At 53.7% G+C, this 57364-nt stretch carries 54 protein-coding genes (2 of these 54 cut by a window edge); 25 read left to right on the top strand and 29 right to left on the bottom strand.

From position 1 onward, the window contains the following. Together rpmG and mutM are read left to right on the top strand one after the other, a co-directional pair. On the top strand, positions 1–139 hold the 3' portion of the coding sequence (gene rpmG, locus ACMWKA_RS16195; protein WP_013094893.1) for a 50S ribosomal protein L33. The gene continues 29 nt to the left of window position 1, outside the view; 139 of the gene's 168 nt are visible here — the last part of the coding sequence; its start codon lies off the left edge, out of view; the stop codon is at positions 137–139. A gap of 74 nt (positions 140–213) precedes the next feature. After that, positions 214–1023 (top strand): bifunctional DNA-formamidopyrimidine glycosylase/DNA-(apurinic or apyrimidinic site) lyase, encoded by an 810-nt coding sequence (gene mutM, locus ACMWKA_RS16190; RefSeq protein WP_013094894.1) that lies wholly within the window; start codon positions 214–216, stop codon positions 1021–1023. Between the two features lie 2 nt (positions 1024–1025). Here mutM and coaD read toward each other — a convergent pair whose 3' ends face one another. The 7 genes from coaD to rfaQ all read right to left on the bottom strand — a co-directional run bounded on the left by coaD (position 1026) and on the right by rfaQ (position 7918). Next, complete coding sequence (coaD, locus tag ACMWKA_RS16185) at positions 1026–1505, bottom strand: pantetheine-phosphate adenylyltransferase (RefSeq protein ID WP_013094895.1); 480 nt, start codon at positions 1503–1505, stop codon at positions 1026–1028. A 3-nt stretch (positions 1506–1508) separates the two neighbouring features. Next, entirely contained in the window at positions 1509–2279 is a 771-nt protein-coding gene (locus ACMWKA_RS16180; protein WP_414760422.1) for a glycosyltransferase family 2 protein, read from the bottom strand. Next, positions 2279–3553 carry a lipid IV(A) 3-deoxy-D-manno-octulosonic acid transferase gene (waaA, locus tag ACMWKA_RS16175; protein WP_013094897.1) on the bottom strand — a complete coding sequence of 425 codons (1275 nt, stop codon included), beginning with the start codon at positions 3551–3553 and terminating at the stop codon, positions 2279–2281. Before waaA ends, ACMWKA_RS16180 begins: the two co-directional genes overlap by 1 nt. A 66-nt stretch (positions 3554–3619) precedes the next feature. Further along, positions 3620–4609, bottom strand: a complete 990-nt coding sequence (locus ACMWKA_RS16170; protein WP_013094898.1) for a glycosyltransferase — start codon at positions 4607–4609, stop codon at positions 3620–3622. Between the two features lie 11 nt (positions 4610–4620). Next, positions 4621–5721, bottom strand: coding sequence for a glycosyltransferase (locus ACMWKA_RS16165; RefSeq protein WP_047024207.1), 1101 nt, complete (start codon positions 5719–5721; stop codon positions 4621–4623). 2 nt (positions 5722–5723) lie between these two features. Beyond that, a complete protein-coding gene (locus tag ACMWKA_RS16160) occupies positions 5724–6851 on the bottom strand; it encodes a glycosyltransferase family 4 protein (RefSeq protein WP_013094900.1) in 1128 nt (375 codons plus the stop codon). After that, positions 6848–7918 (bottom strand): putative lipopolysaccharide heptosyltransferase III, encoded by a 1071-nt coding sequence (gene rfaQ, locus ACMWKA_RS16155; protein ID WP_013094901.1) that lies wholly within the window; start codon positions 7916–7918, stop codon positions 6848–6850. The genes ACMWKA_RS16160 and rfaQ overlap by 4 nt, the downstream gene beginning before the upstream one ends. A gap of 150 nt (positions 7919–8068) precedes the next feature. Between rfaQ and ACMWKA_RS16150 the strand changes: the two genes are divergently transcribed. Continuing rightward, positions 8069–9031: a polysaccharide deacetylase family protein gene (locus tag ACMWKA_RS16150; RefSeq protein WP_023620215.1), complete on the top strand. Its 963-nt coding sequence runs from the start codon at positions 8069–8071 to the stop codon at positions 9029–9031. A gap of 15 nt (positions 9032–9046) precedes the next feature. Here the strand turns inward: ACMWKA_RS16150 and ACMWKA_RS16145 are convergent, their stop codons facing one another. Genes ACMWKA_RS16145 through rfaD form a run of 6 tightly spaced genes read right to left on the bottom strand, consistent with a single transcriptional unit; the run spans position 9047 to position 15170 of the window. Continuing rightward, positions 9047–10210, bottom strand: a complete 1164-nt coding sequence (locus ACMWKA_RS16145) for an O-antigen ligase family protein (protein ID WP_414760421.1) — start codon at positions 10208–10210, stop codon at positions 9047–9049. After that, positions 10197–11102, bottom strand: a complete 906-nt coding sequence (locus ACMWKA_RS16140; protein ID WP_029881899.1) for a sugar glycosyltransferase — start codon at positions 11100–11102, stop codon at positions 10197–10199. Before ACMWKA_RS16140 ends, ACMWKA_RS16145 begins: the two co-directional genes overlap by 14 nt. A gap of 1 nt (position 11103) precedes the next feature. Beyond that, positions 11104–12198, bottom strand: a complete 1095-nt coding sequence (locus ACMWKA_RS16135) for a glycosyltransferase family 9 protein (RefSeq protein ID WP_023620211.1) — start codon at positions 12196–12198, stop codon at positions 11104–11106. Between the two features lie 3 nt (positions 12199–12201). Further along, a complete protein-coding gene (rfaC, locus tag ACMWKA_RS16130; RefSeq protein ID WP_414760420.1) occupies positions 12202–13185 on the bottom strand; it encodes a lipopolysaccharide heptosyltransferase RfaC in 984 nt (327 codons plus the stop codon). 3 nt (positions 13186–13188) lie between these two features. Further along, a complete protein-coding gene (gene rfaF, locus ACMWKA_RS16125) occupies positions 13189–14235 on the bottom strand; it encodes an ADP-heptose--LPS heptosyltransferase RfaF (protein WP_013094907.1) in 1047 nt (348 codons plus the stop codon). 2 nt (positions 14236–14237) lie between these two features. Further along, the gene (gene rfaD, locus ACMWKA_RS16120; RefSeq protein WP_058678539.1) at positions 14238–15170 is read right to left on the bottom strand and encodes an ADP-glyceromanno-heptose 6-epimerase; all 933 of its coding nucleotides are present in this window, start codon (positions 15168–15170) and stop codon (positions 14238–14240) included. A gap of 215 nt (positions 15171–15385) precedes the next feature. On the opposite strand from rfaD, the gene kbl reads away from it, so the two are divergent. From kbl to ACMWKA_RS16105, 3 genes are all read left to right on the top strand, one after another. After that, complete coding sequence (kbl, locus tag ACMWKA_RS16115) at positions 15386–16582, top strand: glycine C-acetyltransferase (RefSeq protein ID WP_013094909.1); 1197 nt, start codon at positions 15386–15388, stop codon at positions 16580–16582. Between the two features lie 9 nt (positions 16583–16591). Then, on the top strand, positions 16592–17617 hold the full coding sequence (gene tdh / locus ACMWKA_RS16110; protein ID WP_029881902.1) for an L-threonine 3-dehydrogenase: 1026 nt from the start codon (positions 16592–16594) through the stop codon (positions 17615–17617). A gap of 164 nt (positions 17618–17781) precedes the next feature. Beyond that, entirely contained in the window at positions 17782–19362 is a 1581-nt protein-coding gene (locus ACMWKA_RS16105; RefSeq protein WP_414760419.1) for a phosphoethanolamine transferase, read from the top strand. 74 nt (positions 19363–19436) lie between these two features. Here ACMWKA_RS16105 and ACMWKA_RS16100 read toward each other — a convergent pair whose 3' ends face one another. Then, positions 19437–20534, bottom strand: coding sequence for a glycosyltransferase family 9 protein (locus ACMWKA_RS16100; protein ID WP_414760418.1), 1098 nt, complete (start codon positions 20532–20534; stop codon positions 19437–19439). Positions 20535–20844: 310 nt separating this feature from the next. On the opposite strand from ACMWKA_RS16100, the gene ACMWKA_RS16095 reads away from it, so the two are divergent. Beyond that, positions 20845–21645, top strand: coding sequence for a glycosyltransferase family 2 protein (locus tag ACMWKA_RS16095; protein WP_029881905.1), 801 nt, complete (start codon positions 20845–20847; stop codon positions 21643–21645). Here the strand turns inward: ACMWKA_RS16095 and ACMWKA_RS16090 are convergent, their stop codons facing one another. The 3 genes from ACMWKA_RS16090 to gpmM are packed head-to-tail and all read right to left on the bottom strand — an operon-like array spanning position 21646 to position 25419. Beyond that, positions 21646–22578 (bottom strand): divergent polysaccharide deacetylase family protein, encoded by a 933-nt coding sequence (locus ACMWKA_RS16090; RefSeq protein ID WP_414760417.1) that lies wholly within the window; start codon positions 22576–22578, stop codon positions 21646–21648. 3 nt (positions 22579–22581) lie between these two features. Then, complete coding sequence (envC, locus tag ACMWKA_RS16085; protein ID WP_414760429.1) at positions 22582–23841, bottom strand: murein hydrolase activator EnvC; 1260 nt, start codon at positions 23839–23841, stop codon at positions 22582–22584. A 33-nt stretch (positions 23842–23874) separates the two neighbouring features. Beyond that, entirely contained in the window at positions 23875–25419 is a 1545-nt protein-coding gene (gpmM, locus tag ACMWKA_RS16080; RefSeq protein WP_414760416.1) for a 2,3-bisphosphoglycerate-independent phosphoglycerate mutase, read from the bottom strand. 248 nt (positions 25420–25667) lie between these two features. On the opposite strand from gpmM, the gene ACMWKA_RS16075 reads away from it, so the two are divergent. From ACMWKA_RS16075 to cysE, 5 genes are all read left to right on the top strand, one after another. Further along, a complete protein-coding gene (locus ACMWKA_RS16075; RefSeq protein WP_013094920.1) occupies positions 25668–26099 on the top strand; it encodes a rhodanese-like domain-containing protein in 432 nt (143 codons plus the stop codon). A gap of 11 nt (positions 26100–26110) precedes the next feature. Then, the gene (grxC, locus tag ACMWKA_RS16070; protein ID WP_010426371.1) at positions 26111–26362 is read left to right on the top strand and encodes a glutaredoxin 3; all 252 of its coding nucleotides are present in this window, start codon (positions 26111–26113) and stop codon (positions 26360–26362) included. Between the two features lie 33 nt (positions 26363–26395). After that, positions 26396–26863, top strand: coding sequence for a protein-export chaperone SecB (gene secB / locus ACMWKA_RS16065; RefSeq protein ID WP_003860835.1), 468 nt, complete (start codon positions 26396–26398; stop codon positions 26861–26863). Continuing rightward, a complete protein-coding gene (gene gpsA, locus ACMWKA_RS16060; protein ID WP_248048682.1) occupies positions 26863–27882 on the top strand; it encodes an NAD(P)H-dependent glycerol-3-phosphate dehydrogenase in 1020 nt (339 codons plus the stop codon). Before secB ends, gpsA begins: the two co-directional genes overlap by 1 nt. 75 nt (positions 27883–27957) lie before the next feature. Beyond that, positions 27958–28779 (top strand): serine O-acetyltransferase, encoded by an 822-nt coding sequence (gene cysE / locus ACMWKA_RS16055; protein WP_013094922.1) that lies wholly within the window; start codon positions 27958–27960, stop codon positions 28777–28779. On the opposite strand, the gene trmL is transcribed toward cysE, so the two are convergent. The 5 genes from trmL to lldP form a co-directional block, all read right to left on the bottom strand. Continuing rightward, a complete protein-coding gene (gene trmL, locus ACMWKA_RS16050; RefSeq protein WP_013094923.1) occupies positions 28776–29249 on the bottom strand; it encodes a tRNA (uridine(34)/cytosine(34)/5-carboxymethylaminomethyluridine(34)-2'-O)-methyltransferase TrmL in 474 nt (157 codons plus the stop codon). The two genes, cysE and trmL, sit on opposite strands and share 4 nt — an antisense overlap. 45 nt (positions 29250–29294) lie before the next feature. Then, the gene (locus ACMWKA_RS16045; RefSeq protein WP_020686509.1) at positions 29295–30635 is read right to left on the bottom strand and encodes an MFS transporter; all 1341 of its coding nucleotides are present in this window, start codon (positions 30633–30635) and stop codon (positions 29295–29297) included. Positions 30636–30816: 181 nt separating this feature from the next. Then, the gene (gene lldD, locus ACMWKA_RS16040) at positions 30817–32004 is read right to left on the bottom strand and encodes an FMN-dependent L-lactate dehydrogenase LldD (RefSeq protein WP_013094925.1); all 1188 of its coding nucleotides are present in this window, start codon (positions 32002–32004) and stop codon (positions 30817–30819) included. Then, a complete protein-coding gene (gene lldR, locus ACMWKA_RS16035) occupies positions 32001–32774 on the bottom strand; it encodes a transcriptional regulator LldR (protein ID WP_020686511.1) in 774 nt (257 codons plus the stop codon). Before lldR ends, lldD begins: the two co-directional genes overlap by 4 nt. Further along, on the bottom strand, positions 32771–34426 hold the full coding sequence (gene lldP / locus ACMWKA_RS16030; RefSeq protein ID WP_023621174.1) for an L-lactate permease: 1656 nt from the start codon (positions 34424–34426) through the stop codon (positions 32771–32773). The genes lldR and lldP overlap by 4 nt, the downstream gene beginning before the upstream one ends. Before the next feature lie 1083 nt (positions 34427–35509). On the opposite strand from lldP, the gene ACMWKA_RS16025 reads away from it, so the two are divergent. From ACMWKA_RS16025 to ACMWKA_RS16010, 4 genes are read left to right on the top strand one after another with little or no spacing between them, the layout of a single operon-like run. After that, positions 35510–36091, top strand: a complete 582-nt coding sequence (locus ACMWKA_RS16025) for a fimbrial protein (RefSeq protein ID WP_414760415.1) — start codon at positions 35510–35512, stop codon at positions 36089–36091. 31 nt (positions 36092–36122) lie between these two features. After that, complete coding sequence (locus ACMWKA_RS16020; RefSeq protein ID WP_029881912.1) at positions 36123–36794, top strand: molecular chaperone; 672 nt, start codon at positions 36123–36125, stop codon at positions 36792–36794. Between the two features lie 3 nt (positions 36795–36797). Beyond that, positions 36798–39278 carry a fimbria/pilus outer membrane usher protein gene (locus ACMWKA_RS16015; protein WP_029881913.1) on the top strand — a complete coding sequence of 827 codons (2481 nt, stop codon included), beginning with the start codon at positions 36798–36800 and terminating at the stop codon, positions 39276–39278. 9 nt (positions 39279–39287) lie between these two features. After that, positions 39288–40382: a fimbrial protein gene (locus ACMWKA_RS16010; protein ID WP_058678530.1), complete on the top strand. Its 1095-nt coding sequence runs from the start codon at positions 39288–39290 to the stop codon at positions 40380–40382. Positions 40383–40415: 33 nt separating this feature from the next. Here ACMWKA_RS16010 and ACMWKA_RS16005 read toward each other — a convergent pair whose 3' ends face one another. The 4 genes from ACMWKA_RS16005 to ACMWKA_RS15990 form a co-directional block, all read right to left on the bottom strand. Continuing rightward, on the bottom strand, positions 40416–40778 hold the full coding sequence (locus ACMWKA_RS16005; RefSeq protein WP_023621173.1) for a YibL family ribosome-associated protein: 363 nt from the start codon (positions 40776–40778) through the stop codon (positions 40416–40418). Positions 40779–40836: 58 nt separating this feature from the next. Beyond that, complete coding sequence (mtlR, locus tag ACMWKA_RS16000; RefSeq protein WP_013094931.1) at positions 40837–41427, bottom strand: mannitol operon repressor MtlR; 591 nt, start codon at positions 41425–41427, stop codon at positions 40837–40839. After that, on the bottom strand, positions 41424–42572 hold the full coding sequence (gene mtlD / locus ACMWKA_RS15995; protein ID WP_013094932.1) for a mannitol-1-phosphate 5-dehydrogenase: 1149 nt from the start codon (positions 42570–42572) through the stop codon (positions 41424–41426). Before mtlD ends, mtlR begins: the two co-directional genes overlap by 4 nt. A gap of 102 nt (positions 42573–42674) precedes the next feature. Then, on the bottom strand, positions 42675–44582 hold the full coding sequence (locus tag ACMWKA_RS15990) for a PTS mannitol transporter subunit IICBA (RefSeq protein ID WP_414760414.1): 1908 nt from the start codon (positions 44580–44582) through the stop codon (positions 42675–42677). 659 nt (positions 44583–45241) lie between these two features. Here ACMWKA_RS15990 and ACMWKA_RS15985 point away from each other — a divergent pair. The 6 genes from ACMWKA_RS15985 (at position 45242) to ACMWKA_RS15960 (ending at position 52393) form a co-directional block, all read left to right on the top strand. Further along, positions 45242–45598, top strand: a complete 357-nt coding sequence (locus tag ACMWKA_RS15985; protein ID WP_013094935.1) for a DUF3302 domain-containing protein — start codon at positions 45242–45244, stop codon at positions 45596–45598. A 47-nt stretch (positions 45599–45645) separates the two neighbouring features. Next, positions 45646–46737, top strand: coding sequence for an HlyD family secretion protein (locus ACMWKA_RS15980; RefSeq protein WP_414760428.1), 1092 nt, complete (start codon positions 45646–45648; stop codon positions 46735–46737). Positions 46738–46826: 89 nt separating this feature from the next. Further along, entirely contained in the window at positions 46827–47435 is a 609-nt protein-coding gene (locus ACMWKA_RS15975) for a glutathione S-transferase (RefSeq protein ID WP_414760413.1), read from the top strand. Between the two features lie 103 nt (positions 47436–47538). After that, complete coding sequence (selA, locus tag ACMWKA_RS15970) at positions 47539–48924, top strand: L-seryl-tRNA(Sec) selenium transferase (protein WP_038982544.1); 1386 nt, start codon at positions 47539–47541, stop codon at positions 48922–48924. Beyond that, a complete protein-coding gene (gene selB / locus ACMWKA_RS15965) occupies positions 48921–50768 on the top strand; it encodes a selenocysteine-specific translation elongation factor (protein WP_095440009.1) in 1848 nt (615 codons plus the stop codon). Before selA ends, selB begins: the two co-directional genes overlap by 4 nt. Before the next feature lie 86 nt (positions 50769–50854). After that, positions 50855–52393 (top strand): aldehyde dehydrogenase family protein, encoded by a 1539-nt coding sequence (locus tag ACMWKA_RS15960; protein ID WP_020686520.1) that lies wholly within the window; start codon positions 50855–50857, stop codon positions 52391–52393. Here the strand turns inward: ACMWKA_RS15960 and ACMWKA_RS15955 are convergent. Beyond that, on the bottom strand, positions 52390–53355 hold the full coding sequence (locus tag ACMWKA_RS15955; RefSeq protein ID WP_061771396.1) for a LysR family transcriptional regulator: 966 nt from the start codon (positions 53353–53355) through the stop codon (positions 52390–52392). The genes ACMWKA_RS15960 and ACMWKA_RS15955 overlap by 4 nt on opposite strands. A gap of 117 nt (positions 53356–53472) precedes the next feature. Here ACMWKA_RS15955 and ACMWKA_RS15950 point away from each other — a divergent pair, with 117 nt between their 5' ends. The 3 genes from ACMWKA_RS15950 to ACMWKA_RS15940 all read left to right on the top strand — a co-directional run bounded on the left by ACMWKA_RS15950 (position 53473) and on the right by ACMWKA_RS15940 (position 55028). Further along, entirely contained in the window at positions 53473–54213 is a 741-nt protein-coding gene (locus ACMWKA_RS15950; protein WP_248076853.1) for a MipA/OmpV family protein, read from the top strand. A gap of 210 nt (positions 54214–54423) precedes the next feature. Then, positions 54424–54609: a type II toxin-antitoxin system HicA family toxin gene (locus tag ACMWKA_RS15945; RefSeq protein WP_071843252.1), complete on the top strand. Its 186-nt coding sequence runs from the start codon at positions 54424–54426 to the stop codon at positions 54607–54609. Positions 54610–54623: 14 nt separating this feature from the next. Continuing rightward, on the top strand, positions 54624–55028 hold the full coding sequence (locus ACMWKA_RS15940) for a type II toxin-antitoxin system HicB family antitoxin (protein WP_013094943.1): 405 nt from the start codon (positions 54624–54626) through the stop codon (positions 55026–55028). A 53-nt stretch (positions 55029–55081) separates the two neighbouring features. Here ACMWKA_RS15940 and ACMWKA_RS15935 read toward each other — a convergent pair whose 3' ends face one another. Both ACMWKA_RS15935 and ACMWKA_RS15930 read right to left on the bottom strand, forming a co-directional pair. After that, positions 55082–57037, bottom strand: coding sequence for a glycoside hydrolase family 127 protein (locus ACMWKA_RS15935; protein ID WP_414760412.1), 1956 nt, complete (start codon positions 57035–57037; stop codon positions 55082–55084). Positions 57038–57047: 10 nt separating this feature from the next. Beyond that, a protein-coding gene (locus ACMWKA_RS15930; RefSeq protein ID WP_038982539.1) for an MFS transporter crosses the window boundary here: on the bottom strand, positions 57048–57364 show its 3' portion. It continues 1084 nt past the right edge of the window; the window shows 317 of its 1401 coding nt (coding positions 1085–1401); its start codon lies off the right edge, out of view; it ends in the stop codon at positions 57048–57050.

Genomic DNA, 57364 nt, shown 5'->3' with positions numbered 1-57364 from the left:
GCTGGTTTCTTCTGCTGGTACAGGTCACTTCTACACCACCACGAAGAACAAACGTACTAAGCCGGAAAAACTGGAACTGAAAAAATTCGATCCAGTTGTACGCCAGCACGTAATGTACAAAGAAGCTAAAATCAAATAATTTTAGCCTCCTTGTATTGAAAAACCCCGCAACTGCGGGGTTTTTTGCATTCTGCATCTTACTACGGAGGAATCATGCCTGAATTACCTGAGGTGGAGACCAGCCGCCGCGGTATTGAGCCGCATCTGGTCGGCGCGACTATTCTTCATGCTACCGTGCGTAACGGCCGCCTCCGTTGGCCGGTTTCTGATGAGATCCATGCGTTAAGCGATAAACCGATCCTCAGCGTCCAGCGCCGCGCGAAATATCTGCTCCTGGAGCTGCCCGATGGCTGGATTATCATTCATCTTGGCATGTCCGGCAGCCTGCGGATCCTCACTGAAGAGCTGCCTGCGGAAAAGCATGACCATGTCGATCTGGTGATGAGTAACGGCAAAGTGTTGCGTTATACCGATCCCCGCCGCTTTGGCGCATGGCTGTGGACCAAAGAACTGGAAGGACATAGCGTACTGGCACATCTGGGGCCAGAGCCGCTTTCAGAAGCGTTTAACGCGGAATACCTGAAAGCGAAGTGTGCGAAAAAGAAAACCCCGATTAAACCCTGGCTGATGGATAACAAGCTGGTGGTCGGCGTGGGGAATATCTATGCCAGTGAATCGCTGTTTGCGGCCGGGATCCATCCCGATCGGCTGGCCTCTTCGCTGTCGGCGCAGGAGTGTGAGCTGCTGGTGCGGGTGATTAAAGCGGTGCTGCTTCGCTCAATTGAGCAGGGGGGAACGACGCTGAAGGACTTCCTGCAAAGCGATGGTAAGCCAGGCTATTTTGCTCAGGAGCTGCAGGTGTATGGCCGCAAAGGCGAGCCGTGCAGAGTGTGTGGAACGCCGATCATCGCAACAAAGCATGCCCAGCGCGCCACATTCTATTGCCGTCAGTGCCAGAAATAGCGCTACTTTAGCTTGTCCATCAACGCCTGGTGGACGTTAACCGGCAGGAAATGGGTAACGTCCCCGTGATGACGCGCCACCTCTTTCACCAGCGTGGAAGAGATGAACGACCACTCCTTGGATGGCATCAGAAATACGCTTTCCAGCTCCGGCATCAAATGACGGTTCATGTGCGCCAGCTGCATCTCATACTCGAAGTCTGCCACCGCGCGTAAGCCACGGATCAGAATCGTCGCCTGCTGAGCGCGGGCAAAGTTGGCCATCAGATCGCTGAAGCCCACCACCTCAACGTTCGGCAGGTGCGCAATGGCCTCGGTGGCAAGCGCAACACGCTCGTTCAGGTCAAACATCGGTTTTTTACTGGGGCTGGCAGCAATCGCCAGAATCACCTTGTCGAACATGCACGCCGCACGGGTGATGATATCAAGATGACCATTGGTGATCGGATCAAAGGTACCTGGATAAATCGCTTTTGTGCTCATGGCTCACGTTTTCTCTGAGTAGCCGCGGCTGAGCGCCCACAGCTCGGTGTATTTGTTGAAAGTATACTGGGCATTTACCACGGCCAGTAACCAGCCCTGTTTACCGTCCAGCACGCCGCCACGCAGCAGCAGCGTTTTCAGAAACGCCCCCAGCGTATGGGTGAAGATACCTGTCAGCGTGGCCTTCTTGCCGCGCTGATGGCGCTCCTGTGCCCAGGCGGTGGCATAGTTGAGCTGTTTACGCTGGAAGCTGGCGAAATCCCGGCAGGTCAGGTGCAAAAGATCGCCCGTCAGAGGGACGACTGGCGCACTGTCGCAGGCCAGGGATTCATGGACCAGATTATCATTGTACTGATACCGCACGCGCTCGAAGAGGCGCGTGACCCGGTCGGGGTACCAGCCGCTGTGACGCATAAAACGGCCAAGGAAATAGTTACGACGCGCAATGCTGTAGACCGTGCCCGGCGTTGGTGCGGCGAGCACCGCCTGAATGGCCTGACGCAGCTCCGGCGTGATGCGTTCGTCTGTGTCGAGCATCAGTACATAATCACCGGTGGCATATCCCTGCGCGCGCTGGCGCTGTATGCCATAACCTTGCCAGTCGGTGTTGGTATAGACTTTTGCACCCGCTGCGCGGGCAACGTCCGCCGTGTTGTCTTCACTGCCGGAGTCGAGCAGGATAATTTCGTCAGCCCAGGCAACGGAGGCCAGGCAATCCGGAAGCAGGTCGGCAGCGTTTTTGGCGATCAGAACGACCGACAGGCGCGTTGACATTAGTGGCTCCGCTGCGGCAGATAAGGTTGCAGAAGCTGCAGCAGACGAGTGAGGGCACCCTGGTTCTGATGCAGCACTTCGACGGCATGACGACCGTACCACAGGCGGTAATCTTCGTCGGTCAGCAGAGTCGAGACCTCTTTGACCACCGAATCCGCATCGGTCACGGTAATTAGCCCTTCCGCTTGCTGCAATTTCGCACAGATATCTTTGAAGTTGAAGGTATGTGGACCCATCAGTACGGGAATGGCATGGGCCGCTGGCTCCAGCGGGTTATGGCCACCACGCTCCACCAGGCTGCCGCCAACAAAGGCCAGATCAGCGATGCCATACAGCAGCATCAGCTCACCCATAGTATCGCCAATAACCACCTGCGTGCTGGTGGAGGGGATCTCACCGCTGCTGCGCAGGGTGAAGCTGAAGCCGCCTTTTTGCACCATTTCACGGGCGTCTTTAAAACGCTCGGGATGGCGAGGCACCAGAATCAGCAGCAAATCGGGGAATTTCTCCAGCAGCTTACGATGCGCCTGCAGGATAATCGCCTCTTCGCCATCATGGGTGCTGGTCGCAATCCAGACCTGGCGACGCGGTGCCCACTGGCGGCGCAGCGTGATAGCACGGGCCGCAAGTTCAGGCGTGACGGAGATATCGAATTTCAGGCTGCCTGTCACCGCCAGCTGGTTGCGTTTCAGGCCAAGCGAGATAAAGCGCGCTGCGTCTTCTTCGTTTTGCGCAGCAATCAGTGTGATCTTGCTGAGCAGGCGGCGCATAAATTTCCCCAGCTTGCCGTAGCCTTTCGCCGACCGCTCAGACAGACGCGCGTTCGCGATCACCAGTGGAATCTTACGGGCATGCAGAGCGGAAATCATATTCGGCCACAGCTCGGTTTCCATCACGATCACCAGTTTAGGGCGAACGGTTTCCAGAAAACGGTTCATGGCGCAGGGAAGGTCGTAAGGCAGATAGACGTGATGCACGTCTTTACCGAAGGCGGACATCACGCGCTCAGAGCCGGTCGGGGTCATGGTCGTGACGGTGATCGGCAGCGACGGATAACGGTGACGCAGGGCGCGAACCAGCGGGATCGCTGCCAGCGTTTCGCCAACAGAAACGGAATGCAGCAAAATACCGTCCGGGGCAACTTTATTGCGACAGAAGCCATAGCGTTCAGCCCAGCGTTTTCGGTACGCAGGCGCTTTACGGCTACGAAGCAGCAGTCTCAGCCACACCAGTGGCTGAATGATATAGAGCAGGGCGGTATACAACAATTCCAAGCGATTATCCGTCTTTTTAGTTTCGGCGGGCAAATTCTAAGCATTTGGGCCAGGTAAAGCTATCTCTTATGCCACATAGCGCTTCAAACGGAAGTAACGACGGCCCAGTCGCCAGCGCAGTCGGGGACTTTTTGCATTTTTCCAGATGAGTTTCCAGATCCCTTTATCGAAAAACTCTTTGATAATAAATGCTTTTTTCTGCTCATCTTTCATGTTGTCGAAAGTATGAATGATGCCCAGCCCTTCTTTGGCAATTTGCCAGTGGCAAGCAGGGATCCCTTTCACTTTATCGGGATAGCGCTGATTTATGGCATCGAGCATCTGCAGGATTTTCATGTAGTGACGCGCCGAGCGAATGAGCGTGTCGTCATTGTCCGGCATATGAGACACCGACGCAGAGTGAATGTAGTAGTCGTAGTAACGTTCACTGGTGTACTGCACCCGCTCCGCCGCCAGCAGTACTTCTGTGGTCCACGGAATATCCTGATGGCGCAGCCCCGGTTCAAAGTGAAAACCGTGCTCGCGAATAAAGTCATGACGATAGATGTTCAGCCAGGTCACGTGCAGGAACTTACGGGAGTCGAGCGCCATTTTGAGCCATGCAGGGCCGGACATGACGCCCGTTGATGCCAGTTTGTCTTCAGGGAAAATAGGGCGTGAAGGCTTCTTATTATTTTCCCATACGTAGTTGCCGTTACAGGTAGCGACATCAAGACGTTGCGTAACAGCCATATCAAGCAGGTGCTGATACATGCCGGGTTTAAAGACATCATCAATATCAGGGAAAGAAAGATATTGGCCCGTCGCGACGGCCAGACCGGTATTACGCGCGATGGATACGCCCTGATTTTGCTGCTCAATAACCTGCATCTGCGGCAGCTTTTCGCGCCAGTTTTCGACGATCTGCATCGAACGGTCCGTGGAGCCGTCATTGACGATGATGACTTCCATGCTGTCGATGCGTTGATCCACAAGGCAGGTAAAGAACTGATCCAGGAACGCTTCACCGTTATAAACGGCTACCACCACGCTTAATAATGGCGCTGAATTTTGCATAAGAAACCTGATTATTTTTGATTGTCGACCAAAGCAATATATTGCTGGCAAATGGCCTTGATACCGAACGATGCAATGGTTGCGCGATCAACGACCGGTGGAGAGGTATAAATATCCGCCAGCGTTTTTGCCAGAGACTCGTCATTCATCTCTGCCAGACCGCGGGATAAGTCTCCCTTGAGGATTTCGGCGGGGCCACCTGGACAATGTGTACTGACGGGTGGCGTCTGGCAGATAATGGATTCAACCAGCACATTACCAAAACCTTCGCAGTCAGAACTTAACACTAAAAGGCGTGCCCCTTTAATCCAGGGATAAGGATTAGGTTCGAACGGACGGAAAACCGTTTTGTCTTCAATGCCCAGTTCGCGGGCAAGCTGCTTAAGCTTTTGAATTTTAGCCTCAGAGCCATTGCCCATCATAACCAGCGTGGTATTGAGCTGACTCAGCGCGAACGCCCGTAGCAGGCGATCGTGGCGCTTGTGTTCATGGAAGCGGCCGACGTGAATGATGTAATCCTTTCCCTGCATCTCAAAGGGGGCGTCCGCCAGACGCTGGATTTCAGGAATATCAAAAGGATTATGGATTACCGCCGTGCGTCGGAGATTCAGGGCCAGCGTTTCTGAAAGATCTTTCAACACGGCGCCTGAGACGGCGACCACGTTGCGGTTTTCGTAGGTATGGCGAATTTTAGTGTGCTTAAACCAGCGTGAAAGCCCACGGCGATGGCGAAGGTAGGAGAATGAGAACATGCCATGCACACAGAACCACACTTTATTGCGCTCCAGGGCGCGGCAGTGCGCCACGATGCGGTCAGTTTTATGCAGATGCGAGAACACCACATCAAATTTGCCGCTGCGCTCCGCCCGCTCGATAGCTTGATCCAGCAGCCTGGCGCGGCGTGGGATCTCCGTTAGCTTCCGCCACGGTTTTTTGCAGGTATCCTGAACGACCTGATAATCGATGCCTTCCGGAATGGCGTAGTCGCACACTTTCCGCAGCGAGAAGAGAGAGACCTGATGCCCCATCTCTGTTAATCCGCTGGAGAGTGTAAGAACCGTTTTTTCAGCTCCTCCACCGGGTAAACCATCAATAATCATTAGGATGCGCATTTTTAATCCAGTAATTTTTGATAAAGCGAAATAAGCTGACTTGACAGTTTTTCGGGGGTGGCGTCTTTTACACGTTCACGTGCCGCTCGTCCCATATCGTTATTTTTTTCCAGCGAAGGGGTGGCCGCTACCGCCTCCTTCAGGGTGCTGATATCAAGTGCGTCACAGTAAAATCCGTTCTGGCCTTGCTGAATAAATTCTGCCCCACCGCAACTCTCTGATGTAATGACCGGCAAACCGCAGGCCATCGCTTCAAGAATGACGTTAGGGAAAGGATCATACAGCGTTGGTAGCAGTAAACCATCAGATAGCTGATAAAATGGCAGCGTCTCTTTTTGCATCCCCAGAAAACGGATTTGCCCCTCGCAGCCTAATGAACGGGCGAGGTCGCGATAGCGACGTTCTGCTTTATCCTGCCCAACCACAATCAGCCACGCCGCAGTACCCGCAACGGCGCGTATAGCGCTGGCCAATCCTTTTCGTTCAAATCCTGACCCTACGAAGCAGAAAATGACGGCATCGGTCGGCAAACCAAACTGCTGACGCAATGCAATACGTTGTGCCTCTTCTGCCGGAACGAAACGGGTGGAATCAATTGAATTATAAATCACATGTATTTTTTTTGCGTCAATATCAAAGTCTTCGACGATTTCGCGCTTGATCATCTCCGCATTACAGATAACCGCCTTTAACTCCGGCGCCTGGTACATTTCACGTTCGGCATTCATCACATAGCGGTGATAGCGATCATGCATCAGCAGTTTTGCACGCCAGGCAGGCAGAATGCGTGCGCGCTGCAGGAGCCAGCGTCGGTGTACGCCGTCGCCTGCACGATAAATGTCACAGCCCGGAATGCGCTCGTGGCTTTGCACAATATCAAACTGCTGCTGCTGCCAGAGCGCACGTGCGGCATGCGCAAATCCGCGCTCGCGGCTGATGCGGCCCCATTTGCGCGGATCGCAAATATGGATATGCCAGTCGTCCTGCTTCTCACCCTGCCACTCGCGCGTGATGACGTTGAGCTCGAGATTTTGGTTGCTCAGCGCTGTAAGGGCGCGAGACACGAAGCGTTCTGCCCCGCCATCCGGGCGATACTTTTGGCGAACAATCGCCAAGCGATGGTGTTTCATGACAGATATCTCCTTGCGGCGGAGACGACAGCATCAACGGGAATGGCGTCGAGATAGCGTTCTTTTGTTTTGGTATCAATGGCGTCTGGATCGGGCAGTGGGCCGTAATCACCTGCCCAGATGACTTCCCCATTAACCTGCCAGGGTGACCAGAAGGTAAGTTTTGATGGGCCAAATAATGCCACACAGGGGGTCTGAAGCGCAGCGGCCATATGCATCGGAACGGAGTCAACGCCAATAAACAGAGACGCATGATCGATAAGCGAAGCCAGTTGACGCAACGTGAGCTGACCTGCCAGCGAGACGACCCCCGTCTCTGGCGAGGCGGCGAGAATGCGATCGATCATCGCCAGCTCTTTTTTATCCGGCCCGGCGGTGAGGACGACAGTGTGGCCATCCTGCTGCAGCGCCGTGATGGTTTGCGCCATTTTGCCTTCGTCCCAGCATTTAAAGAACCAGCGCGACGTAGGCTGAATCACGATGTAGTTGTCTCCCACACCGTTTTGCATCAACTTTTGGTGAGCCTCGTGCCAGTCTTCGGCATGGTAGGCCATGGTCACGGCAGGTTGAGCGGTGACCGGTAATGGCGACAAAATAGAGAGGTTCTGTTCGACAGTGTGCAACGCGTTGTGCCCGGCCACAGAGACCAAATCGCTATGGCAAAACCGCCAGAATGCGTTGTTGCGCTTATTAAAAGCGAACCCGAGTCGTACCGGTGCGCCGGTGAAACGGGTAACGATAGCGCTGCGCCACTGATCGGCAAGATTAATCACCAAGTGATAATGCTGTTTCCTCAACGCACAGAGCAACTGCCACTCTTTTTGCAGATGTTTCAGCGTGCCCAGCTGCTTCCATTTACGGTCGATCCCGTAAACAGTACCGATCGCCGGGTGTGCGGCGAGCATATCGCGGGTTTCTTCATACAACAGCACATCAATCTGTGCCTGCGGCCATTTTTGACGTAACGAATCAATGACGGGAGTGGTCAGTAACATGTCGCCATGATGGCGGAGTTTGATAAGTAAAATGCGCAAATCAGGCGTGTCAGGTAAGTTATTCATCATCATCTTATTGGCGTTGTACTGTTGGCAATTCTAATAGACCTGATAGCGACTTGCACTCTTTCTCCATAATCTCAGGAAATTCCCTGGAAGGGTTTACTCATGCTTCGGTGAGTGCGTAACATAGCGCTAACTTTCCTGTCTTGCGGACTCATTATGAAAAAACCAGCGTTTATCATCACGATTGATACTGAAGGCGATAATCTCTGGCAAAATCACCGCGTCATTAAAACGGAGAATGCGCGCTATCTGGCGCGATTCCAGACGCTTTGTGAGCGTTTCGGTTTCAAACCCGTATGGCTGACAAATTATGAGATGGCGATTGAGCCGGTTTTCATTGAGTTTGCCAAAGATGTGATCGCCCGCGGTCAGGGTGAAGTCGGGATGCACCTTCACGCGTGGAATAGCCCTCCTGAACACGATCTCACCGGAGATGACTGGCGCTGGCAGCCGTATTTGATTGAATTTTCAGATGAGGTGATGCGCGAGAAAGTGTTGTTCATGACCCGTCTGCTGGAAGAGACCTTCCAGACCAAAATGTTAAGCCATCGCGCCGGGCGCTGGGCCTTTGATAGCCGTTACGCCAGACTGCTGATCGAACTGGGCTACCAGGTTGATTGCTCTGTTACGCCGCGCGTGAACTGGCGTAACGCGAAAGGCGCACCGCAGGGGAATGGCGGAACCAATTATCAGCACTTTCCAGACCACGCCTACTTTATTGATACAGACGATATCTCACGAGCGGGCAATAGCCCCTTACTCGAAGTGCCGATGAGCATCCAGTATAAGCATCCGGCCTGGTTGAACACCGTCAAACAGGGCTACGATCGCCTGCGCGGTAAATATCGTTCACCGTCCGTAAACTGGTTGAGACCGTCCGGTGGTAATGCGTCGCAGATGATTCAGGTCGCACAGCAATGCCTGTCTCAGGGACATGACTACGTGGAGTTTATGCTGCATTCCTCGGAATTTATGCCGGGCGGAAGTCCTACGTTTAAAGATGAGGCGGCGATTGAAGGGTTGTATCAGGATCTGGAAGTGCTCTTTAGCTGGTTATCCGACAAGACGGTAGGGATGACGCTGGCGGAGTTTTATTCCCATAAAAAAAGCGCCGATTAATCGGCGCCTCTGGAATTATTTTTGCAGCGCAGTTTTTACCGGGGTGCTGAAAATAATGGCAAGTGGAAGCCAGAATAGCACCCAGTATTCTCGCGGATTGCTGATTACGAACATGCCCTGGGTAACATAGAACATCAGCGCAAAGACAATAACCGCAATCTCTGCTTTGTGATTAGCAGCAAGGTGGCGAAGACATTGTCTGCCCGCAAAGAGAATCATACTCAAAAGTAGCAGAAGCCCCACAATACCGCCCTTCAGGAAAGTCGCTAAATAAAGGCTATGCGTTGTGGTAACAGGTTGACCATAGCCGTTAATGAATTCAAGTTCTTTATTGAAACCCCAGCCGAAAATCATTTTTTGCTTCGCCACTTCAAAAGCATGCTGCCAGATGCCGAAACGGACAGAGCCTGCACGGGAAGATTCTTCCGCGCGTTTGATGAATATATCGAAGAAGCCGCTGAAATAAAGGATGGAGCCAATAACTATCAATACGATCAGCGAGCCAGCTAATAGCTTTAAATTCCATTTCGGTTTACACAGAAACGCAACGATAGCGGCGACAATCATCGAAAGGAAAGGCCCACGGCTTTGGGTCAGAATCAAGCAGACCAGTAGCAGGGGAGCGGGAATATAGAACCAGTAGTTACGTGTTTCGCGAACCAGAATGGCGCTCAACAAAATACCCAGCGCCATGTATCCCCCAAGATCAATGACATTGTCCGGGGAGAACGGGAATGCACGCGATAGTCGGTTTTGAAATATGTGCTCTTTATTGACATAAACCAGCGTTAATATCGTCAGTGCCACGATACCGAGATAGGCTGCGCCAATGATGTATTTTTTTCTTTCCTGTAACTCACACTGACGATAAAGGCACAGGAAAATAAATAAATAAAAGGAATGGCTGATGGCTGAGCTAAGATGTGAAGATTCCGCCCACAAATTTGAGAGTGAAAAGTAAAGCAAAAAGGCACCGGTCATCCCCAGTGCAGGAAGGAAGTCACGATCGTTGATAAAACGGGTGCGTGTCTCACTATTGATAATCATAGTGATGATAAACAGAGCCAGCGTGATATGGAATAAGATATTTACCCGTGAGACACCGCAAAAAATCATGCTCAAAAACATAAAGAGCACAAAAGGATAGAACAGGTAGCGTTGCAAATTAATTGAAGACATCACTAAAATCCTTTCTGGGAAAAACGGAGTCAGGGATAGCGCTTTGAGGAGAGAGATTGATAACTGAAATGTTATCATTTTTGAAAATGGTGCTTGCCAGCGTTAGCGCGGGGATCACAACATTATGCACTTTATCCTCAAGAAATGATGGCAACATCGTATCGTTGCTTTCATAGAAACGTGGCTGGTTGAAATTATTCATATCAAGACCGGCAATATAAATTTTCTTGAATCCCAGAAAGTAAATTATCTGAAGCGCCCAGTATATCACGGTGCCAGCATCCACCACTCCATGTCGCACATCACGACTAAAAGCAATATTCGGATGCGTATCAGAGAAAACAATTTCTGGTGTGTCCGCTAAAGCTTGACGCAGATTATCCTGTTTAATTGAAGGTTTGTAGGTCTCATAACAAATATCTTCAATAATACAAATCTCGCACTGAATGTTTTCGTAGGAGAAACGCTTTATAAGTTTGACGATCCCCATAACGGTAGTAAATAAAATAACATTTTTACAGCCGGTTAATCGTTTCAAAAGCGCCGTTTGACGGTCGATAAACGTCATGTCGACAATGAAATAAAGACTAAAATTGAGCTGGTGATTAAGGTGCCAGGCGCCATTCACGCCAGCGGTCGCTACCGATGTCGGCAATTTTGCAAAATCAATATGTTTGATTGAAGGGCCTGTCGCCGCAATCAGAATCTCACCATTGAATCGATGGTGAAGTGAGGATAAGGAAGTCAGTTTGATATCCAACCCCTTATATTTTAAATCACATATTTCACCGGTTTCATTGCGGGATAATTTAATAAATGGCCATAAATTCTCATTATGTCGCATATTACGCTTATGCGTATATCGATACAGTTGCTTGGTCAAAGAGCCCATTTCACGCCTCAAGTGATTCTTTTTTGTTTTTATTCACGGTCGTTAATAAACTGGCAATCTTATCCAGATCGGTTTCACCTACGGCAAACAGCTCTTCTTTTGGTTGGCTGAAATAGTAACGCGTTTCAAATACGTATGAGTTAATATTTTCGTCATTGCCAATCAACAGAACATTGCCGAGAGGGCGTTGTTCGTAATGGCAGCACGGGCCAAACAACATGACGATAGGCACACCCACTGCATCGGCAATGTAAATATTCCCGGAATCAGACGCGATATAGCAATCCATCTTTGAAATAGCCCACGGGAGTTCTTCCAGCGTGATCTTCCCAATCAGACTGATCAAGTTAGGAATGTCACCGTAAGCACGGGTGATATCGTCCAGCCACGACTGTTCATCAGGGGCGCCAAACACATAAAACTCGCAGGGCAGGTCGGCGAGACGATCAATAATTCGCTTCCAGATGACCGGCGGCACCGTTTTGGCTTTATTACCTGCGGCAATGCTGATGCCGATGCGGATCACATCAGGTTTGTCGAGAATTGCCGGGTAGGTCGCCGGTTTGAACAGCGGCTTTGTGGCGTGCTTGGGCGAGTCCTGCCACGTCAACGAACGGTCGGCCAGCTTCAGGTAATTGGTCACTGATAGCGTTTTTTTGCCGTGCTCAACGGTACCGTCGGCGGTGAGATAGAAAATCCCGTGATACCATCTGCGGGTGTAAATGCTTAAAAATTGTTTGTTTTTGGCATTACAGACGGCGGCAAAAAAGAGATTTACACTGTTGGGTTGCAGAAGATATACGTTGTCGTAGCGGTTCATGATGCGGCAGGCAAAGCTGAGCTTACGCCACAGACTACGCTTATGCTGCTCGATAAAAAAAATCTCTTCGATCGTTTCGTCATGCTTCGCCAGCGCACCTACGCTGCGACTGATAAGCACATCACTTTTTTGCAGGTATGCCAGCAGGGGCGTCGCATTAACAAAATCACCGATTTTGGCTGTCTGAATGACCAGGTTTTTGCCTGTATCTTTGCGGAACAGCTTCCGGATAAGCTTCACCGGAAGGAGTAAAATCAGCAGAAATACGTAACTCATTCGTTAGATATCCCTGTCGGAAAGCCAGTGGCTGTCCTGTAAAAATGAAAAAATGGCATCTGCGCTAATGTCCCTCGTTTGTTGAGTCGGGCTGACCATTTGATGCTGGTTTTTACCGTAACCCCCAATCAAACCGGGATCGGTCGGGCCAAAAATCGTGATGTTTGGACGATCCAGCGCCGCGGTTAAATGGCTTAAACCCGTATCAACGGAAACGACAGCTTTAGCTCCGGCCAGCTCTGTAGCAACTTGCGCCAGCGTGAGTTTAGGTAAAACCTCGACGTGCGAAAAACCGGCTGCCAGACGTTCAGCACGCTGGCGCTCATGTTCAGCACCCCACGGCAGTTTAATATGGATGCCGGCAGGTTGCATTAGTTCAATGAGTCTTCGCCAGTGCGTTTCCGGCCAGTGCTTATCATCGCGCGTTGTGGCATGCAGGAAGACCAGCCAGGGCTGCGCAGGCTTCTCTGCATCACGCAGAAAATGCTGCGAAATCGCGTAATCACCCTGCGTTTCCGGCTTTGTGTAACCGAGGCTTTTTGCGAACAGCTCGCGGGTGCGTTCCACTGCGTGCTGCTGCTTTGCAATATGGTGACGACGGTTATAGAACAGGCTGGCGAGTGGTTCGCGGGCGGTTTGCCAGTCCATGCCGTGCTTTACACCGTGTGCCAGGCGCGTGACTAGCGCGGCGCTTTTGACCAGCCCCTGCGCGTCGATAATGGAGTCGTAACGCTGCGCCTGCACCGCATCGCGGAAGGCTTTGCGCTCGGCTTTAATCGGTGTGGAAAACCACGCTTTACGCCAGCGGCGGATGGCCACCGGGATCACGCGATCGACCGCTTCGTGCCAGGTAGGGATCTGCGCGAAGCCTTCTTCCACCACCCAGTCAAAACGAATGCCAGGAATGGCCCGCATGGCGTCCGTCAGCGACGGAAGCGTATGCAGCACATCACCCATCGAAGAGGTTTTAACGATCAATACCCGCATTCGTTATCCTTCTTCGCTCAGCAGCAGTTCGTTGAGTTCTTCGAGAACGCGCTGCGGCGTGATGTCGATCAGGCTCTGGTGATAACCTTGCGCGGCATCGCCTTTACGCACCTTATGGTAACCCGTGATCAGACGAATAACGCGCGCCTTATTTGAGAGCGGCGGCGTGAAGTCCGGGCTACTTGGACCGTACAACGCAACCAGCGGGCGGTTGAGCGCGGCGGCGACGTGCATCAGCCCGGAGTCGTTGGTGACTACGGCTTTACAGGCAGCAAGTAAAATCACCGCCTGCTCAAGCTGGGTTTCCCCGGCCAGGTTGCGGCACCAGGCCTGCTGTTCTGTGCTGAGGGCTGCCAGGATTTCGTTCCCCGCCTCGTGGTCTTTGGCCGAGCCGAACAGAACGATCTGATAACCTTCGTCAATCAACTGCTTTGCCAGCTCTGCGTAGTGATAGTGCGGCCAGCGTTTTGCCGGGCCGAATTCTGCGCCCGGGCAGAAGCCAATCATTGGCCGTTCAGAGGAAAGACCAAACGCGTTACAGGTCTGGGATTTTTCACCCTCGCTGACCTGTAGCTGTGGCCATAGCAGCGGCTGCGGCAGGTCTTTTGCGCTGCGCATCACGCCTTTGTCGTAGGCCAGCGCCACATAGCGCTCCACCATTAATGGCCAGGCCTCTTTATCCAGCACGCGTGCGTCATTAAGCAGACCGTAGCGCATCTCACCGCGCCAGCCGGTACGGTGCGGCACACCGGCGAAGAAGGGCACAAGCGCGGATTTAAACGAATTGGGTAACACGTAAGCGCGGTCATAACGCTTCTCGCGCAGACTGTGACCGAGTTTACGACGTTCGCCAATTTCCAGCGCCCCATGGCCGAGCGGCATTGGGATGGCTTCATTCACTTCCGGCATACGCGATAACAACGGACGGCACCATGCGGGTGCCATCACGTCGATTATCGCCTGGGGATAACGCGCCTTGAGCGTGCGATAGAGACTTTGCGACATCATCATGTCGCCCACCCATGACGGGCCGATCACCAGAATTCTCATACTTACGCGTCGCGATTCAGCCAGGCCATATATTCCGTTACGCCTTCGGCAACGGTCTTGAACGGCTTGTCATAACCCGCTGCGCGCAGGTTAGTCAGATCGGCCTGGGTGAATGCCTGGTAGCGGCCTTTCAGTTTGTCCGGGAAAGGAATGTACTCAATGCTGCCTTTCTTGTGATACGCCAGCGTTGCGTCAGCCACGGCCTGGAAAGATTCCGCGCGGCCGGTGCCAAGGTTGAAAATACCGGATACCCCATTTTCCCAGAACCACAGGTTCACGGCGGCAACGTCGCCTACGTAGACGAAGTCACGCTTAAAGCCGTCGCTGCCTTCGAACAGTTTTGGACTTTCGCCGTTATTCAGCTGAGTGTTCAGATGGAACGCCACGCTCGCCATGCTGCCTTTGTGGCCTTCGCGCGGCCCGTAGACGTTGAAGTAGCGGAAACCAACGATTTGGGAGTTCGCTTCTGGCAACACCTGACGCACATACTCGTCGAAAAGGAACTTGGAGTAACCGTAAACGTTCAACGGCTGCTCATATTGGCGGGATTCAATGAAATCAGAGGTACGTCCGCCGTAGGTGGCCGCCGAAGAGGCATACAGGAGCGGAATTTCACGCTCCAGACAGTAGTGAAGCAGCTCTTTAGAGTACTGATAGTTGTTGTCCATCATGTACTTGCCGTCCCACTCTGTGGTGGAGGAGCATGCCCCTTCGTGGAAGATGGCTTCGATCTCGCCGAACTCTTCACCTGCCATAATCTGGATAAGGAAGTCTTCTTTATCCATGTAGTCAGCGATGTTCAGATCCACCAGGTTGACGAACTTGGTGCCGTCTTTCAGGTTGTCAACCACCAGGATGTCGGTGATGCCTTTGTCATTGAGAGCTTTAACAATATTGCTGCCGATAAAGCCCGCGCCGCCGGTAACGATGATCATAACTGTAACCTTTGAAGTGTGGAGTCCGGGGACAATCCCGGACGCTAATGGTTCTATCATATCATTAGTATGGCTGCCCTTCAGCCATTCACCGACATAGCGCAAGGGTACACGTGATTTATGCTGCAAAAACGAGAAGAGATAATGTGTCATCTCGTCATGAACTATAGGTTTGGGTAATATGTGCCGAAATTTGCCGAGTCTGGAGAATTGCAATGCGTGGTGATTTTTACAAACAGTTAAACAGCGACCTTGAAACCGCGCGTGCGGAAGGGTTGTTTAAAGAAGAGCGTATTATCACGTCTGCTCAGCAGGCGGACATCACCGTTGCCGATGGCAGCCATGTGATCAACTTTTGTGCGAACAACTACCTGGGTCTTGCGAATCACCCTGAGCTGATTGCTGCGGCGAAAAGCGGTATGGATACCCACGGTTTTGGTATGGCCTCCGTACGCTTTATCTGCGGCACGCAGGACAGTCACAAGCAGCTTGAGAAAAAGCTGGCGAACTTCTTAGGCATGGAAGACGCAATTCTGTACTCCTCCTGCTTCGATGCCAACGGCGGTCTGTTTGAGACGCTGCTGGGTGCAGAAGATGCCATTATCTCCGACGCCCTTAACCACGCTTCCATCATTGACGGTGTGCGCCTGTGTAAAGCGAAGCGTTTCCGCTATGCCAACAACGATATGGTTGAACTGGAAGCACGCCTGAAAGAGGCGCGTGAAGCGGGTGCTCGCCATGTGCTCATCGCCACCGACGGCGTGTTCTCTATGGACGGCGTGATCGCCAATCTGAAGGGCGTGTGCGACCTGGCGGATAAATACGATGCGCTGGTGATGGTCGATGACTCGCACGCGGTCGGTTTTGTGGGTGAAAACGGCCGTGGCTCGCATGAATACTGTGACGTGATGGGCCGCGTGGACATCATCACCGGTACGCTGGGCAAAGCGCTTGGTGGCGCGTCTGGCGGCTATACCGCTGCGCGTAAAGAGGTGGTGGAGTGGCTGCGCCAGCGCTCCCGTCCGTACCTGTTCTCCAACTCCCTCGCGCCGGCCATTGTTGCCGCCTCCATCAAAGTGCTGGAGATGGTGGAATCCGGGGCTGAACTGCGCGACCGTCTGTGGTCCAACGCGCGCCTGTTCCGCGAAAAAATGAGTGCGGCAGGGTTTACCCTGGCCGGTGCTGACCACGCCATTATCCCGGTCATGCTGGGTGATGCCGTCGTGGCGCAGAACTTTGCCCGTGAGCTGCAAAAAGAAGGCATTTATGTGACTGGGTTCTTCTTCCCGGTCGTACCAAAAGGCCAGGCGCGTATCCGCACCCAGATGTCCGCGGCGCATTCGCCTGAACAAATTGAACGTGCGGTGGAAGCCTTTACCCGCATCGGTAAACAGCTGGGCGTAATTGCCTGAGGACGTGTGATGAAAGCGTTATCCAAACTGAAAGCGGAAGAAGGGATTTGGATGACCGACGTGCCGGAGCCGGAAGTCGGTCATAACGATCTGCTGATCAAAATTCGTAAAACCGCCATTTGCGGCACTGACGTTCATATCTACAACTGGGATCAGTGGTCGCAAAAAACCATTCCGGTACCCATGGTTGTCGGCCACGAATACGTTGGTGAAGTAGTTGGGATTGGTCAGGAAGTGAAAGGTTTTAACATTGGCGACCGCGTCTCGGGTGAAGGACACATCACCTGCGGCCACTGCCGTAACTGCCGCGGTGGGCGTACGCACCTGTGCCGTAATACCATTGGCGTGGGCGTGAATCGTCCGGGTTGCTTCGCGGAATATCTGGTGATCCCGGCTTTCAACGCGTTCAAAATTCCGGACAACATTTCTGACGATCTGGCCTCGATCTTTGACCCGTTCGGCAACGCGGTACATACGGCGCTCTCTTTCGACCTGGTCGGCGAGGATGTGCTGGTCTCCGGTGCGGGCCCTATCGGGATTATGGCCGCAGCGGTGGCGAAGCACGTGGGTGCGCGTAATGTAGTGATTACCGACGTGAACGAATACCGTCTGTCGCTGGCCCGCAAGATGGGCGTCACCCGTGCGGTGGATGTCTCTAAAGAGAGCCTGGCCGATGTGATGGAAGAGCTGGGCATGACCGAAGGGTTTGACGTGGGTCTTGAGATGTCCGGCGCACCACCGGCGTTCCGTACTATGTTGGATACCATGAACCACGGCGGTCGTATTGCGATGCTGGGTATTCCGCCGTCGGATATGTCTATCGACTGGAATAAAGTTATCTTCAAAGGGCTGTTCATTAAAGGCATCTATGGCCGTGAAATGTTCGAAACCTGGTATAAGATGGCGGCATTAATTCAGTCTGGCCTGGATCTGTCCCCGATTATTACACATCGTTTCTCCGTTGATGATTTCCAGAAAGGCTTTGACGCGATGCGTTCGGGCCAGTCCGGGAAAGTTATTTTGAGCTGGGATTAAACCTGCCAGCTGGCACCCGTATAAACGGGTGCCAGTGCTAATTATGGTAGTTTGACTTTTCGGGATTTTCTTGTTACTTTTCAATAAAATACCAATCTTTCTTCTCCACGCGTTTATTAATAATAATTACGTCAGGAAGACACTGTCAGGCTTGTCAAAACATTATGTCCACGCACCTTTCGCTGAAGCTGGTTGATACAACTTCACGGTTTACCTCTTTTTTAAATCTGGCGATTTCTCTTTTAATATTTATGGCTGTAAATATTTTACATGCCCGATATAATTTGGTAATTAACAGAACGTTTGTTTTTTTGCTGATGTTGTTGATGCTCAAGTGCATAGACAATAAATTAATACGCAATGTACTGGCGATTGTACTTCTCATTCCAGTTGCGGCAGATATTTCTCTCCAGCTACACGCATGGAGAAATTTCGATTCTGCGTTTAGTTATGGGTTTGCAATGAGCATAATCCACTCCACACCGGATGAAGCAAGTTCAATGCTCAGCGTGTACTGGCGTGAATGCATTATTTTTATCACACTCTCTGCTTTTTTTATTTATACCGCAAATACGGGTGCATGGCCCGTTGCACCGCGATTTCGTCGCTGGCCTGCCATTGTGCTTGGTGTGACGTTGTTGGCTTTCTATGGTCAGGCACTACAGCACCAGTTCAGGAAAAGCAGCGTCGAAAGTCTGGCGCAGCGCGTGGTTCAGGCGACACCAGTCAGTACGGCAAAAGTTTTTATGCAGGCTTTTGAAGATAACGCGGTCATTGCCAATATCGGTAACAACATTCCTGATTACAAACTCACGCTTTCGGATACCGGTATTGAGAACTACGTGCTGGTTATCGGTGAGTCTGAGCGAGCGGCGAATATGGGCATCTATGGTTATCAACGAGATACTACACCAGAGCTGGAAAAGCAGAAATCGCAGCTCTTGCTGTTCCGTAATGCTGTAGCGCCAGCGCCGGTCACGATTATGGCCGTACCGTTGGCCATGACCGCTGATAAAGTGAATATTCGCGATCCGAAAAAATATGGTGATAATGTTATTAATATTGCCAATAAAGCAGGCTATGAAACTTATTGGTTTAGTCATCAGGGTAAAGGCGGGGCGCATAACAACGTCATCACCGGGATTGCCATGAATACGAAAAAGCATGAATGGCTCGAAGGCGGTTACGATGAAGATCTTCTACCTCTGTTGCAGAATGCATTAAAAGCCCCGGGTAAAAAAGTGATCGTCTTGCATTTATACGGCAGCCATGAACCATCCTGTACGCGCTTTCCGGCAAACCAGGCGGTGTTACATGGTACCAATGAGGCCGATGACTGTTATGACAACTCGGTACGGTATACAGACACATTGATGGGCAAGATGTTTAGTATGCTGGCCAACTCGCGTTCTTCGGTTATGTATTTTTCCGATCATGGTTTGATTCGTGATCCGCAACGCGCTGTCGTTTACTCTCACGGTAATGTGAACCCTCCACGAGAGGCTCTGCACATCCCTGTGTTTATCTGGTATGGGCAACAGGTTGATAAAGCCAGGCAATACACAGGAGACTATTACACCGTCTGGTCTGCTGATGATGTGAACACGCTTGCTGAATTGTGGTTGGGGATCCATCGTCAGGGTCAACCTGTCCAGTCGGTACACTCATGGCTTGCCGGTTACGATAAGAATGTCTCAGTACTGGATACCACAGGTAAGACCTATTACTGGAGTAATATACGTTAGCCCGGACGTGTGATATCTACTGCACATCAAGGTGACGTAAAATAATAAAAGGGGCCTGAGGCCCCCTTTTATTATTAGTTCGCAGAACTATCGTTACTAAGTTTATTCAATACTTTTGATGAGATATCATCAATGTTTATTTTATTGTAGCGCTTGTCAAATATCAGTTGTTCTGAATTCTTGCCTACTGGGGAGAAAATAGTATTGCCTTCAAAGTTTTTATTATGATCCAGCAGCATTGAAAAATAGATGGCAATAATTTTTTTATCAAACGCACAGGCGATATGAACAATGGCCGTATCAACAGAGACCACTAAATCGGCTTTTTTTATGAGCGTGATAGCATCCCAAAGCGATTTAAATCGACAGACAGTAATTTTCTCATCATCGAAGGCAAGGTCTGCCAGTTTTTTTCCTTCACCAATGATTAAAACTTGTGTATCCGGGTGCTGCACAATATCAATCGCCAGTTTTTCCAGTTGAGGCAGAGAAAGACTGCGTTCGGCTACGCTCGCGAAGGGATTAAGCACAACGATCTTTTTACCAGCATGAGGTTGTAGAAAATCATCAATAAAAACTTCATGCTCGGGTAAAACAGGTAAGGAGTAGCTAAGAGATGCGGGCTTAATACTTAAAGCGTTAAGTATTTTTTTTTGGGGATGTGTAATATGAAACTCAGGACTCACCGGTAACATTAAGTTATAGGGTTTATCCAGCCAGCCACCAAATCCAATCGCATATTTATAATGAATTTTTGCCAGAAGTTGTGTGTTAAATAATTCCTTTCTCTTCATCCATGAATAATGACTAATCACCAGATCTGTCTCGATATCTTTCATTTTTTTGATATTGTTGATATCGACAACATAAACTTCGTCAATGTCAGTCATCTTCTCGAAGAGATCGCGATTTCGTTCTTCAACAATGACCTGAAGTTGATAGCCTGCATCTTTCAGATTACGCCAGGTTCCTGTATGGCATACCGCATCGCCAATTCCAAGATCAACAAAAGGGAAAAGAATTTTTTTAACGCTGGAGACGTCAATTTTTTCTTGTCGCTTATCCTGTAATTGTCGCGATAAAGAAAGCAACTGTAGCCGTCTTTTTAATTCTTTAGTTTTATAGTTTCGCTGCCTGTTAATTTCCTTTAAATAACCAATTATTTTCTTCATAACCACGCTAAACCAAATTAAGCATTTTACTGTGGGTAGTATAATCTTAACGACAACGAAAAGGAATGTCTGAGGAAATAGAACAACGCGACAAAGATTTTACTGTTACTTAACAATAAGTTAATGCATTTTTTCACTCTGTGAGTTCCGTCATTTTTTCTGGGATGACTATCATGTTATAGAGTTTTTTATTGACCAAAGTGAGCCTTGCCAGCTTTTCCATAAAAAATAAGATACAGATTCGGAAGTGACAACAGTGATAGCTGGCACTATCTTGTCAGGAATGACTTGACTGAGTTCAGGAGACCACATGTTTAAACTAACCGTATGTCTTTTGACATACAACTCTGCCCGCTTGTTACATAAGGTGTTAACGCCGTTAATGAGTATTGCAGATGAGTTTATTGTTGTTGATTCTGGTAGTTCAGATGAGACATTAGTTATCCTTCAGGAATATGCCATTACACCAATATTTCATCCGTATGCAATGCACGGTGAGCAGATGAATATTGCCATTTCCCGGTCATCTAACGACTGGGTGTTATGTATGGATAGTGACGAAATACTCGATGAAGACACTATACACTATATCCTGGCGTTAAAGTCTGGAGAGGAGCCGCCCGCTGATTGCGGATGGAGCCTGTCACGCTACTGGTATGTCTTAGGCGAGCGCACACGAACCATCTATCCGATTTCTTCTCCAGATTTCCCATTAAGATTGTTCAACCGCCAGCATGTCAGATTTAACAATCGACCAGTGGATGATAAGGCGATAGGTGCGGCGCGGGTGACACGTATACCTGGCCATGTCCGGCACGACACATTTTATTCCCTGCATGAAGTGTTTAATAAGCTGAATGTCTATACCACCCGAGTCGTAAAATATCAGACGCTCAGGCCGTCAATCGCACGTGGTGTGGTGAGTGCTATTGGGGCTTTCTTTAAATGGTACTTGTTTAGCGGGGCATGGCGGCAGGGGAAAGTTGGTGTAGTTACAGGGCTCTATGCCACCTTGTACAGTTTTTTAAAATATTTCAAAGCCTGGTATCAGTATCAGGATGAACGTGAGTCCGCTGCACGGGAGCACACGGACTCTCACCTTATAAAATAGTTACGCTTTCTTACCCCAGCCCTGCCACTGATGTTGAAAATATTGCACCAGCGTACTCTGGCTCATGCTTTCACCAATCACAGAGAAGAACCGGGTAGCATAAACCGGTTCAGGGGCATGTTTCGGCACACAGCGTTTTACGCCGCGGAACGGGTTACGCGGCGTTGATGATCCTGGTTTCCCCTGGTTCGGCGTTGACGTATCAACCTGTGGTTCGTTCAGGAGATCGCTCGGGCGGACCAGCGTGATATCCGAAGGCAATGTCGGCAGCATTTGCTGCAGGACGCGAACGGTCGACGGATGCGGGTGGCCGATGGCAATCGCGGAGCCATTGCGGCGGGCCAGCTGCACAGCGCGATTAAACTGCACGCGAATGTCTGCTTCGTTCTGCGTATCGTCAAGGAACACCTTGCGCTTAATCACCTTCACCCCCGTTCCCTGCGCGGCACGCATCGCCTGACTGTTGCCGATGGTCATGCTATCGAGGAAGTAGAGGTTGTAACGCTCCAGCGCCTGCATCACTTTGAGCATCCCGTACAGGCTGGATGTCATCGCGCTGCCCATATGGTTGTTTAACCCCACGGCATACGGCACTTTGTTGTAAGCGTCGCGGATAATGCGATCGATCTCATCGCTGCTCATCTCAGGGCGCAGAGTATCTTTTTCCAGCGATTGTTTGCTGATGGGGGCCATCGGCAGATGGATCAAAACCTGGTGGCCGCTGTTGTGGGCCTTGGTCGCCATCTCACGCGCGTGTGGCGCATTCGGGAGGACGGCGACAGAAATGGCTGCCGGCATCGCCAGCACCTGATTTTCATAGTGCGGACGATAACCGAAGTCATCAATCACAATGGCGAGTTTACCGGCGTATACCGGTGCGACCAGCGCCAGTGCGCTGGCGACGGAGAGAACAATTCGACGAAATTGAAGCAAAACTTATCTTCCCAACCACGGCTGTGGATTGACCGCCTGACCCTGGCGACGAATTTCGAAATAGAGTGACGGGCGGCCCTGACCGCCACTGCTGCCCACAAGGGCGATGGGTTGACCCGCGCGCACCTGAGTGCCAACGCTGACCAGTGCGCTCTGGTTGTAACCGTAGAGGCTCATGTCGCCTTTACCGTGCTCAACCACCACCACAAGCCCGTAACCCTGCAGCCAGTCGGCCAGGATCACGCGGCCATCGGCGATGGCTTTCACTTCGCTACCTTCAGACGCACCGATAACTATCCCTTTCCAACGTAGTTCACCCTGCAGCTGTTCGCCATAACGATGCAGAATTGTACCGCGAACGGGCCAGTAAGCCTGACCGCGAGGGGAGCCCAGGCCACCGGTTCGTGACATCAATGAGCGTTCGCTTTCGCTTGGTTTATAGGTCGTGCCTTTACGGGAGGCTTCCTGCTGCTTATCGCGAACGGCCTGCGCCTCGCGAGCCTCTTTTTCGGCGCGGGCTTTTGCCGCGGCCTCCGCTCGGGCGATGCTGTTACGCAGCTTCGATTCGTTGGCGCGCATTTCGCTCAACTGGCTCTGACCAGCCTGAATGGAGGATTCAAGCCCGGAAAGGGTTTTCTTACGTTCGTTGCGAGCCTGCTCGAGCTTCGCCTGCTGGGCCTGCTGTTCGTAGAGCAGCGTCTGCTGCTGGCTCTGCTTCTCTTCCAGCTCGGCTTTTTGCGTGGTGACCTCTTCGCGCGTCTGTTTTAGCTGCGCGATAGTCTCCTGACGCGCCTGGTTCAGATAGCCGAAATAAGCCTGCAGGCGCTGACCGCGCTGGCTCTCTTCACCGCTGAGGATCAGCTGAAGGCCGGTGTGTTCACCCTGGCGGAATGCGGCGTCAAGTTGCGCCGCAAGATTACGTTCCTGCGCATCGCGCTGACGTTCCAGCTTGGCAATCGACGCGTTCATCTCGTCGATCTGTTTATTCAACTGGGAGAGGGTGTTTTGTGTTTCGCGGAGCTTACGTGCGGCGGCGGAGATCGCCTCTTCCTGCTGCTTAAGCTGAGCAAGCAGCGACGCGCGTTGCTGTTGCTGCTGACGTACCGCACGCTCTTTGGAGGCGATATCGGCCTGAATGGATTTCAGCTGGTCGCGATCGTCCGCGTGGGCGGATGCGGCGCACAGCAATACGCCAGCGCTGAGTGCGCTGGCGTAAAACAGAGGTCTGACTGATAACCTAAGCGGTTTCACGACCCATGTGATTGAAAAAATCGCCTTTCCCCTCATGGGGAGCGATTATTCCACGATGAACAGCGGCTTACCAGTCATCTCTTCAGGGATCGGCATACCCATCAGCGACAACATGGTTGGCGCGATGTCAGAAAGCTTGCCGCCTTCCACTGCTTTCAGTGCTTTATCACCTACATAAATCAGCGGAACCGGCAGGTTGGTGTGGGCGGTGTGCGCCTGTCCGGTTGCCGGGTCGCGCATCTGCTCTGCGTTACCGTGGTCAGCGGTAATCAGCAGCTGGCCGCCAACGGATTCAACCGCTTTGGCAACCTGCTCAACGCAGTGATCCAGCGCTTCAACCGCTTTAATAGCCGCTTCCATCACCCCGGTATGACCCACCATGTCACCGTTCGGATAGTTACAGATGATGGTGTCGTATTTACCGCTAACGATCGCCGTAACCAGTTTTTCGGTCAATTCCGCAGAGCTCATCTCTGGCTGCAGGTCATAGGTAGCGACTTTTGGTGAATTAATCAGAATGCGCTCTTCGCCTTTGAACGGCTCTTCTACACCGCCGTTAAAGAAGAAGGTGACGTGGGCATATTTCTCGGTTTCGGAGATACGCAACTGCGTCTTATCGTTTTTCGCCATCCACTCACCGAAGGTATTGGCCAGTGAAGCTGGTGGGTAAGCGCATGGGGCGTCGATGTCAGCGGCGTATTCGGTCAACTGGATGAAGTTGATGTTCACCGCTTTCTTACGGGCGAAACCGTCGAAATCGCTGTTAACGAATGCGCGGGTGATTTCACGCGCACGGTCAGCACGGAAGTTCATGAAGATCAGCGCGTCGCCATCTTCCATGGCGGCATCAGCCTGGCCTTCTGCTCGAATGACGGTCGCTTTCACGAATTCGTCGTTTTCATCGCGCGCGTACGCGGCTTCAAGGCCCTCAACGGCAGTCGCAAACTGGAACTCGCCTTTTGCCAGCGTCATCAGGTCATAGGCCTGTTCCACACGATCCCAGCGATTATCGCGATCCATGGCGTAGTAGCGGCCAATAATAGATGCCACGCGGCCTTTGCCCAGTACGGCAAATTTCTCTTCGAAGGCTTCCAGCGAACCTTTAGCGCTACGCGGTGGCGTATCGCGGCCATCAAGGAACGCGTGCAGGTAGATTTTTTCCGCACCGCGCTCAGCGGCCAGTTCAACCATCGCCATAATATGATCTTCATGGCTATGAACGCCGCCGGCAGACAGCAGACCCATGATATGCACGGCTTTGCCTGCGGCAACGGCTTTATCCACCGCACCGCACAGCACAGGGTTGGCGAAGAAGGTGCGTTCTTTGATTTCAACATCCAGACGCGTCAGATCCTGATAGACGATACGCCCGGCGCCCAGGTTGACGTGACCGACTTCAGAGTTACCCATCTGACGGTCCGGCAGACCCACTTCCAGGCCGGATGCGTCAATCAGAGTGTGGGGACGTTTCGCCCACAGCGCATCCATGACCGGGGTTTTAGCGTTGAAAATGGCGTTATCCTGTTGATCTTCACGGTAGCCATAGCCATCCAGAATCACCAGTACCATAGGTTTTTTAGAAACCGACATTGCGACAACCTCATGCTCAAGAGTCAAAAATTTGCGTAATTTTACTACAGCTGAATCGTTCAAATAGCCGCAGAAGATCAAAGAAAGGGCAGGGGCAAGATGCTTCTCCGACCATTTTGAGGCATTTTTTTAGGTGGCATGCCGCAGAAAATGGATTAGCTTAGGGTCGCTGGCTGTATTTGCCACAACGCACAGGTATACTCCTGTCCTGGTTTTTTTAATCACTAAGTCGGGAGTAGTTACCCTCCATGCAAGAAATTATGCAATTCGTTAGCCGCCATCCGGTTCTGAGCATCGCGTGGATTGGCCTGCTGGCCGCTGTGCTGTTCACCACATTTAAGGGCCTGACGTCTAAGATTAAGGTTATCACCCGTGGTGAAGCGACGCGTCTGATTAACAAAGAAGATGCCGTCGTGGTCGATCTGCGTCAGCGTGACGATTTCCGCAAAGGGCACATTGCAGGCGCTATCAACCTGCTGCCAGCTGAAATCAAAGCCAACAACGTGGGCGAGCTTGAGAAGCATAAAGCCCAGCCGATTATCGTTGTTGACGGTACCGGCATGCAGGCGCAGGAATCTGCTAGCCTGCTTCATAAAGCAGGCTTCGAAAACGTCTCTGTACTGAAAGAAGGCATTTCCGGCTGGAGCGGAGAAAACCTTCCTTTGGTGCGCGGTAAATAAGGAGTTCAGTGATGGCCAATATCGAGATCTACACCAAAGCGACCTGCCCGTTCTGTCACCGTGCGAAAGCGCTACTGAACAGCAAAGGCGTAACGTTCCAGGAACTGCCGATCGATGGTGACGCGATAAAACGCGAAGAGATGATTCAACGTAGTGGTCGCACGACGGTTCCGCAGATTTTTATTGATGCGCAGCACATTGGCGGCTGTGATGACTTGTATGCGCTCGACGCCCGTGGTGGACTCGATCCCCTGCTGAGCTAAGAGACTTTAGGACAATTTAAAAAGGGTTTTTCCATGTCAGAACAAAACAACACCGAAATGACTTTCCAGATCCAGCGTATCTACACCAAGGATGTCTCTTTCGAAGCGCCAAATGCGCCACATGTTTTCCAGAAAGATTGGCAGCCAGAGGTTAAACTTGATCTGGATACCGCATCAACCCAGCTGGCTGATGACGTGTATGAAGTCGTACTGCGTGTGACCGTGACCGCCTCTCTGGGCGAAGAAACTGCATTCCTGTGTGAAGTTCAGCAGGGCGGTATCTTCTCCATCGGCGGTATTGAAGGCAACCAGATGGCGCATTGCCTGGGTGCATACTGCCCGAACATCCTGTTCCCGTATGCGCGTGAATGCATCACCAGCCTGGTTTCTCGCGGTACATTCCCGCAACTGAACCTTGCGCCAGTTAACTTTGATGCGCTGTTCATGAACTATCTGCAGCAGCAGGCTGGCGAAGGTGCTGAACAACATCAGGATGCCTGATGAGCACTGTTAATGCGTCAATGACTGTGATCGGTGCCGGCTCTTACGGCACCGCTCTTGCCATCACGCTGGCAAGAAATGGTCACGAGGTGGTCCTCTGGGGCCACGACCCAAAACATATCGCAACGCTGCAGCACGACCGCTGCAACGTGGCGTTCCTTCCTGACGTTCCGTTCCCTGACTCCCTGTATCTGGAAAGCGATCTTGCGACCGCGCTGGCAGCCAGCCGCAATATTTTGATTGTGGTGCCGAGCCATGTGTTTGGCGACGTGCTACAGCAGATCAAGCCGCTGATGCGCCCGGATGCACGCATTGTGTGGGCAACGAAGGGGCTGGAAGCCGAAACCGGTCGTCTGTTGCAGGACGTTGCCCGCGAAGTGCTGGGTACCGAGATCCCGCTGGCGGTTATCTCCGGCCCAACGTTTGCCAAAGAGCTGGCCGCTGGCCTGCCGACAGCGATTTCGCTGGCATCCACCGACCAGGCCTTCTCCGACGATCTCCAGCAGCTGCTGCACTGCGGCAAGAGCTTCCGCGTGTACAGCAATCCCGATTTTATCGGCGTGCAGCTGGGCGGTGCGGTGAAGAACGTCATCGCCATTGGCGCCGGGATGTCCGACGGCATTGGCTTTGGTGCCAATGCACGTACTGCGCTGATTACCCGTGGGTTAACCGAGATGTCCCGTCTCGGGGCGGCACTGGGTGCCGATCCGGCCACCTTTATGGGGATGGCGGGTTTAGGCGATCTGGTGCTGACCTGTACCGACAACCAGTCGCGTAACCGCCGCTTTGGCATGATGCTCGGTCAGGGCATGGATGTAAAAGGCGCGCAGGAGAAGATTGGTCAGGTGGTTGAAGGCTACCGCAATACCAAAGAAGTCCGCGAATTGGCGCACCGTTTTGGTGTCGAAATGCCAATAACCGAGGAAATTTATCAGGTATTGTATTGCGGAAAAAATGCGCGCGAGGCAGCATTGACCTTATTAGGTCGTGCGCGCAAGGACGAGCGCAGCAGTAACTAGTCGGAACCATTGTCACCTGAATGACCCAGCCAGCGCAGAACTGGCTGGTCATTATACTATCGTCTGGAGTAAGCAATGCCGTGTGAAGAACTGGATATCGTCTGGAATAATATTAAAGCCGAAGCCCGGGCGTTGGCCGACTGTGAGCCGATGCTGGCCAGTTTCTACCATGCAACGTTACTCAAGCACGAAAACCTCGGTAGTGCCCTGAGCTATATGCTCGCCAACAAGCTGGCGTCTTCAATCATGCCCGCCATCGCCATTCGTGAAGTGGTGGAAGAGGCCTACGCCGCAGACCCGGAAATGATCGCCTCTGCCGCCTGTGATATTCAGGCCGTGCGCACGCGTGATCCGGCGGTCGATAAATATTCTACGCCGCTGCTGTACCTTAAGGGTTTTCATGCCTTACAGGCGTACCGCATCGGCCACTGGTTATGGAAGGAAGGCCGCCGCGCGCTGGCAATTTTCCTGCAAAACCAGGTTTCTGTGACCTTCCAGGTTGATATTCACCCGGCGGCCAAAATTGGCCGGGGGATCATGCTCGACCATGCCACCGGGATTGTTGTCGGTGAGACGGCGGTCATTGAAGATGACGTGTCGATCCTGCAGTCGGTTACCCTGGGCGGTACCGGCAAAACCAGCGGCGATCGCCATCCGAAAATTCGTGAAGGGGTGATGATTGGCGCGGGTGCCAAAATCCTCGGCAATATCGAAGTGGGCCGCGGCGCGAAAATCGGCGCGGGCTCTGTGGTGCTGCAGCCCGTGCCGCCGCACACCACCGCCGCTGGCGTACCGGCGCGCATCGTCGGTAAGCCAGACAGTGATAAACCATCGATGGACATGGATCAGCACTTCAACGGCATTCACCATACGTTTGAGTATGGTGACGGCATTTAACTTCTGAGAATGGCGCCCGGATACCCCAGCTGGCGCCAGGCTTCATACACCACCACGGACACCGCGTTCGACAGGTTCATGCTGCGGCTGTCCGGCATCATCGGAATACGGATTTTCTGCTCAGCGGGCAGGGCGTCCAGAATCGTGGCCGGCAGGCCGCGGGTTTCCGGGCCAAACATCAGATAGTCACCTGCCTGGTAGCTCACGGCGCTGTGCGCGGGCGTGCCTTTGGTCGTCAGGGCAAACATGCGCTCTGGCTTTTCGCTTTCCAGAAACGCGGCGTAATCATGATGGCGAACCACCGCGGTAAATTCATGATAATCCAGCCCCGCACGACGCAGGCGTTTATCATCCCACGTAAAACCCATCGGCTCGATAATATGCAGGCGAAACCCGGTGTTGGCGCACAGGCGGATAATGTTGCCGGTATTAGGCGGAATTTCTGGTTCGAATAAAACGATGTTAAGCATGCTGCCCCCTTAATTGCGGGGGCAGCATAGCAGAAATGACGGGCACTACGCGACGCCGGGTTCCTGTGGGCGGCAGCGCAGCATTTTATAGACGGTGGCACCCGCAGCCACCAGCGCGGGCAGGCTGAGGATCATCAAAATACTGTCTGCCTGCCACTGCATGGAGAGAAGCTGCGCGCTGGTCATGGTACCCGCCACGCCACCAAAACGGCCAATTCCCTGCATCCACGCGATACCCGTCGCGCGGCATTCGGTTGGGTAGAAGGTGGCGGCCAGGGTTTGCATCCCTGATTGCGCGCCGTTCATGGCGATCCCCATCAGGAAAATCAATCCGCCAAACAGGGCGATGTGATTATGCTCCATGCCGAGCAGCAGGATGAGCGCCATGGTCAGCATAAACCCACCTGCCACCACCCTGTGCGCCTCCCAGCGGTCCATCATCCACCCGGCGAGAAGAATGCCTGCGGTACCGCCGAAGGTGAACAGCGAGGTGAGCCAGGCAGATTCCGCCAGCGGATAACCCATCCCCAGCATCAGCGTCGGCATCCAGCTCAGCAGGACGTAATAAATCACCAGCCCCATAAAGTAGGTCACCCACAGCATCAGGGTGCCGGGCAGCCAGGGCATAGAAAACAGCTGTGCCACGCTCCCTTTCTTAGACGCGACCCGCTCCTCCGCCAGGAAAAAGCCGGTCACGCCATCCAGCGTGCCGCGGGCGAAGCGGCTGGCGATACGGCGGATCTGCATCACGTCTCTTCCACGCTGAACCAGAAACTTCACCGACTCCGGCAAAAACAGCGCCAGCAGCAGCGTCAGGATCAGCGGGGCAATTGCGCCGGTCAGCAGTACGCTTCGCCAGCCGTGGTGAGGAATCAGCCAGGAGGAGATTGCCCCACCCCCCGCCGCGCCCAGAGGAAAACCGCAGTACATGGTATTGATCGCCATGGCGCGACAGCGCTTAGGGGCAAACTCTGAGATCAGCGTGATGGCGTTAGGCATTGCCGCACCCAAACCCAGGCCGGTGAGAAATCGCCACAGCGTCAGGGTGTTCAGGGTTTGCGCCCAGGCGGCGCCCAGGCTTGCAAGACCAAAGAATAAACACGAAAAGACCAGCACGCGCTTGCGGCCCATCCGGTCCGATACCGGACCTGCGATCAGCGCACCCAGCGACAGTCCCAGCAGCGCGGCACTCAGTACCGGCCCCAGATCCTGTTTGTGGATCCCCCATTCTGCCGAGAGCGTCGGGGCAATATAGCCCATTGCCGCTGTATCGAAACCATCGATTGCCAGCACCAGAAAGCCCAGCACAATGAGTAGCCAGTGAAACCATGAAAAGGAACTGTCGTCGATTACCTGCTGAATATCCACCTTACCTGAATAGGCCATACGCTCCTCTCTGATGTGATGTTGTTTTTGTGTTCTTGTATTTGCTTGTCTATACAATTGCGTGTGGCGGGTGATGTCAAATATTCTTATCTAATATGTTATCTAGATGTTATTTACGACACAAAAACGCGCCCGATGGAGGAGATCGGACGCGTGAGAAAGGTAGGTTAAGCGGAGGGGATCAGGCCGCGTCTCCGTGGGTAAGCGGTGCCAGTGCCGCAGGGATCTTGCTCAGCTCCTGCACCAGAGAATCCTTGCTGATCTCGCCGATTGTTTTCGCCCCGGTGAGAGTCATTGCAACCTTCATCTCTTTCTCAATCAGGTTGAGCAGGTTTGCTACCCCTGCCTGGCCGCTGGTGGCCAGCGCGTAAAGATAAGCGCGTCCCAGAAGTACGCTGTCGGCGCCGAGCGCAATCATTCGCACCACGTCCAGCCCGTTACGAATACCGCTATCGGCGAGGATAGCGATGTCGCCTTTAACCGCATCGGCAATCGCCGGAAGGGCGCGTGCGGATGAGAGCACGCCATCAAGCTGACGTCCGCCGTGGTTCGAGACCACTATCCCGTCTGCGCCAAAACGCACCGCGTCGCGGGCGTCGTCCGGGTCGAGGATCCCTTTGATCACCATTGGGCCGTCCCAGAATTCGCGGATCCACTCCAGGTCTTTCCAGGAGATGGACGGATCGAAATTGTTCGCCAGCCAGCCGATATAATCTTCCAGCCCGGTAGGCTTACCGAGATAAGCCGAGATGTTACCCAGATCGTGTGGACGGCCATTCAGGCCCACGTCCCACGCCCACTGCGGATGTGTTACCGCCTGCCAGTAACGACGCATAGCAGCGTTCGGGCCGCTCATGCCGGAGTGGGCATCACGGTAGCGCGCGCCGGGGGTGGGCATATCAACGGTAAAGACCAGCGTGGAACAGCCCGCCGCTTTGGCGCGCTCCAGCGCGTTACGCATAAAGCCGCGATCGCGCAGGACGTACAGCTGGAACCACATCGGGCGCTTGATGGTCGGGGCGACCTCTTCAATCGGGCAGACAGACACGGTGGAGAGGGTAAACGGGATGCCTTTGGCATCCGCCGCGGCTGCGGCCTGCACTTCACCGCGACGGGCGTACATGCCACACAGCCCGACCGGGGCAAGCGCTACCGGCATGGAGAGCGTTTCGTTAAACAGTTTCGTCTCAAGGCTCAGATCCGACATATTCTTCAGCACGCGCTGACGCAGAGCCACCTCCGACAGATCTTCCACGTTACGGCGCAGGGTATATTCGGCATAGGCCCCGCCGTCGATATAGTGGAACAGGAACGGCGGCAAAATACGCTGCGCCGCGGCGCGGTAGTCACTGGCTGCTGAAATAATCATGCTTTGTTCTCCCTGGATATATCACTGTCGCCAGGCAGACGGGTAATACGCGCCTGTCGGGCCTGATCTTCATCAAATCGTTTAATGGTGGTGTGGACGAAGCCCAGATGCGCCATCATCGCCTTGCGTGCGGCCTCGGCATCACCGGCCAGAATGGCGTTGAGCACCGCCTCGTGCTGTTCGGTCAGTTGAGCAAAGACCGGCGGGACCAGATACATGCGCTGGCGGCTCTGCTTCACGGAGGATTGCAGCAGGTCGAAAAAACCGCGCATGGTCTGGAGCAGCACCACGTTGTGTGATGCCTCGGCAATCGCCAGGTGAAAGCGGACATCCGCCTGCGAAGCGATATCCGGGTCGCTGCTTTGCGTGGCGTCGAAGCAGGCCCTGAGCTTCTCTTTGTCGGCTTCGGTTGCCCGCATGGCCGCATGCCAGGCGGTACTGGTTTCGATGGCGTGACGGGCTTCGAGGATGTCGAAGCTGTAGTCCGGGTCATTCTCCATCAGGGTTTTGAGCGGCTGGACGATGTTTTGCTCGGACCAGTCGTCATGTTGCCAGCGCACAAAGGTGCCGCCGCCGCGACGGCTTACCAGTACTCCTTCGCTGACCAGCGTCGCCAGCGCTTCACGCAGGGAATTGCGCGACACGCCAAGCTGAGCGGCGAGTTGACGTTCGGCGGGCAATTTCATGCCCGCTTCCAGCTGTTGTTCTTCAATCAGCGCCCGCACGCGAGAGGCAATCTCGTCGGACAGGCGTCTGGGCATGACTATCATGGGATCATCCAGGTTAAGACATAGGCCTGCAGGGTGGTGATCACCCCGACCATGCAGGTGAATATCAGGCTGTGTTTCACTGTAAAACGGAACAGGTCGGACTCTTTACCCACCAGCCCTACTGCCGCACAGGCAATGGCGATGGACTGCGGAGAGATCATCTTCCCGGTCACGCCGCCGGTGGTATTCGCGGCCACCAGCAGCACGTCAGAGACGCCAATCTGCTGAGCCGCCGTCGCCTGCAGGGCGGCGAACAGGGCGTTAGACGAGGTATCTGAACCGGTCAGGAACACCCCCAGCCAGCCGAGGAACGGCGAGAAGAAGGTGAAGGCGTGGCCGGTATGGGCCAGCGCCAGTGCCAGCGTTGATGACAGGCCAGAGTAGTTTGAGATAAACGCGAACGCCAGCACCATGCCGATGGAGTAGATCGGCAGCATCAATTCTTTAATGGTCGCCGCAAAGGTCTGTACCGCGGCGGCCGGCTTCATGCGCAGCCACACCACAGAAAGGAGTGCGGCAAACAGGATGGCCGTGCCGGTGGCGGAGAACCAGTCAAACTTAAACACTGCCGCGTACGGCGTGGCGTCGTGCACCACTGGCGGCATACGGGCGACCATCTTGTCGAGGAACGGCACGGAGATGTTAATCACCATGTCGTACAGCGCACCGCCCGGGGCAAACAGGGCCTTAAACGGCGGGATGCTCCACAGCGTTACCGTGGCGGTCAGGAACAGGAACGGTGACCAGGCGCGAACGATCTGCCCGGCGGTATAGCCCGTGCGGGCGAGCGTCTGATCCACGTGCGACGCGCCCATATCGGCAAAGCGGAAGATGCGCACAGGCTGCCAGCGTTTCAGGAACAGCGTCAGACAGACCAGCGACACCAGGGAAGAGATAATGTCCGGCAGCTCCGGGCCAAGGAAGTTCGAGCTGAGATACTGGGCAATCGCGAACGAACCGCCCGCCACCATCACCGCAGGCCAGGTCTCCTTCACGCCGCGCCAGCCGTCCATAATCGCCATGATCCAGAACAGCACGATAATGGTCAGGAACGGCAACTGGCGGCCAACCATCTGACCAATCTCGAAGCTGTCCAGGCCAGTCACCTGGCCTGCGACCAGAATCGGAATACCCATCGCACCAAACGCCACCGGCGCGGTGTTGACGATCAGGCAAAGACCGGCGGCATAGAGCGGGTTAAAGCCCAGCCCCACCAGCAGCGCGGCGGTGATTGCCACCGGCGCACCAAACCCTGCCGCCCCTTCCAGAAACGCCCCGAAGGAGAAGCCGACAATCAGCATCTGCAGGCGCTGGTCCGGCGTGATGGAGAGAATCGACGAGCGAATGATGTCGAACTGCCCGGTTTTGACTGAGATTTTATAGACGAAGACTGCGGCAATGATGATCCACGCAATCGGCCACAGGCCATAGAAGAAACCGTAGACAACGGATGCCAGCGCGCGATCGATCGGCATTTTGTAGAAGAACAGCGCCACCAGCAGCGCGATGGCGACGGTGTACGTCGCGGCGAGGTAGCCCTTCAGCTTGAGCTTAATCAGCGCAAAGAAGAAGAACAGGATCGGCAGCGATGCGATCAGGCTAGACAGCCAGATATTTCCGGCCGGGTCGTAGTTTTGTTGCCAGAGGCTCATGCAGGTCTCCTGGGGACCAGACAGCCTATGCTGCGGGTGAGTCTCCGCTCATCTCTGCGTCACAGTCTGTGTAAAAGTGGTCCTGCCAATATTGTGTTGTAGGGGTAATGACAATGAATGGTTAATCAACTGTTGCTATTCGGCAATATATTTGTGACGTGAATCATTGAAACTGTGAACGAAGGATAGCTTTAAAACTCATTGGTAGGACCAAATCCACGATGTTCAGGGGTGAGCAGGAACTGGGTCAAAATCGTGTCATTCAGTCAGGCGCGGTGCCTTGAGAAGGGGATAAAGAGAAGCAAGTACCGCAATTATGTTAACTATGGGAGGGGTTTATGTTTTATTCTGGTTTGCGTTGGGTGTCTTGCGTGTTAATGGTGTGATTTTTTACCTAAAAATAAAAAATTTTTTTAGGTAAAAATGCGGAATATCATGTTTAGCAAAAAATTACATTTAAGGTAAATTTCACATATAGGATTTAACAGCTTATTACAAACGATCATTTGCTGATCAATGATAAAATATCCTTTATAAGCGCACCTGGCCAGTATAAAAACGATGTTTTTCGGACGATGCTAATAATTTCTTCTAATAATATTCTTAAAAAAATTGATCAAACAATGATCAGTTGTGTAAGTAAAATAATTTAGCTTCGGTATTAGGAGGTAGTTAATAATTCTCAGGGCTGTGGAAATGCGTTAAATATGTTATCTGGCTGTTAAATATGAAATGTGAAACAGGCCTGCTGAGCGCTTTTAAGTGCGTAGACGTTAAAGGACATTTGATTTACTATTTATTCAGATACAACGTTACAGAAGATGCTGAATTAAATTTTAACCACAAACTAATCATTGTTATTTGCGGCCTGGCGGATTTTCCAAAACTGTAGGATATAGCGGAAGGGTTTGCAGAAAATATACGGATTGTCACGCTGGGATGGACCCTGATTTATTCTTTGAGGTCGCGTCACCAATTCTGTTAGTACCCTTTGGGTGACGGTTTTAAAATCCTTATGGAAATTATTGTACCTGGTACAACAAATCAATATCTGTTTAATTTACAGAGGGGAAAGTGTTCCTAATGAAAATCAAAAATGTGGCGCTGGCATTTGCCACGGCGGGGTTTCTGTTATCTTCTCAGGCGGTGCTGGCAAGCAGTAATTCAGGCGTTAATACTAGCATGAATACAGACGCAGGTACACAGAGCACAGGCGGTACAATCAACTTCACCGGCAAGATTACCCTTATTTCCTGTAACATTACTACGGCATCAAAAACCAGAACGGTAGATCTTGGGGCGTGGGCGAAAAGCTACTTCGATGAACACGTTGAAACAACGCCGCGTGAGTTCAAAATCAACGTCGAAAAATGCCCGGAAACGGTTAAATCTGTGGCGGTGCTGTTTGACGGGAATAAAGATGCGGTTGATGACTCGCTGTTGCAGGTTACGCCAGGCACGGGTATGGCGACGGGCGTCGGGGTGAAGCTTTATAACAGCGATCGCAGCACGGTTATTAAGCCGGGTACGGTTTCAAAAACCACCGCACCAGATGCTCAAGGCAATGCAGAATTAACGTTCTTTGCCGCACTGGACAAAGATGGAACGGAAATCAAAGCGGGTGATGTCAACGCTGTGTCCAATTTCCTGATGGTTTATAACTGATTATTTTTAGCCACCTCCAGAGATAATAGAGATGAAACGTTTGTCGTATATTATGCTCACTGCATTAATGATTAGCTCTGCGTCAGTTTCCGCAGGCGTAGTAATGGGGGGAACACGGATCGTATACCCGCAAAACAGTAAGGAGGTGGCATTTTCTGTATCTAATATGGAAAGTGCAGTTCCCTATTTGATTCAGTCGTGGGTTGAGAATGACGCTGAAGGGAAAAACCGCGCCGCGCCATTTATCGTCACGCCGCCACTATTCAGGCTTGATCCGGATCAGACCAATACGCTTCGTATTCAATATACCGGCGCGCCGCTGCCCGCAGATCGTGAATCCGTATTTTGGCTCGATATTAAGGCCATTGCGCCAAAGCCAAAAGAGAGCAGCAACGAATTACAAATTAACGTTAAATCGAAATTTAAAATTTTCTACCGCCCTGAAAACCTGAAAGGCGATGCTGCAACCGCCTGGCAAAAGGTGAGGTTCTCAACGACGCAGAAAGGGCTTGAGGCCACCAACCCGACGCCGTACTACGTCTCTTTTTATCGCCTCAGCGTCTCGGGGCACAACATTGAGCAACCGGGCATGATCGGCCCAGGCGAAACCCGCGAATGGCCTGTGGCAACCTCCGGCAGCGTTACCTGGTCGGCTATTAATGATTTTGGCGCTATTACCGCGACCCGGTCGCAGCCTCTTTAAACCATGCCTTCTCGCCTGTTTCGTTATGCGCCACTTTCGGTGCTGCTGCTCAGCTTCAGCCGTACAGGATGGGCCGAGGATTATTTTGATCCCGCCGCGCTGGAGCTTTCTTCTGCCGAACAGAAAACGGCGGATCTGCACTATTTCTCCGAAAAGGGCGGGCAGATGCCCGGCACGTGGCTCGTAACGATTGAGGTTAACGGACGCGAGGAACGGCATCAGGAGATTACTTTCGTCAATGAGAAAGGCAGCCTGCAGCCCGTGTTTAGCGTGCCGCTGCTGGAGACGCTCGGGGTGAATGTGGGGGCGATCCCGGCGCTTTCCCGGTTGCAGGAGGGAGAGACCTTCACGCATATCGCCGATTTTATCCCGGCGGCGCGGACCTCCTATGATTTTAACCAGCAGCGCCTGTTTCTCAGCCTGCCGCAGGCGGCGATGACGCACCGCAGCCGTGGCTATGTGCCCCCCTCGCAGTGGGATGATGGTATTCCGGCGGCATTTGTTGATTACAGCCTCACGGGGGGGCAGGCTCATCATCAAAACGGCGACACGACGTCAAGCTACCTTAGCCTGCGTAACGGCGTAAACCTGGGACCGTGGCGGCTGCGTAATACGTCGGCCTGGAGTTACAGCAACGCGGGCGGCAATCGTTTTCAGTCACAAAGCAGCTGGCTGAGCAGGGATATTCGCAGCCTGAACAGCCAACTGCGGATCGGCGATGCCTGGACTGCCGGCGACCTGTTCGATAGCGTGGCGTTTCGCGGGGTTCAGCTCTCATCCAGCGAGAGTATGTTACCCGACAGCCAGCGCGGCTTCGCGCCGACAATTCGCGGCGTCGCGCACAGCTATGCCAGGGTTTCTGTTTCGCAAAATGGCTATGTCATTTATGAAACCTGGGTTGCCGCCGGGCCGTTTGTTATTAACGATCTGTTCCCCGGCGCGCAAAGCGGCGATTTGCAAGTGACCATCACGGAAAGCGACGGCTCGAAACGCGTATTTACCCAGCCTTATTCTGCGGTACCGTTTATGCGGCGCCAGGGCAGCCTGAAATACAGCCTCAACGCCGGACGCTTTCACTCCGGCTCCAGCGATGCCCGGTCGCCGGACTTTGTTGAAGGCGCTTTTTTCTACGGCTTGTTCTCCAGTATGACGGTATACGGCGGCTTTCGTACCGCGAATAACTACCAGGCCGGCGCCATTGGCGTGGGCAGAGGGTTTGGCGCGTTCGGCTCGCTGGGCGTTGACGATACGCTGGCAAAAAGCCGTTTATCTGACGGCAAAAGCGTAATAGGGCAGGCGTGGCGCGTTCAGTATCAGAAGGATTTTAATACCACCGGCACCGCCTTCAATCTGGCGAGCTATCGTTATGCTTCGCGCAATTTTTATGAGTTTAGCGAGCTGAATCAGTCTGACAGCCAGCAGTTACGGCTCAATAACCGCCGTAGCCGCTCGCAAATAACCTTCTCACAGACGCTGGGGCAGTTCGGCAGTCTTAGCGTTTCGGCGTGGATGCAGGATTACTGGCACACCTCCGGGCAGGATAAAACCATACACCTTGGCTGGTACACCAGCTGGCGGGGCATTTCATGGGGAGCGGGGTATGACTATACCGACTCAGCACGTGAGCAACATCCCGATCGCACCGTGTCGTTTAATATCAATATTCCGCTCGGTAACTGGCTACCGGACAGCTCGGTGAGTTACTTCATCAATAAAAATAACCGTGGGATGTCCACGCAGCAGGTGTCACTCAACGGCAGCGCGCTGGCGAACCGCAACCTCAACTATAGCGTTCAGCAGAGTAAAGCCAGCGAGGGACAAGCCGACAGCACCAGTCTGGCGCTGCAATATAACGGCGGCTACGGCAACGTAAGCCTCGGTTATGATCGCAGCCGAAACGGCGATAATGCCAGTCTCGGCCTCGCCGGGGGCGTTATCGCCACGCAGTATGGCGTCACGCTCAGCCAGCCGCTGGGCGATAGCGTCGCCCTGCTGCGCGTGCCTGGCGCGGCGAACGTTGAGCCGGAGGGCTACAGCGGCATCCATACCGACAGTCGCGGCTACGCGGTTATGCCCGCGCTTTCGGCCTATCGTAAGAATACCGTCAATCTTGATACGGCGACGCTTGGCGAAAACGTCGACGTTGAGCAGAGCGGTCTGACGCTCGTTCCCACCAGCGGCGCGGTGGTGCTTGCTAATTACGCAACGCACATTGGCTATCGCGTGCTGTTCTCCCTGCGATACCACGGCGAGCCATTGCCATTTGGCGCCCAGGCCGAGGTGGTGGAGCAAAAACGTCGTTCAGCCAACCGAAGCATGGTGGCTGACGGCGGTCAGGCTTACCTGAGCGGAGTACCGGAGCGCGGCACGCTGCGCGTAACCTGGTATGAAGACGGAGAGCCGCGTCAGTGCCAGACGCCGTTCAAACTGGGGGCGGTTCATATGGCTCCCGGCATCGCTACGCTGTCTCTTGAGTGCCACTAGAGGAATATTATGCGTCACTTTATTCAATGGGTTTTCTACCTCAGTCTACTTTCTCTTTTTGGCATGCTGAGTTTTCATGCGCACGCTCAGGCCTCGCCCTGCCACACCACGCGCAATCAGTGGGTTGTCCAGGTACCCTACGCCATTGGATATGCTCCTGGCACAGCGGACTGGACGCCGGTTTCCGCGCCGATACAGTCTACCGGGGCGGATTTTTACAGCTGCGATGGCGGAAATGACGCCTGGCGAAGTATCGGATTTGTCGAGATGGATAATCCCGTCGGCACCGTGGTGGGGGAAGACGGTGCGTCGCGGCACGTCTACAAAACCCAGATTGAAGGCATCGGCTACGCGCTCGGGTTCCGCGAGCAGCAGTACTGTGGTGCGGATGCCGTGCGGTATATTGACGGCACCAGCCCGGTGGACGGCAACGAGTCACGCCGTATCTGCGACGCCTCACAGAATCCTGCTTTTGCCAGCGCCTCAACCTATAAGATGCAGTTCTGGGTGGTGTTTTACAAAATACCGACGTCCAGCGCCATGCCTGATGATAACGCCAACTCCCAGGAGCAAAACGTCGGATCGCTGATATTACAGGCGGGAGAAAACAAAGCCAGCGCGACCAGCGTCGCGACACCGGTGCAGATCCGTCTCGCCAGCTTCACGGTCAGGCATACCAGCTGTTCCGTTGGTTCCCGCAGCATTCTGGTGCCGATGGGAACCGTAAGCCAGCGTGAATTTCACGGCACAGGCTCCCGCGCCGGTGGCGGACGCTTCAGCATTCCGGTGACCTGTGAAAATAACACGACGGTGAAGATGGGCTTTTTCGGCGATACCACGCCGGGCAACGATCGGGCGCTGGCGTTAACGAAGCAGCAGGACAGCGCCAGCGGCGTCGGGATCGAACTGCTTTATGGCGACAATACCGGCTCGGTTCAGGGGCAGGTGGTGCCGTGGAACACCCCGCAGGTGTCGGCGCTTGGGCAGGTGGGAGATAACCAGACGCAGACCTTCTGGTTTGATGCGCATTATATTCAGACAGAAGAGAACGTGACGGCGGGAAAAGCGGATGCGATGGCCACGTTTAACCTGATTTACAACTGAGTGTTCCCCTGCCGCTGCGGCAGGGGAGACCGATCAGAACGCCGTCTTACAAAAACCCGTCATCTCTTTCAGGCCCATCTCGCGGCCAAGCTCGGTCATCGGGTGGACCACCACCAGACCCCGTACGCTTTTCTTCAGCTTGCCCATATCGGCCTGCTCTTTTTTGGTAATGGCGCGGCGGTGCGGCATATTCATCAGCTTCTGCGCTTCTTTACTCAGCTTCTGGCTTTTCACTTCGCGCAGGCGCTCGATCTCCGCTTCCAGCTTCGCGGTCTCTTTCTCAAGCTCGGCGTACTTCTCGGCGGAGTCTACCAGCGAGAGACCGGCCATCTGATGGCGGATCAGATCCAGGCGGTCGCTCAGGCGTTTAATTTCGTTCTTTTCGACTTCTTTCATGACAAATAACTCTGAAAACGGGGAATTTAGAGGGAAGGATACACCAATGTGAGCAGGCTTACTTCTGAAACGCTTTTTTTAAGCTGATTCGGGAAATCAGCTCAGTCAGGGAAAGAACCATCGTGGAACGGACAACCTGTTGATAACGCAGCTTTTGCATGGCGTACAGTTCCGGGTCGCTGTTATCAAAATGGGGGGCAGGGGGGAGCGCGGTAACGCAATGCAGCTCGCCGAAGGGGCCAAGGATCTCGTCATCGGTAAAGGTGTACTCATTACCGTCATGATTGAGCTCTTCGCGCAGCGCCATCAACAGCTCCGCATCTTCATACTCTTGCCGGTTCAGCACGCCAAGACCATAAATCAACTTCAGACGCACGGATAAATCGCCCAGCGGTCCGTCGCCGTCCAGTAACGGTTCTACAGCATATTTTACCGCGTAGTCGTCTTTGCGAAACACCTGAAGTACCAGGATATTCACCGCCTCGGTTAACAACTCGACGGCGGTAATCAGGAAACTTCGTACGGTTTTGCCAGCATTCAGACGCTCAAGCACACGATTTTCAAAGGCCTGGGTTTGTTCCATTATTGCCTGCATATCTGACAATCTGTAATCAGGGCGCAGGATCACCTGCGCCTCACTGTGCATCATTTGGTTGCGTTATATGCGTTAACCGCCTCCGCAACCACGTCGCTGTTGGCGTCCAGACCGGAAATCTGCGCCAGCGCAGCCTGTGCGCCCTGGTCATCAATCAGCTGAGCCAGCTCCTGCGCCTGCGGATCCTGCTCGCTGCGGTAGTGCATCGCGGCGGCAATCCCTTTCACCAGGTTGGCGTGCGGCAGGCCGTATTCCAGCGTACCCAGCAGCGGCTTAATCAGGCGATCGCCCGCGCTCAGCTTACGCAATGGCTGGCGGCCCACGCGCTCAACGTCATCTTTCAGATACGGGTTTTCAAAACGACCGAGGATTTTCTGGATATATGCTGCGTGTTTATCAGCATCAAAACCGTAGCGTTTGATCAGCACCGCGCCGCTCTCTTCCATTGCCCCTTTTACCACCGCGCGGATCTTCTCGTCGAGGATCGCATCACGAATAGTCTGATGACCGGCCAATTTTCCGAGGTACGCGGTTATAGCATGACCTGTGTTCAGCGTGAAGAGTTTACGTTCCACAAATGCCATCAGGTTATCCGTTAATTCCATACCTGGAATGGTCGGCAGCGCGCCTTTAAATTGGGTTTTGTCCACGATCCACTCGCTGAAAGTTTCTACCGTGACTTCCAGCGGGTCGTTAGTTGCAGATTCTGACGGCGGAACGATACGGTCAACGGCGGAATCCACGAAGCCAACGTGCGCTTCAACCCAGGCTTTGTCTTCGTCCGCAACGGCGGCCAGAACGTGGCCTTTCAGCTGCGTGGTGCCACGCACCATATTTTCACAGGCAATGATGTTCAGCGGGGTATCGATGCCCTGCGCTTTACGTTTTGCCAGACCTTTTGCGACCGCAGGCGCGATGCGCTCAAGTACCACCGGGCCCACCGCGGTGGTCACCAGGTCAACGCTGGCGATGAGGTCGATAACATCGTCGCCAATGCTGCTTACCGCGTTGACGCCAGAGACCGTTTCAACCTGCTCGTTTTCTCCCACCACGTGTACCTGGTAGCTATGACGGGCATTCAGGGCATCCAGAACGACCTGATTCACATCGGCGAATGTCAGCGTAATGCCCGCGTCTGCCAGCAGTTTGCCGATAAAGCCACGACCGATATTACCTGCGCCAAAATGTAATGCTTTCATAGTGTTAACCTTTATCAATGTTTTTACCCGAGAGGGCTGGGGTGAGGTACTAATACCCCTCACCCCAGCCCTCTCCCCAAAGGGGAGAGGGAAGATACGCTGTTATTTGTTGAGGAGTGCCAGCACTTCTTCAACGCTTTCAGTCTGTGCCAGACGCTCGATGACGGACTCATCATCCAGCGCGTTGGTCAGGCTGGTAATCACCTGGATGTGCTCGTTATTGCGAGCGGCGATACCAATCACCAGACGGGCGATGTCGTCTTCTTCTTCACCGAAGCGCACGCCATCAGGATACTGGCAGAACACCACGCCGGTTTTGAGCACGCGGTCTTTCGCTTCCACCGTACCGTGCGGCACCGCGATGGATTCGCCCAGGTAGGTTGGCGTCAGTTTTTCGCGTTCCAGCATCGCGTCGACATATTCAGGCTGAACGTAGCCGTCTTTCACCAGCTGCTCACCGGCAAAGCGAATTGCCTCTTCTTTGGTGCTCGCGGTACGGCCGAGGAAGATGTTCTCCGCGCCCAGCTTAAACAGGTGAGCATTGCTCTCGTCAAAGCTGTCCTGCAGGCTGGTTCGCACTTTCACTTCGTTGTCTTCGTGACGCTGTGCGGCCACCAGACGTTCAGTCAGGCTGGTGTACAGGCCGCTGTCGAGGAAGTTGGTCAGCGAAATATGCTGTGCCTGCGGTACCTGGCGCATGGCACGTTCGGTCAGGTCACGGTGCGTAATCACCAGGTCAACATCCGGTGGCAGGCTGTTAATGGCGCTGTTGGTCACTGAGATATTGGTCAGGCCCGCATCCTGCACTTTCTTACGCAGCACGCCGGCACCCATTGCGCTGGAACCCATACCGGCATCACAGGCAACGATGATTTTACGCACGTGGCTCAGGTCGTTAGAAACATCACCCGCTGACAGCGGCGTTGCGCCTTTGGACTCGGCTTTCATGTCGTGCATACGACGGGTGGCCGCTTCGATATCGTCATCTTCTTTCACTTTGCTGGTTTTCAGCAGGATAGAAGCGACCACGAAGGAGACCGCCATTGCCGCACAGATAGCCGCGATGTTAGCAAAATAGGCACCTTTCGGCGTCATTGCCAGTACCGCCAGGATAGAGCCCGGAGACGCCGGAGAAACCAGACCACCGTTCAGCACGCTCAGAGTGAACACACCGGTCATACCGCCGAGGATAACGGCCAGGATCAGACGTGGGTTCATCAGCACGTACGGGAAGTAAATTTCGTGAATACCACCCAGGAAGTGAATGATAGCTGCACCGCCAGCAGACTGCTTCGCGCTGCCGCGACCAAAGAACATGTACGCCAGCAGAACGCCCATACCCGGACCCGGGTTCGCTTCAATCAGGAAGAAGATGGACTTGCCGAGGTCATGAGACTGCTGAATACCCAGCGGTGAGAAGATACCGTGGTTGATGGCGTTGTTCAGGAACAGGATTTTCGCCGGTTCAACAAAGATAGACGCCAGCGGCAGCATGTCGTGCGCCACCATGAAGTTAACGCCCGCCGCCAGAATCTTGGACAGGACTTCAACTGCCGGGCCAATGCCGAGGAACGCCAGAATCGCGAGGATCATCCCGATGATGCCCGCAGAGAAGTTGTTCACCAGCATCTCGAAGCCGGATTTGATTTTGCCATCAACCCAAACGTCGAATTTCTTAATCGCCCAGCCACCCAGAGGACCGGCGATCATCGCACCGAGAAACATCGGCATATCCGCACCGACGATAACACCCATGGTTGTGATGGCACCCACTACGCCACCACGGTCACCGCCCACCAGACGACCACCGGTATAACCGATGAGCAGCGGCAGCAGGTAAGTAATCATTGGGCCAACAAGTTTCGCCAGCGTTTCGTTAGGCAACCACCCTGTCGGAATGAATAATGCAGTGATGATACCCCACGCGATAAACGCGCCGATATTTGGCATCACCATATTGCTGAGGAAACGACCAAAGCTTTGAACTTTGATCTTGAAATCGGATGACATAAAACACCCCTTCTTCTGTTTACGCTTAGGCTTGCGGCCCGAGGTTTATTGTTAATGAGGCGGCAGAGGTAGCCGGGCCCTGTTCTGATGCTGTGAAATCTGGCACTGAATCGTTCAACTGTCCAGACAGCGAAAAATTGTGTGATCACAATCACGTAAATGCAGGGGGTGTGGCGGGAAATGAGGTGATCTGAATCACAAAACCACAGTCTAAAAAAAACACAATGTTGAGAAAATCGGCAAAACACCCCTGTTTTTGTGAGGTGTATCACATTTAGTTGTCGCGAGTTTGTTTGTGAGTTGTGATTTAATTCACAAAAAATTTTTATGCGGATTTCTCCGGCTGTGATCGGCGGCAAATTCTGCCTGACGAATGAGCGTCACGATGGTCCTGGGCAACACGCAAAGCTAAAAAACCACTTTTCATGTGTGGTATGGCGAAAAGCGAAAACGTGGATTACGCTCATAATGTAAGGTTAAGTATATTATTATTCAGGATATATTTTGACACGTTTATAAACTTGCATGGAGATATTATAAAAACCGATACTCCCCGGCTCTGAAATAACCAGTCTACCTTTTATGTTTAAAAATAAATTAATTAGGTTGCGTACTGTTTTATTAATTTAATGAGTTGACGTTGTTTAAGTGAGGAGAATATGTTTCTCAACTATTTTGCGCTGGGCGTATTGATTTTTGTTTTTCTGGTTCTGTTTTACGGAATCATCGCCATTCATGACATCCCCTATAACATGGCCAAAAAGCGTAATCATCCCCATGCCGATGCAATCCACACGGCGGGCTGGATTAGCCTGTTTACGCTCCATGCCATCTGGCCGTTCCTGTGGATCTGGGCCACGCTGTACCGGGAAGATCGCGGTTGGGGCATGCAAAACCACATCACCAAACCTGATGAGGTGCCGGGTATGGATGCGCTGGCCAAACGCGTGGCCGAATTAGAACAAAAGCTGGCAGCGGTACAGCCCACTGCTGATACGAAAACGCTGGAGCGCTAATTATGGATCTGTTGATTATTTTGACCTACGTGGCGTTTGCCTAGGCGATTTTTAAAATATTCCGTATTCCGGTCAACCAGTGGACGCTCGCCACCGCCACATTAGGTGGGGTATTTATTGTGGCGGGCCTTATTTTATTAATGAACTATAACCACCCGTATACGTTTACGGCGCAAAAAGCAGTTATTTCAATCCCAATTACGCCGCAGGTGACCGGCGTGGTCAGCGAAGTCACTGATAAAAATAACCAGCTTATTAAAAAAGGCGAAGTGTTATTTAAACTTGACCCGGGCCGCTATCAGGCCCGGGTCGACAGACTGCAGGCCGACCTGGTGACCGCGACGCACAATATCGACGTGCTCAAAGCGCAGTTGTCTGAAGCAGTAGCCAACACCACGCGCGTGTCCGCCGAGCGGGACCGTCTGTATAAAGATTACCAGCGCTATCTCAAAGGCAGCCAGGCGAAGGTAAACCCGTTCTCTGAGAGCGATATCGACAACGCGCGGCAGAACTATCTGGCTCAGGACGCGCTGGTAAAAGGCTCAGTGGCGGAACAGACGCAGATCAAAAGCCAGTTAGACAGCATGGTGAACGGCGAACAGTCGCAGATTGCCTCTTTACGCGCCCAGCTGGCCGAAGCCAAATACAACCTGGATCAGACCGTGGTACGTGCGCCGAGTAATGGCTACATCACCCAGGTGTTGATTCGCCCGGGAACGTATGCCGCCGCGCTGCCGCTGCGCCCGGTCATGGTCTTTATTCCTGAACAGAAACGCCAGATTGTGGCCCAGTTCCGTCAGAACTCGCTGCTGCGTCTGAAGCCGGGCGATGAAGCGGAAGTGGTGTTTAACGCTCTGCCGGGGCAGGTCTTCTCCGGCAAGCTCACCAGCATTCTGCCGGTGGTGCCAGGGGGCTCATATCAGGCGCAGGGGGCGCTGCAATCGCTAACGGTTACACCGGGAACGGATGGCGTGCAGGCGCTGATAGAACTGGAGCCTAACGCCGACGTTGATGCGTTGCCGGACGGTATTTACGCGCAGGTGGCGGTCTATTCCGACCATTTCGCGCACGTCTCGGTGATGCGTAAAGTCCTGCTGCGCATGACCAGCTGGATGCACTATCTCTATCTTGATCATTAATCCTCGCCGGGCAGGAATGCGACATGCATACCTGCCCTTTTTTCAGCGCTTGATCCATACTGACTTTTTCTGGCATCAAGGATCAGGCAATGAAACTCATCGGCAGCTACACCAGTCCCTTCGTGCGAAAGATCTCGATTCTCCTGCTGGAGAAAGGGATTGAATTTGAATTCGTTAATGAACAGCCGTACCACGCCGAAAACGGCGTTGCGCAGTACAACCCGCTGGGGAAAGTCCCGGCGCTGGTAACGGACGAGGGCGAATACTGGTTTGATTCCCCGATTATCGCTGAGTACATCGAGCTGCTCGGCGTTGCGCCAGCCATGTTACCGGCAGATCCGAAGGCGGCCCTGGCAGTGAAGCAAATTGAAGCGCTGGCCGATGGCATCATGGATGCGGCGTTAACTTCCGTGCGCGAGCAGGCAAGGCCCGTTGCTCAGCAGTCGGAAACGGAGCTGCTGCGCCAGCGTGAGAAAATCAGCCGCAGCCTGGACAGGTGCGAGCAGCTCATCCAGGAGGGCAAAATAGCAACGGATAGCCTGAATCTGGCGACGATCGCTATCGCCTGCGCCATTGGTTATCTCAACTTTCGTCGCGTCTCCCCTGGCTGGTGCGTCGACCGTCCGCTGCTGGTGAAGCTCGCCGAAACGCTCTTCCAGCGCGAGAGCTTCGCCCGTACCGAACCGCCAAAGGCTTGACGCGGGTTATAACACTTCGCGTCAGGAGGCGGTACAATCCCTCCACATGTTAACTCCCTCTCCCGTCGGGAGGGGGGATGATATTTACTCGCCAGGCTCTTTCATGACTACTCATCACTCCCTGTACAGCCAGATCCCCGCTACCGACCGACTCCTTCGAGAACCCCTTATTCATTCCGCTGTCGAGCGGTTCGGCCATACCGCGACGGTTGAGATGTTACGTCTGCTTCAGGACGAGGCCCGGCGCCATATTCAGGCAGAAAATGCCTTGCCCGGCTGGTGCGTGGCGTGGGAGCAGGAGCTGGAACAGAGGCTGGTTGAGAAAGGGCAAAGCGCGTTGCGCCCGGTGATTAACCTGACGGGGACAGTCCTGCATACCAATCTCGGGCGTGCGCAGCAGGCGGAAGAGGCGGTAGATGCCGTAACGCAGGCCATGCGTTCGCCTGTCACGCTGGAGTACGATCTCGACGGTGCAGGACGCGGGCATCGTGATCGGGCCCTGGCGGATCTGCTTTGCCAGCTCACCGGTGCTGAAGATGCCTGCATTGTGAATAACAACGCGGCGGCGGTCCTGTTGATGCTGGCAGCGACCGCCAGCGGCAAAGAGGTGGTCGTCTCGCGCGGCGAACTGGTGGAGATTGGCGGCGCGTTTCGCATCCCGGACGTGATGCGCCAGGCGGGCTGTACCCTGCATGAAGTGGGTACCACTAACCGGACCCATGCGAAAGATTACCGTGCGGCGGTGAATGAAAACACCGCCCTGCTGATGAAGGTCCACACCAGTAATTATCATATCGAAGGGTTCACTAAAGCCGTTGAAGAGGCCGAGCTGGCGGCGATAGGCCAGGAGCTGAATGTGCCGGTCGTTGCCGATCTCGGCAGCGGCTCGCTGGTGGATCTGAGCCAGTATGGTCTGCCGAAAGAGCCGATGGTGCAGGAGATGATTGCGGCGGGCGTTAGCCTGGTCAGTTTTTCCGGTGATAAGCTGCTGGGCGGGCCGCAGGCCGGGATCATCGTCGGTAAGCGTGAATTGATTGCGAAACTGCAGCAGCATCCGCTGAAGCGCGCCCTGCGTGCCGATAAAATGACGCTTGCCGCGCTGGACGCGACGCTGCGGCTCTATCTCCACCCGGAGAAACTGGCGGAACGCCTGCCAACGCTGCGTCTGTTAACGCGTGATGCCGCCTCGATTCGCGCGCAGGCCGAGTTACTGTTGCCCAATGTCGCGTCGCATTACGCCGATTTCGACGTGCGCATTGAGTCCTGCCAGTCGCAAATTGGCAGTGGCTCGTTACCAGTGGATCGGCTGCCCAGCGCGGCCCTGACCTTCACCCCGCGCGATGGCCGCGGCAGCAGGCTTGATGCGCTCTCTGCGCGCTGGCGTGCTCTGCCTACGCCGGTTATCGGGCGAATTTACGATGGCCGAATGTGGCTGGATCTACGCTGTCTTGAAGATGAAGAGCGATTTCTGGAGATGCTGTTGAAATGATTATTGCCACCGCCGGTCATGTTGACCACGGAAAAACCACCTTGTTGCAGGCCATCACGGGCGTGAATGCCGATCGCCTGCCGGAAGAGAAAAAGCGCGGTATGACCATCGATCTGGGTTATGCCTACTGGCCGCAGCCCGATGGCCGCGTGCTGGGCTTTATTGACGTCCCCGGACACGAAAAGTTTCTTTCCAACATGCTGGCGGGGGTCGGAGGTATTGACCATGCCCTGCTGGTGGTGGCCTGTGATGACGGCGTTATGGCGCAAACGCGTGAACACCTGGCGATCCTGCAGTTGACGGGCAACCCACAGCTAACCGTGGCGCTGACCAAAGCCGATCGTGTGGACGCGACGCGTATTAACGAGGTGCGCGAGGCGGTGCAGGCCACGTTGCGCGAATATGGCTTTACCGATGCTGCGCTGTTTGAAACAGTCGCCACAGAAGGGCGCGGGATCGACGCACTTCGCCACCATTTGCAGCAGCTTTCGTCGCGGGAACATGCCAGCCATCATCGCTTTCGTCTGGCCATTGACAGGGCGTTTACCGTTAAAGGTGCGGGTCTGGTGGTGACCGGTACTGCCCTGAGTGGGGAAGTGAAGGTGGGCGATACCGTATGGCTGACGGGTATTAACAAGCCGATGCGGGTGCGCGGGTTGCATGCACAAAACCAGCCCGTTGATCATGCCCATGCCGGGCAGCGTATCGCCCTCAATATTGCCGGCGATGCGGAGAAAGCGCAGCTAAACCGCGGCGACTGGCTGCTGTCTGAGGCGCCGCCAGAACCGTCTGAGCGGGTGATTGTCTCCCTGCAGACGCATATCCCGCTCAGTCAGTGGCAGCCGCTGCATATCCACCATGCGGCCAGCCATATCACCGGGCGCGTGTCGCTGTTGGAAAACGATCTCGCTGAACTGGTTTTCGATACGCCACTCTGGCTGGCAGATAATGACCGTCTGGTGCTGCGTGATATTTCGGCGCGAGAAACGCTGGCCGGGGCGCGGGTGGTGACGCTCAACCCGCCGCGTCGCGGGAAGCGTAAACCGGAGTATTTGCAGTGGCTGTCGGCACTGGCGCAGGCCAGTAACGATAAGGCTGCGCTGGAGGTGCATCTTGAACGCGGTGCGGTGAACCTGACCGACTTCGCCTGGGCACGACAGCTCAGCAACGAAGGCCTCCTCCCGCTGACCCAGCAGCCGGGATTTATCCAGGCCGGTAATAACCTGCTGAACGCGCCGGTTGCGGCGTGCTGGCAGCGAAAGGTGTTAAACACGCTCGCCACCTACCATGAACAGCATCAGGATGAACCTGGCCCGGGGCGCGAGCGCCTGCGTCGTATGGCGCTGCCAATGGAAGACGATGCGCTGGTGCTGTTGCTGATTGAAAACATGCGTGAAAGCGGCGTGATCAAAAGCCACCACGGCTGGCTGCATCTGCCGGAACACAAAGCCGGGTTCACCGCAGAGCAAGAGGCAATCTGGCAAAAAGCGGCCCCTCTGTTTGGCGATGAGCCCTGGTGGGTTCGCGATCTCGCCCGTGAAACGAATACCGACGAGCAGGTGATGCGCCAGGTATTGCGCCATGCCGCGCAGCAGGGGCTCATCGTTGCGATCGTGAAAGATCGTTATTACCGCAACGATCGTATCGTCGCGTTTGCCAGTCTGATCCGCGAACTGGATCAGGCGCGAGGCTCCACCTGTGCGGCTGATTTCCGCGATCGTCTGAACGTGGGGCGAAAGCTTGCCATTCAGATCCTGGAATATTTCAACCGCATCGGTTTTACCCGCCGTCGCGGTAACGACCATTTATTACGGGATTCGTTGCTCTTTCCAGAAACAGCGTGACCCCTGTCGTAAACACCACTCCCGGCTGGCGATAAAATCACCAGCCGGTACTACCCTTGTTGTACACCAACAGCAAGGAGACGGTCATGACAAACAATCCTCCCTCTTCACGCATTCAGCCAGGCGAGTACGGTTTCCCTCTCAAGCTAAAACCCCGTTATGACAACTTTATTGGCGGCGACTGGGTGGCACCCGTCGACGGCGAATACTATTCCAACCTGACCCCCGTCACCGGCCAGCCGCTGTGTGAGATAGCCAGCTCAGGCAAGCGCGATATCGATCTGGCGCTGGATGCGGCGCATAAAGCCAAAGATAAATGGGGACAGACTTCCGTGCAGGACAGGGCGGCGATCCTGTTCAAAATTGCCGACCGGATGGAGCAAAATCTTGAGCTGCTGGCGACGGCAGAAACCTGGGATAACGGCAAGCCGATCCGTGAAACGATGGCGGCCGATGTGCCGCTGGCGATTGACCACTTCCGCTATTTTGCCTCCTGTATTCGTGCTCAGGAGGGAGGAATCAGTGAAGTCGATAGCGACACCGTGGCGTATCACTTCCACGAGCCGCTGGGCGTGGTGGGGCAGATTATCCCGTGGAACTTCCCGTTGTTGATGGCGAGCTGGAAAATGGCGCCCGCGCTGGCGGCCGGGAACTGCATTGTCCTGAAACCGGCCCGCTTAACGCCGCTTTCAGTACTGCTGCTGATGGACATTATCGGTGACCTGCTGCCCCCGGGTGTGATTAACGTGGTCAACGGGGCCGGGGGGGAGATTGGGGAATATCTGGCGACCTCAAAACGCATCGCCAAAGTGGCGTTTACCGGCTCGACGGAAGTGGGTCAGCAGATCATGCAGTACGCCACCCAGAACATCATTCCGGTGACGCTGGAGCTGGGCGGAAAATCCCCAAACATCTTCTTCGAGGACGTAATGGCGGAAGAGGACGCCTTCTTCGATAAAGCGCTGGAAGGGTTTGCGCTGTTTGCCTTTAACCAGGGCGAAGTCTGCACCTGTCCAAGCCGCGCGCTGGTGCAGGAGTCCATCTATGAGCGCTTTATGGAACGGGCCATTCGCCGCGTGGAGTCGATCCGTAGCGGTAACCCGCTAGATAACGTGACGCAGATGGGCGCGCAGGTGTCGCATGGACAGCTGGAAACCATCCTCAATTACATTGATATCGGCAAAAAAGAAGGGGCGGATGTCCTGACTGGTGGACGCCGTAAAGTGCTCGGTGGCGATCTGCAGGAAGGGTATTACCTTGAGCCGACCATTCTGTCTGGCAAAAACAATATGCGCGTTTTCCAGGAGGAAATTTTTGGACCGGTGCTGGCCGTGACCACCTTCAAAACGATGGAGGAGGCGCTGGAGATTGCCAACGATACGCCGTATGGCCTGGGGGCAGGCGTCTGGAGCCGCAACGGCAATCTGGCGTATAAAATGGGCCGGGGGATCCAGGCCGGACGCGTATGGACCAACTGTTATCACGCCTACCCGGCGCACGCGGCCTTTGGGGGCTATAAGCAGTCAGGCATCGGGCGTGAAACGCACAAAATGATGCTGGAGCATTATCAGCAGACGAAATGCCTGCTGGTCAGCTACTCCGATAAACCGCTGGGGCTGTTCTAGTCATCCAGCTCAGGCCGTCCGTGGGCGGCCTGAGCTATTTGCTGGCGAAGATTATTCAGGACGCCATCCAGAACATATTGCACGCGCCATGGCTGGTATTCACGTTTGCGGAAGATGGCCGTCAGATCCAGCCACCACTCTTCCTGATGCGGGAAGCAGGGAACAAGTGAACCGTTTTTTAACTCTTTTCTCAGGCTCTCTTTCGGCGCAAAGACGATACCGAGATTATTCCTCGCCAGCTCCAGGGCAGTTTGCGTATTGTCGCAAATATAATTCCCGGTAACCCGGTAATCCTGTACATCATCACTGCCATGAACGCGGAACCGCCAGATGTTAGCATCATCCACCAGCATGGAGTCGATTAAAATACAGGAATGATGAATTAAATCTTCCGGGCCGTTTAACGGGTGCTGATTTAAATACTCCTCGGTCGCGAAGGCGGTAACGGAATATTGGGTTAATACACTTGCGACCAGACTTTCATCTTTCGGCTGAGCATAGGTAATTAAAATATCGCAGTCATCCGGAAAGGTCACCCCCTCAGAAAATTCATTGCGATCCAGATTGTATGTTTTCAGCGAAATACGAATATCGCCAATATCTTTTATCTGGTGGATCACATGACGAGAGAGATAGGTCACGATGCCTGTCGGGGCGTAAATCGTCACCTTTCCACGCTTTTCATGCTTATAATCGGCAATAAAATTAATAAGCTGACTATTTTTATCCAGCGTGGCGTTCACGTAAGGAAGCAAGGCCTCACCAAACTGCGTTAGCGCAAGCTGACGGGTGGTGCGCTCAAAGACCTTGAGACCGACTCGTGTTTCAAAATCAGAGAGATATTTACTGACGTTGGCCTGTGCCATGCCCAGCAGGGCGGCGGCGTCGCCAATGCTGTGGGTGGCGGCGATGACGGAAATTATTTTTAATTCGCGGGGTTTTAGTTGTAATTTATTCATCATGCCCACCCATCTATATGATTTTATATATAATATTATATAAACAGCGGCGTTGCATACGCAAATTTGTAACCATTATTATTCGCCTCGCTTGTTCGGCGTTTAAATGGATTACATGGAATGACTATTAAAAACAATTTACTCATCGCTGCCACGTTATTTGCGACCTCATCCGCAATGGCCGGTGACTTTTCACTTGGCGCGGGGGCTGTATTTAATGAGTCACCTTATAAAGGGTATAATGAAAATACCACCGCGGTTCCGTTAATTAGCTATGAAGGTGACCGATTCTATGTGCGCCAGACCACAGGTGGATGGATCCTGTGGAAAGACGAAAAAAATGAATTTAGCCTGACCGCGTCGTGGATGCCGCTGCATTTTGATCCCGACGATAACGACGACCCTCAGATGAAACATCTGGATGAGCGTAAAGCGTCTGCTTTCCTGGGTGGCGCCTATTACCGCCATGAAAACTGGGGCTCGCTGAAAATTGCCGTTTCCGGCGATGCGATGGATGAAAGCGGTGGCGTAGTCGGTGAGATTTCGTACTTCCGCCCCATCCGCATGGAACGCCTCACGCTGACGCCATCTGTGGGCATTTTCTACAGTGACGAGAGCTATAACGACTACTACTACGGGGTTTCCGGCAGCGAGTCTCGCCGCTCAGGTCTCAATGAATACGCCGCCGGTGACAGCTGGACGCCATACGTGGGTCTGGCGGCAAAATATCAGTTAACCCAGAACCTGTTCCTTAACGCCAGCGCGGTATATACCGTATTGCCTGACGACGTGAAGAACAGCCCGATGATCGACCGCGACGACAGCTTTGCGCTGATGACCGGGCTGAGCTGGCGCTTCTGATGCTGTAACGCCGGGTGGCGGCTTCACCTTACCCGGCGTTGTGATAGCGCCTGTATTTCGATCTGCAATTTACCTGTTCCGCCTTTCTTTTTGCGTTGCTCCTTCCTGTTCAGACAAAACCCGGCTGCGTTTGCATTTCCTTTCGTCTATTGTCATCTGCACCAGTAGCTATGGTGTGTATGATGTGTATAATCATGGAAGGATTGGAATGTGAAAAGTGCGGATGTCATTACTGTTCTGGTCAGGCATGGCTGGAAATGTGTAAGAACGAAAGGAAGCCATCATCAGTTTCGCCACCCAGTACATGCGGGGTTGGTGACCGTTCCACATCCCAAAAAGGACATAAAACCCGGCACCCTCGCGCAAATCTGGCGGCAGGCGGGAATCAAACACTGATATCAGGAGTAGTTATGTTTTATCCGGCTTACATTCATTCTGATCCCGACGGTAGCGCCAGCGGTTTTTTTCCTGACGTTCCTGGTTGTTTTTTTGCCGGCAATTCTCTGGATGATGCTTTTCAGGATGCACGTGATGCACTGACAGCTCACTTCGAAGCGCTATTTGAAATGGATGAAGAGTTACCTCTCCCTGGCAATGTTGAAGCACATCTTGAAGCCACACCGGGTGATTTTATCGGCGGACAATGGTTGCTTGTAGATATCAATATGAAGCAATTCGACGGTAAGGCCGAGCGTATCAATATCACCCTGCCTCGTCGATTGCTGGTGAAAATTGATTCTTTTGTGAATGAGCATCCGCAGTTTAGTAACCGAAGCGCTTTTCTTGCTGAGGCAGCGCGTCGCGTGCTGCCTTAACGATCCCTCTCCCGTGGGAGAGGGTTGGGGTGAGGGCATCAGGCCGCAGATATTCAGTCCTCATCCACCCAAATGCGCATTTCCCCTTCTCCCCGGTTAGCCCAGCTAAACCACGGAATAAAGGTCAACGTTTTGGGTTGACGTTGCACCGCAGGACGGTCGTACTGCCATAACGCCTCCGATCCCGCTTCTGCGGCGTCATGCGTGACACCTTCCGCCTGAATCAGCATCTTATGAGCGAAAATTCCTTTACCCTCGAAAACCCGGAATTCACTGTCGGCAGGCAGGGCAAGATTATGCAGGTTGGCGCCATTGTCGGCTTCTTCAAGGCAGTAGACCAGCGGACCGCGCTGCAGCGCGACCTTTCCGGCCTGCTGACGAACCTGTGGGTGACCGTACACGCGGCGGACCGGCATCGGTAAGGTTAGCGTGAGCGTATCGCCCTCCTGCCAGCGACGGGTGAGGTGAAGATAGCCCCGTGATACCTCGCCCGTCATGCCTTCTCCGTTCAGCGACACGTGAGGATTTGCGCACCAGTCCGGCAGTCGCAGGGCCAGGGTGTGCGTCACCGGTACGGGCGAGACGATCTCAATGTTGACCTCTTCCTGCCACGGATAATTACCGCTGATCCGCAGCTTAAGCGTCTCATCGCCCATCGGGATGGTGACCTCATTCCCTACGTAGAGATTAATGAAAAGCGCATCCGGGCGAACGGTGTAAATGTAATGCCCCAGCGACGTCAGCACGCGGGCGATATTCGGCGGGCAACAGGCGCAGCCGAACCAGCGCTGACGAACCGGTTTGACGTGGTCGTAGATGTGGTTAAAGGCCAGCGTCCTGGGGTGCACTTCCAGCGGGTTAACATAGAAGAAATGCTTACCGTCCAGCGCCATGCCGCCCAGCACCGTGTTGTACAGGGCGCGCTCCATCACGTCGGCGTAGCGGCTATCCGCTTCCATCTCCAGCATCCGACGGGCAAACATCATCAGGCCAATCGAGGCGCAGCTTTCGGCATACACCGTATCGTTGGGCAGATCGTAATCACTGCTGAAGGCTTCTCCGCTACTTTGCGAACCAATCCCGCCGGTAATGTACAGCTGGCGCTGCGCCATGTTGTTCCACAGGCGTAAGCAGTCCTGACGTTTTGCGTCGTCTTTGCTCAGACGGGCCAGGTGTGCCATACCCGCCATCAGGTAGACAAAACGAACCGCATGGCCAATCGCTGTTTGTTGTTCAGCAAGCGGTTGATGCGCCTGGCTGTAAGCTTTGTCCTTGACCATCCATGCCGGGCCGTAGGTGTGCCAGTACGATGTTCTGCCGCGCTTCTCGTATTCGATATCATAGAAGTGAGGCTGCGTACCGCGCGCCTCGATGAAGTATTTCACCAGGTTCAGGTAGCGTGGCTCCTCAGTAACGTCGTACAGCCGCATCAGCGCCAGCTCGATTTCCGGGTGGCCCGGATAGCCGTGAAGCTGGCCTTCCCGGGGGCCGAAAACGGTGTCGATATGATCTGCCAGTTTGCACACCACCTCCAGCAGTCGGCGTTTTCCGGTGCCCTGAAAATACACCACGCCAGCTTCGATCATATGCCCGGCGCAGTAAAGCTCGTGGCACTCGGCCAGATTTGTCCAGCGTTCGTCGGGCGCTTTGACGGTGAAGTACGTATTGAGATAACCATCTTCACACTGCGCCGCGGCGATCAGTTCAATCACCTCATCGGCGGTTTTTTCCAGTTCAGCATCGGGTTTCTGACACAGCGACCACGCCACGGCTTCCAGCCATTTCGCCACGTCACTGTCCTGAAATACCATGCCGTAGAACTCACCTTCTTCAAGACCTGCCGCAATGCGGAAGTTGGTGATGGCATGACTGGGCTCGGCTTCTGCCACGCGATCGTTGAGCGCATCCCACTGATAGGGGATGACCACATCACGCACCAGCCGCTGATACTGGCCAAGAAACGGATCGTTGATTTTCAGGTTATGCAGGTCGGCTTCCATTATGGACATCACGTTCTCCTCAGGACGGTACATGACGCTGGCGCAAATCGGTGGCAATGCGCGACATCATCGGATTGTTGAGTCTGCACCAGCGGATTGAGACCGCCAGCAGCAGGTGGAAAAGGGCAGGGAGCAGCGTCTCCATGGCGGTAATGCCCTGCAGCGAGGCGGGCGTCTGGTTACCCGCTCCCGGCTGATAGGCGACGGCGATAAACACCAGGCTGATGATCCCGGCGCTGGAGGCCCACGCCAGCTTGATGAAAAACAGGTTGAAGGCGAAGTTCATGCCCGACGATCGCACGCCGGTCTTCCACTCGCCGTAGTCGTCGGCAAAAG

The organism is Enterobacter sp. 03-F-07-AD-ECC, assembly GCF_047530935.1.
GTDB lineage: Bacteria > Pseudomonadota > Gammaproteobacteria > Enterobacterales > Enterobacteriaceae > Enterobacter > Enterobacter cloacae.
This window is presented reverse-complemented; position numbering and strand designations above follow the sequence as displayed.

Excerpts from the sequence above, each read along its gene's own strand:
- mutM (WP_013094894.1), top strand. The coding sequence starts at position 214 with ATGCCTGAATTACCTGAGGTGGAGACCAGCCGCCGCGGTATTGAGCCG.
- coaD (WP_013094895.1), bottom strand. The coding sequence starts at position 1,505 with ATGAGCACAAAAGCGATTTATCCAGGTACCTTTGATCCGATCACCAAT.
- ACMWKA_RS16180 (WP_414760422.1), bottom strand. The coding sequence starts at position 2,279 with ATGTCAACGCGCCTGTCGGTCGTTCTGATCGCCAAAAACGCTGCCGAC.
- ACMWKA_RS16170 (WP_013094898.1), bottom strand. The coding sequence starts at position 4,609 with ATGCAAAATTCAGCGCCATTATTAAGCGTGGTGGTAGCCGTTTATAAC.
- ACMWKA_RS16165 (WP_047024207.1), bottom strand. The coding sequence starts at position 5,721 with ATGCGCATCCTAATGATTATTGATGGTTTACCCGGTGGAGGAGCTGAA.
- ACMWKA_RS16160 (WP_013094900.1), bottom strand. The coding sequence starts at position 6,851 with ATGAAACACCATCGCTTGGCGATTGTTCGCCAAAAGTATCGCCCGGAT.
- rfaQ (WP_013094901.1), bottom strand. The coding sequence starts at position 7,918 with ATGATGATGAATAACTTACCTGACACGCCTGATTTGCGCATTTTACTT.
- ACMWKA_RS16150 (WP_023620215.1), top strand. The coding sequence starts at position 8,069 with ATGAAAAAACCAGCGTTTATCATCACGATTGATACTGAAGGCGATAAT.
- ACMWKA_RS16145 (WP_414760421.1), bottom strand. The coding sequence starts at position 10,210 with ATGTCTTCAATTAATTTGCAACGCTACCTGTTCTATCCTTTTGTGCTC.
- ACMWKA_RS16140 (WP_029881899.1), bottom strand. The coding sequence starts at position 11,102 with ATGGGCTCTTTGACCAAGCAACTGTATCGATATACGCATAAGCGTAAT.
- ACMWKA_RS16135 (WP_023620211.1), bottom strand. The coding sequence starts at position 12,198 with ATGAGTTACGTATTTCTGCTGATTTTACTCCTTCCGGTGAAGCTTATC.
- rfaC (WP_414760420.1), bottom strand. The coding sequence starts at position 13,185 with ATGCGGGTATTGATCGTTAAAACCTCTTCGATGGGTGATGTGCTGCAT.
- rfaF (WP_013094907.1), bottom strand. The coding sequence starts at position 14,235 with ATGAGAATTCTGGTGATCGGCCCGTCATGGGTGGGCGACATGATGATG.
- rfaD (WP_058678539.1), bottom strand. The coding sequence starts at position 15,170 with ATGATCATCGTTACCGGCGGCGCGGGCTTTATCGGCAGCAATATTGTT.
- kbl (WP_013094909.1), top strand. The coding sequence starts at position 15,386 with ATGCGTGGTGATTTTTACAAACAGTTAAACAGCGACCTTGAAACCGCG.
- tdh (WP_029881902.1), top strand. The coding sequence starts at position 16,592 with ATGAAAGCGTTATCCAAACTGAAAGCGGAAGAAGGGATTTGGATGACC.
- ACMWKA_RS16105 (WP_414760419.1), top strand. The coding sequence starts at position 17,782 with ATGTCCACGCACCTTTCGCTGAAGCTGGTTGATACAACTTCACGGTTT.
- ACMWKA_RS16100 (WP_414760418.1), bottom strand. The coding sequence starts at position 20,534 with ATGAAGAAAATAATTGGTTATTTAAAGGAAATTAACAGGCAGCGAAAC.
- ACMWKA_RS16095 (WP_029881905.1), top strand. The coding sequence starts at position 20,845 with ATGTTTAAACTAACCGTATGTCTTTTGACATACAACTCTGCCCGCTTG.
- gpmM (WP_414760416.1), bottom strand. The coding sequence starts at position 25,419 with ATGTCGGTTTCTAAAAAACCTATGGTACTGGTGATTCTGGATGGCTAT.
- ACMWKA_RS16075 (WP_013094920.1), top strand. The coding sequence starts at position 25,668 with ATGCAAGAAATTATGCAATTCGTTAGCCGCCATCCGGTTCTGAGCATC.
- grxC (WP_010426371.1), top strand. The coding sequence starts at position 26,111 with ATGGCCAATATCGAGATCTACACCAAAGCGACCTGCCCGTTCTGTCAC.
- secB (WP_003860835.1), top strand. The coding sequence starts at position 26,396 with ATGTCAGAACAAAACAACACCGAAATGACTTTCCAGATCCAGCGTATC.
- gpsA (WP_248048682.1), top strand. The coding sequence starts at position 26,863 with ATGAGCACTGTTAATGCGTCAATGACTGTGATCGGTGCCGGCTCTTAC.
- cysE (WP_013094922.1), top strand. The coding sequence starts at position 27,958 with ATGCCGTGTGAAGAACTGGATATCGTCTGGAATAATATTAAAGCCGAA.
- trmL (WP_013094923.1), bottom strand. The coding sequence starts at position 29,249 with ATGCTTAACATCGTTTTATTCGAACCAGAAATTCCGCCTAATACCGGC.
- ACMWKA_RS16045 (WP_020686509.1), bottom strand. The coding sequence starts at position 30,635 with ATGGCCTATTCAGGTAAGGTGGATATTCAGCAGGTAATCGACGACAGT.
- lldD (WP_013094925.1), bottom strand. The coding sequence starts at position 32,004 with ATGATTATTTCAGCAGCCAGTGACTACCGCGCCGCGGCGCAGCGTATT.
- lldR (WP_020686511.1), bottom strand. The coding sequence starts at position 32,774 with ATGATAGTCATGCCCAGACGCCTGTCCGACGAGATTGCCTCTCGCGTG.
- lldP (WP_023621174.1), bottom strand. The coding sequence starts at position 34,426 with ATGAGCCTCTGGCAACAAAACTACGACCCGGCCGGAAATATCTGGCTG.
- ACMWKA_RS16025 (WP_414760415.1), top strand. The coding sequence starts at position 35,510 with ATGAAAATCAAAAATGTGGCGCTGGCATTTGCCACGGCGGGGTTTCTG.
- ACMWKA_RS16020 (WP_029881912.1), top strand. The coding sequence starts at position 36,123 with ATGAAACGTTTGTCGTATATTATGCTCACTGCATTAATGATTAGCTCT.
- ACMWKA_RS16015 (WP_029881913.1), top strand. The coding sequence starts at position 36,798 with ATGCCTTCTCGCCTGTTTCGTTATGCGCCACTTTCGGTGCTGCTGCTC.
- ACMWKA_RS16010 (WP_058678530.1), top strand. The coding sequence starts at position 39,288 with ATGCGTCACTTTATTCAATGGGTTTTCTACCTCAGTCTACTTTCTCTT.
- ACMWKA_RS16005 (WP_023621173.1), bottom strand. The coding sequence starts at position 40,778 with ATGAAAGAAGTCGAAAAGAACGAAATTAAACGCCTGAGCGACCGCCTG.
- mtlR (WP_013094931.1), bottom strand. The coding sequence starts at position 41,427 with ATGATGCACAGTGAGGCGCAGGTGATCCTGCGCCCTGATTACAGATTG.
- mtlD (WP_013094932.1), bottom strand. The coding sequence starts at position 42,572 with ATGAAAGCATTACATTTTGGCGCAGGTAATATCGGTCGTGGCTTTATC.
- ACMWKA_RS15990 (WP_414760414.1), bottom strand. The coding sequence starts at position 44,582 with ATGTCATCCGATTTCAAGATCAAAGTTCAAAGCTTTGGTCGTTTCCTC.
- ACMWKA_RS15985 (WP_013094935.1), top strand. The coding sequence starts at position 45,242 with ATGTTTCTCAACTATTTTGCGCTGGGCGTATTGATTTTTGTTTTTCTG.
- ACMWKA_RS15975 (WP_414760413.1), top strand. The coding sequence starts at position 46,827 with ATGAAACTCATCGGCAGCTACACCAGTCCCTTCGTGCGAAAGATCTCG.
- selA (WP_038982544.1), top strand. The coding sequence starts at position 47,539 with ATGACTACTCATCACTCCCTGTACAGCCAGATCCCCGCTACCGACCGA.
- selB (WP_095440009.1), top strand. The coding sequence starts at position 48,921 with ATGATTATTGCCACCGCCGGTCATGTTGACCACGGAAAAACCACCTTG.
- ACMWKA_RS15960 (WP_020686520.1), top strand. The coding sequence starts at position 50,855 with ATGACAAACAATCCTCCCTCTTCACGCATTCAGCCAGGCGAGTACGGT.
- ACMWKA_RS15955 (WP_061771396.1), bottom strand. The coding sequence starts at position 53,355 with ATGATGAATAAATTACAACTAAAACCCCGCGAATTAAAAATAATTTCC.
- ACMWKA_RS15950 (WP_248076853.1), top strand. The coding sequence starts at position 53,473 with ATGACTATTAAAAACAATTTACTCATCGCTGCCACGTTATTTGCGACC.
- ACMWKA_RS15940 (WP_013094943.1), top strand. The coding sequence starts at position 54,624 with ATGTTTTATCCGGCTTACATTCATTCTGATCCCGACGGTAGCGCCAGC.
- ACMWKA_RS15935 (WP_414760412.1), bottom strand. The coding sequence starts at position 57,037 with ATGTCCATAATGGAAGCCGACCTGCATAACCTGAAAATCAACGATCCG.